Source organism: Nioella sediminis, from assembly GCF_001879695.1.
GTDB classification, from domain to species: domain Bacteria; phylum Pseudomonadota; class Alphaproteobacteria; order Rhodobacterales; family Rhodobacteraceae; genus Nioella; species Nioella sediminis.
Window position 1 is genome coordinate 1 of record NZ_MNBL01000107.1, and the last position, 40,590, is coordinate 40,590.

Annotated in this window: 35 protein-coding genes and 1 tRNA gene; 14 read left to right on the forward strand and 22 right to left on the reverse strand. The window is 65.0% G+C overall.

Annotated elements, in window-relative coordinates:
- Positions 1-120 precede the first annotated feature (120 nt).
- From BKY26_RS13275 to BKY26_RS13285, 3 genes are all read left to right on the forward strand, one after another.
- On the forward strand, positions 121-1,341 hold the full coding sequence (locus BKY26_RS13275; RefSeq protein ID WP_071690871.1) for an MFS transporter: 1,221 nt from the start codon (positions 121-123) through the stop codon (positions 1,339-1,341).
- Between the two features lie 81 nt (positions 1,342-1,422).
- Positions 1,423-3,141: a methionine--tRNA ligase gene (metG, locus tag BKY26_RS13280; protein WP_071690872.1), complete on the forward strand. Its 1,719-nt coding sequence runs from the start codon at positions 1,423-1,425 to the stop codon at positions 3,139-3,141.
- Between the two features lie 13 nt (positions 3,142-3,154).
- Positions 3,155-3,241 (forward strand) — tRNA-Leu (locus tag BKY26_RS13285).
- A 646-nt stretch (positions 3,242-3,887) separates the two neighbouring features.
- Here BKY26_RS13285 and BKY26_RS13290 read toward each other — a convergent pair.
- From BKY26_RS13290 to pseF, 6 genes are all read right to left on the reverse strand, one after another.
- Positions 3,888-4,535: a class I SAM-dependent methyltransferase gene (locus tag BKY26_RS13290; protein ID WP_083431446.1), complete on the reverse strand. Its 648-nt coding sequence runs from the start codon at positions 4,533-4,535 to the stop codon at positions 3,888-3,890.
- A 115-nt stretch (positions 4,536-4,650) separates the two neighbouring features.
- Positions 4,651-5,433 carry a WbqC family protein gene (locus BKY26_RS13295; RefSeq protein ID WP_071690873.1) on the reverse strand — a complete coding sequence of 261 codons (783 nt, stop codon included), beginning with the start codon at positions 5,431-5,433 and terminating at the stop codon, positions 4,651-4,653.
- Positions 5,430-6,476, reverse strand: coding sequence for a pseudaminic acid synthase (pseI, locus tag BKY26_RS13300; protein WP_071690874.1), 1,047 nt, complete (start codon positions 6,474-6,476; stop codon positions 5,430-5,432). The genes BKY26_RS13295 and pseI overlap by 4 nt, the downstream gene beginning before the upstream one ends.
- Entirely contained in the window at positions 6,473-7,507 is a 1,035-nt protein-coding gene (locus BKY26_RS13305; protein ID WP_071690875.1) for a hypothetical protein, read from the reverse strand. The genes pseI and BKY26_RS13305 overlap by 4 nt, the downstream gene beginning before the upstream one ends.
- Positions 7,507-8,601, reverse strand: a complete 1,095-nt coding sequence (locus BKY26_RS13310; RefSeq protein ID WP_071690876.1) for a hypothetical protein — start codon at positions 8,599-8,601, stop codon at positions 7,507-7,509. The genes BKY26_RS13305 and BKY26_RS13310 overlap by 1 nt, the downstream gene beginning before the upstream one ends.
- Positions 8,598-9,293, reverse strand: coding sequence for a pseudaminic acid cytidylyltransferase (gene pseF / locus BKY26_RS13315; protein ID WP_071690877.1), 696 nt, complete (start codon positions 9,291-9,293; stop codon positions 8,598-8,600). Before pseF ends, BKY26_RS13310 begins: the two co-directional genes overlap by 4 nt.
- A 327-nt stretch (positions 9,294-9,620) precedes the next feature.
- On the opposite strand from pseF, the gene BKY26_RS13320 reads away from it, so the two are divergent.
- A complete protein-coding gene (locus tag BKY26_RS13320) occupies positions 9,621-10,736 on the forward strand; it encodes a glycine cleavage T C-terminal barrel domain-containing protein (RefSeq protein ID WP_071690878.1) in 1,116 nt (371 codons plus the stop codon).
- A 4-nt stretch (positions 10,737-10,740) separates the two neighbouring features.
- Here the strand turns inward: BKY26_RS13320 and BKY26_RS13325 are convergent, their stop codons facing one another.
- Entirely contained in the window at positions 10,741-11,622 is an 882-nt protein-coding gene (locus BKY26_RS13325) for a LysR family transcriptional regulator (RefSeq protein ID WP_071690879.1), read from the reverse strand.
- A 137-nt stretch (positions 11,623-11,759) separates the two neighbouring features.
- On the opposite strand from BKY26_RS13325, the gene BKY26_RS13330 reads away from it, so the two are divergent.
- Complete coding sequence (locus BKY26_RS13330; protein WP_071690880.1) at positions 11,760-13,949, forward strand: dehydrogenase E1 component subunit alpha/beta; 2,190 nt, start codon at positions 11,760-11,762, stop codon at positions 13,947-13,949.
- Complete coding sequence (locus BKY26_RS13335; protein WP_071690881.1) at positions 13,946-14,977, forward strand: acyl carrier protein; 1,032 nt, start codon at positions 13,946-13,948, stop codon at positions 14,975-14,977. The genes BKY26_RS13330 and BKY26_RS13335 overlap by 4 nt, the downstream gene beginning before the upstream one ends.
- Positions 14,978-15,009: 32 nt before the next feature.
- Here the strand turns inward: BKY26_RS13335 and BKY26_RS13340 are convergent, their stop codons facing one another.
- Positions 15,010-15,795, reverse strand: coding sequence for a phytanoyl-CoA dioxygenase family protein (locus BKY26_RS13340; protein ID WP_071690905.1), 786 nt, complete (start codon positions 15,793-15,795; stop codon positions 15,010-15,012).
- Between the two features lie 381 nt (positions 15,796-16,176).
- Here BKY26_RS13340 and BKY26_RS20045 point away from each other — a divergent pair, with 381 nt between their 5' ends.
- The gene (locus BKY26_RS20045; RefSeq protein WP_131541868.1) at positions 16,177-16,830 is read left to right on the forward strand and encodes a hypothetical protein; all 654 of its coding nucleotides are present in this window, start codon (positions 16,177-16,179) and stop codon (positions 16,828-16,830) included.
- A 200-nt stretch (positions 16,831-17,030) separates the two neighbouring features.
- Here the strand turns inward: BKY26_RS20045 and hutU are convergent, their stop codons facing one another.
- Genes hutU through hutI form a run of 4 tightly spaced genes read right to left on the reverse strand, consistent with a single transcriptional unit; the run spans position 17,031 to position 22,194 of the window.
- Complete coding sequence (gene hutU, locus BKY26_RS13350; protein ID WP_071690883.1) at positions 17,031-18,695, reverse strand: urocanate hydratase; 1,665 nt, start codon at positions 18,693-18,695, stop codon at positions 17,031-17,033.
- 3 nt (positions 18,696-18,698) lie between these two features.
- Positions 18,699-19,493 (reverse strand): N-formylglutamate deformylase, encoded by a 795-nt coding sequence (gene hutG, locus BKY26_RS13355; RefSeq protein WP_071690884.1) that lies wholly within the window; start codon positions 19,491-19,493, stop codon positions 18,699-18,701.
- On the reverse strand, positions 19,490-21,016 hold the full coding sequence (gene hutH / locus BKY26_RS13360) for a histidine ammonia-lyase (protein ID WP_071690885.1): 1,527 nt from the start codon (positions 21,014-21,016) through the stop codon (positions 19,490-19,492). Before hutH ends, hutG begins: the two co-directional genes overlap by 4 nt.
- Positions 21,013-22,194: an imidazolonepropionase gene (gene hutI, locus BKY26_RS13365; RefSeq protein ID WP_071690886.1), complete on the reverse strand. Its 1,182-nt coding sequence runs from the start codon at positions 22,192-22,194 to the stop codon at positions 21,013-21,015. The genes hutH and hutI overlap by 4 nt, the downstream gene beginning before the upstream one ends.
- Before the next feature lie 79 nt (positions 22,195-22,273).
- Here hutI and BKY26_RS13370 point away from each other — a divergent pair, with 79 nt between their 5' ends.
- The 5 genes from BKY26_RS13370 to BKY26_RS13390 all read left to right on the forward strand — a co-directional run bounded on the left by BKY26_RS13370 (position 22,274) and on the right by BKY26_RS13390 (position 27,741).
- Positions 22,274-23,635, forward strand: coding sequence for a formimidoylglutamate deiminase (locus tag BKY26_RS13370; RefSeq protein ID WP_071690887.1), 1,362 nt, complete (start codon positions 22,274-22,276; stop codon positions 23,633-23,635).
- The gene (locus tag BKY26_RS13375) at positions 23,632-24,333 is read left to right on the forward strand and encodes a histidine utilization transcriptional repressor HutC (RefSeq protein WP_071690888.1); all 702 of its coding nucleotides are present in this window, start codon (positions 23,632-23,634) and stop codon (positions 24,331-24,333) included. Before BKY26_RS13370 ends, BKY26_RS13375 begins: the two co-directional genes overlap by 4 nt.
- A 69-nt stretch (positions 24,334-24,402) precedes the next feature.
- Entirely contained in the window at positions 24,403-26,100 is a 1,698-nt protein-coding gene (locus tag BKY26_RS13380; protein WP_071690889.1) for a hypothetical protein, read from the forward strand.
- Positions 26,097-26,720: a DUF3726 domain-containing protein gene (locus BKY26_RS13385; protein ID WP_071690890.1), complete on the forward strand. Its 624-nt coding sequence runs from the start codon at positions 26,097-26,099 to the stop codon at positions 26,718-26,720. Before BKY26_RS13380 ends, BKY26_RS13385 begins: the two co-directional genes overlap by 4 nt.
- Positions 26,721-26,730: 10 nt before the next feature.
- A complete protein-coding gene (locus BKY26_RS13390; RefSeq protein WP_071690891.1) occupies positions 26,731-27,741 on the forward strand; it encodes an Ldh family oxidoreductase in 1,011 nt (336 codons plus the stop codon).
- 78 nt (positions 27,742-27,819) lie between these two features.
- Here BKY26_RS13390 and hpaD read toward each other — a convergent pair whose 3' ends face one another.
- From hpaD to BKY26_RS13430, 8 genes are all read right to left on the reverse strand, one after another.
- Positions 27,820-28,674 (reverse strand): 3,4-dihydroxyphenylacetate 2,3-dioxygenase, encoded by an 855-nt coding sequence (hpaD, locus tag BKY26_RS13395; protein ID WP_071690892.1) that lies wholly within the window; start codon positions 28,672-28,674, stop codon positions 27,820-27,822.
- Positions 28,675-28,690: 16 nt separating this feature from the next.
- Positions 28,691-30,202, reverse strand: a complete 1,512-nt coding sequence (gene hpaE, locus BKY26_RS13400) for a 5-carboxymethyl-2-hydroxymuconate semialdehyde dehydrogenase (protein WP_071690893.1) — start codon at positions 30,200-30,202, stop codon at positions 28,691-28,693.
- On the reverse strand, positions 30,199-30,591 hold the full coding sequence (locus BKY26_RS13405; protein WP_071690894.1) for a 5-carboxymethyl-2-hydroxymuconate Delta-isomerase: 393 nt from the start codon (positions 30,589-30,591) through the stop codon (positions 30,199-30,201). Before BKY26_RS13405 ends, hpaE begins: the two co-directional genes overlap by 4 nt.
- 162 nt (positions 30,592-30,753) lie before the next feature.
- Positions 30,754-31,980, reverse strand: a complete 1,227-nt coding sequence (locus BKY26_RS13410) for a Tm-1-like ATP-binding domain-containing protein (protein WP_071690895.1) — start codon at positions 31,978-31,980, stop codon at positions 30,754-30,756.
- Between the two features lie 10 nt (positions 31,981-31,990).
- Positions 31,991-33,475 (reverse strand): aldehyde dehydrogenase family protein, encoded by a 1,485-nt coding sequence (locus BKY26_RS13415; RefSeq protein ID WP_071690896.1) that lies wholly within the window; start codon positions 33,473-33,475, stop codon positions 31,991-31,993.
- A 10-nt stretch (positions 33,476-33,485) separates the two neighbouring features.
- Positions 33,486-35,003, reverse strand: coding sequence for a tripartite tricarboxylate transporter permease (locus BKY26_RS13420; protein ID WP_071690897.1), 1,518 nt, complete (start codon positions 35,001-35,003; stop codon positions 33,486-33,488).
- Positions 35,004-35,012: 9 nt separating this feature from the next.
- Positions 35,013-35,525 (reverse strand): tripartite tricarboxylate transporter TctB family protein, encoded by a 513-nt coding sequence (locus BKY26_RS13425; RefSeq protein WP_245764455.1) that lies wholly within the window; start codon positions 35,523-35,525, stop codon positions 35,013-35,015.
- A 94-nt stretch (positions 35,526-35,619) separates the two neighbouring features.
- Positions 35,620-36,561, reverse strand: a complete 942-nt coding sequence (locus tag BKY26_RS13430; protein ID WP_071690899.1) for a tripartite tricarboxylate transporter substrate-binding protein — start codon at positions 36,559-36,561, stop codon at positions 35,620-35,622.
- 122 nt (positions 36,562-36,683) lie between these two features.
- Between BKY26_RS13430 and BKY26_RS13435 the strand changes: the two genes are divergently transcribed.
- Together BKY26_RS13435 and BKY26_RS13440 are read left to right on the forward strand one after the other, a co-directional pair.
- On the forward strand, positions 36,684-37,478 hold the full coding sequence (locus BKY26_RS13435) for an IclR family transcriptional regulator (protein ID WP_071690900.1): 795 nt from the start codon (positions 36,684-36,686) through the stop codon (positions 37,476-37,478).
- Entirely contained in the window at positions 37,475-38,824 is a 1,350-nt protein-coding gene (locus tag BKY26_RS13440) for an aspartate aminotransferase family protein (protein WP_071690901.1), read from the forward strand. Before BKY26_RS13435 ends, BKY26_RS13440 begins: the two co-directional genes overlap by 4 nt.
- Before the next feature lie 187 nt (positions 38,825-39,011).
- Here BKY26_RS13440 and hpaR read toward each other — a convergent pair whose 3' ends face one another.
- Positions 39,012-39,467 (reverse strand): homoprotocatechuate degradation operon regulator HpaR, encoded by a 456-nt coding sequence (gene hpaR / locus BKY26_RS13445; RefSeq protein ID WP_071690902.1) that lies wholly within the window; start codon positions 39,465-39,467, stop codon positions 39,012-39,014.
- Positions 39,468-39,513: 46 nt separating this feature from the next.
- The gene (locus BKY26_RS13450; RefSeq protein ID WP_071690903.1) at positions 39,514-40,452 is read right to left on the reverse strand and encodes an aminotransferase class IV; all 939 of its coding nucleotides are present in this window, start codon (positions 40,450-40,452) and stop codon (positions 39,514-39,516) included.
- Positions 40,453-40,590: the final 138 nt, after the last annotated feature.

Here is a 40,590-nt window from a genome sequence, read left to right on the forward strand (position 1 = left end):
GCGATCCGGTACGCGCAGCATTGAGCGAACCCGCCATAAACGACCCCGCTGAGGTCGCCGGGGGGACAGCAGCGGACCACGCCGCCCCCCAGTCTGACAAAAAAGCCAGCCCCCTGCCCCATGCGCCTTCTCGTTTCCTTTGCCGCCCTCTTCCTGTCGATCTTCCTTCTGCAGATCTCGTCGGGCGGCGTGGGGCCGCTCGATGTGCTTTCGGGCACCGTCCTGGGCTTCACCAACAGCCAGATCGGCCTGCTCGGCTCCGCCCATTTCCTCGGCTTCTTCATCGGCTGCTGGTGGGCCCCGCGGCTGATGGGAACCATCGGCCATTCCCGCGCCTTCGCGGCCTTCACCGCCGCAGGTGCCATCGGGCTTCTCGCCCATATGCTGGTGCTGGATCCCTATGCCTGGGCGCTGATGCGCGTGGCCTCGGGCCTTTGCGTGGCAGGCTGCTACACGGTGGTCGAGGCCTGGCTGCAATCCAAGGTCACCAACGAGACGCGCGGCCGCGCCATGGGCAGCTACCGGATGGTCGACATGGTGGGCTCGCTCTGCGCGCAGATGATCATCGGCTTTCTGGAGCCGGCCCATTACGTCTCCTACAACCTGCTGGCGCTGCTGTGCTGTGCGACCCTGCTGCCGCTGACCCTGTCCCGCGCGACCGAGCCTGTGACCCCCGACGCCCCCCGCCTGCGTCCGGGCATGGCCTGGGCCAAGTCGCCGCTTGCCGTCGCGGGCGTCATGGTGGCTGCCGTCTCCTCTGCCTCGTTCCGCATGGTGGGTCCGCTCTATGGCACCGAGGTCGGTCTGCGCGCCGATCAGATCGCCTATTTCCTCTCCGCCTTCGTGCTTGGCGGCGCGCTGGCACAACTGCCCGCGGGATGGCTGGCGGACCGCTATGACCGCAGATGGGTGCTGATCGGCATGTCCATCGCTGCCCTGCCCGCCTGCGGGTTCACCATCGCCGTCAGCGACATGGGTACCGCCGCCGTCATGGGGGCGGCCTTTTTCTTCGGGCTGATGACCTTTCCGATCTACTCGATCTCCGCCGCCCATGCCCATGACTGGGCCGAAGATCACGAGCGGGTAGAGCTTTCCGCCGCGCTCATGTTCTTCTACGCGCTTGGCGCCATCGTCGCGCCGCTTCTGACCTCGAACCTGATTTCTCTCTACGGTCCCGGGGCGCTCTTCTCCTTCATCGCCGCCGCGCATCTGGGGCTGGTCGTCTTCGGCCTGATCCGCATGCGCCGCCGGGCCAGCGCCAGCACCCGCGCGCCCTATGTCTGGGTGCCGCGCACAAGCTTTCAGGTCGGGCGTATCTTCCGCCGAAATCACCGCCCCTGATCCCGAGCCGCGCAAGGGTTCTGGTCCTTGCCGCACGGCTGCGCTAAACGGGGCTGCGCAAGGACGACAAAAGGCTTTCCGATGGCACGAATCCTCATCACCTCGGCGATTCCCTATATCAACGGGATCAAGCACCTGGGCAATCTCGTGGGCAGCCAGCTGCCCGCCGATCTCTATGCCCGTTATCAGCGCGGCCGGGGCAATGAGGTCATGTTCCTGTGTGCCACCGACGAACATGGCACCCCCGCCGAACTGGCCGCCGCCAAGGCCGGCAAACCGGTTGCGGAGTACTGCGCTGAAATGTGGGCCATTCAGGCGGAAATCGCCAAGGGCTTCCGCCTCAGCTTCGACCATTTCGGACGCTCCTCCAGCAAGCAGAACCACAAGCTGACACAGCATCTGGCCGGCAAGCTCTACGAGGCCGGTCTGATCCGCGAGGTCGATGACCAGCAGATGTATTCCAAGGCCGATGGCCGCTTCCTGCCGGATCGCTATGTCGAGGGCACCTGCCCCAATTGCGGCTTCGAAAGTGCCCGTGGCGACCAGTGCGACAACTGCACCAAGCAGCTGGACCCCGTCGACCTGATCAACCCGCATTCCACCATCTCCGGCTCCACCGATCTGGAGATGCGCCCGACCAAGCACCTTTTCCTGCGCCAGTCCGCGATGAAGGACCAGTTGGAGGCGTGGATCGACTCCAAGACCGACTGGCCAGTGCTGACCACCTCGATTGCCAAGAAGTGGCTGAACGACGGCGACGGGTTGCAGGACCGGGGCATCACCCGCGATCTGGACTGGGGCATCCCGGTCAAGCGCGGGGATGAGGATTGGCCGGGCATGGAGGGCAAGGTCTTCTACGTCTGGTTCGACGCGCCGGTCGAGTATATCGCCTGCGCCGCCGAATGGGCTGAAGCCAATGGCAAGTCCGAGGCCGACTGGGAACGCTGGTGGCGCACCGACAAGGGCGCCGATGACGTGCGTTACGTCCAGTTCATGGGCAAGGACAACGTGCCCTTCCACACGCTCAGTTTCCCGGCCACGATCCTGGGCTCGGGCGAGCCGTGGAAGCTGGTCGATTACATCAAGTCCTTCAACTACCTGAATTATGATGGTGGCCAGTTCTCCACCAGCCGCGGGCGCGGCGTCTTCATGGATCAGGCGTTGGAGATTCTGCCCGCCGATTACTGGCGCTGGTGGCTTCTGTCCCATGCGCCGGAAAGCTCGGACAGCGAGTTCACCTGGGAAAACTTCCAGCAATCCGTGAACAAGGACCTGGCCGACGTGCTTGGCAACTTCGTCAGCCGCGTAACCAAGTTCTGCCGCTCCAAGTTTGGCGAAGTGGTGCCTGAGGGCGGCGATTACGGCGATCAGGAGTTTGCGCTGGTGGCCGAGCTGGAGGAAAAGCTTGAAGCCTACGAGGCCCATATGGAGGCGATGGAGATCCGCAAGGCTGCGGCCGAACTGCGCGCCATCTGGGTCGCTGGCAACGAATACCTGCAGGCCGCTGCCCCCTGGGCCGCCTTCAAGGAAGACCCCGACCGCGCCGCCGCCATCGTGCGGCTGTCGCTCAATCTGATCCGTCTGTATGCGGTCCTGTCGGAACCCTTCATCCCCGATGCATCGGCCACGATGCTGGCGGCGATGAACGCAGACGGCGCGGGTTGGCCCGATTCCGTGGGTGACGCGCTGGCGGTGCTGGAACCCGGCCATGGCTTTAGCGTGCCGGATGTGCTCTTTGCCAAGATCAGCGACGAGGACCGCGAAAGCTGGCAGGAAAGATTTGCAGGCACCCGGACCTGACCGGGGGCCGCATGCGGGCGTGATGGAATGGTAGACATATCAGACTTAAAATCTGAAGGGCCCTGTGCCCGTGTGGGTTCGAGTCCCACCGCCCGCACCACAAAGCTCGTTTTTTACTACCTCAAAGGGTGGTGCGTATTTTCCCGCTACCAATCCCCCTTTCCGCCCTCCCTATTGCGCGTTGTGAGTTGCCAGCTTGCGAGGCTGTCGCCAACCGTTCCGAGGCCTAATTGTTTGAGTGCCAGTCAGGGGTGCGGCGGCTAGCATTCGCGCAACTGCTATGCAACGGGATCACCTCGGCGCTACCGATTGCCTCGGCCTTCTACCGTGAATGGGGGGAGACCGTGGCCGAATTGGAAGCCGCCACCGACGCAGCGGGCGCCCCCCGCGCGCGTCTGCGACCCCAAGTTTTGCAGTAAATGCGCGGCCGCCGAAAGGGTGTTCGAAACATAGTTCTGCATAACCATGCTTCAGTCCAAGTCGTCCTTTGGAATTCGGCACTCTTGAATGGGACAAGTCCGGGCAAATCAGCCGGTTGAATGCATCCCTGACAGATGATCCGGAGTCATAGTGAGCTGACCCGGGGCAGCAGCTGAAAGCCCGCCTCGATCGCCAATGAACGAATGATGACGTCCATTTAAGCCAATCCGCTGCCCGACACGCCGTCCTTTCCTAGCGCGCAACCGAGGCTGTCACGCATGTGCCCATCTCGGGGACAGGTCCAACTCGGACTTCCGCAATGCCGATCAGCGGTCGGGGCTGACGGGCTGCTTGTAAACATACATGGTGAACTCGAAAGGAAAGCCGCCCGGGCGCGTTACATAGTCATGCCTCAGAACCGGATGACCGCCCAATTCGCGCTTGCAGAAGGAGAAGACCTCCATCGGGTCCACATACCACAGATCAGGGTCCTGAAAATCGACCCAGGTCGACATCGCGTTGAAGGCGATCCCCTTGTCCGCCGCGGCATACATCTTGCGCAGGGTGCTGGTCATGAAGCCCCAGTTGTCGGTCATGGTATTGTTGAAGACCCCCGACAACACCGCGTAGTCGTGCCCGCCCGGCAGGTCGTCAGAACCCGCATCCATGAGCGTGACCGTGGCCCGGTCATCATCGGCCAGCGATCTGTTGGCCAGTCGCACGAAATCAGCCACGACATCGACACCGGTGTAGCGGCTGGTCCGTCCACCGGCGCGCAGGTAATGGGCGAAATGCGCCAGCCCACAGCCCACGTCCAGCACCGATGTCATGTCCCGATCGACTTGCAGCAAGATCTCGAAACGCGCCTGTTGGCTGGCTTCGTCCGCATACTGTACCGCCTGAGCGCCTTCCCCCTTTTCCTTCAGGAGAGTCTCATAGTTGGCGATGATCTTATTCACGTCCTGATAGGGCATCGGGCCTGCTTGTTCTGCTTGGGTATGGCGGTTTCGCGCGATCCCGAGGGGCGCCTGCGGACGGTATCACGCACAAACCGGGACGGAAACAGGATTTCTGGACGCGCGGGCAAGCTCAGGGCGCGGGATCGTCGTCACCGGGCAAATCCAACGCCTCAATTCCGAGCGGTGTGCCAATGCCCTCGATGATCATCCGGCGCGTCTCGTCCGGCCCTGTCCAGGCCAGCGCGTCGATGATCGACATATGGGACTGGAACGCGTGCTTTGCCTGAGCGTAATGCGGATGCGCAAAGCTCATGAACCGAAGACGGACACCCTGCTCGGAGAAGGGGTTGCTGTCGCGCAGATAACCGGCGGACCCGACGGGCGAGAGGTAAATCCCTGCCTTCAGCCTTTCGCAGACCTGCAACAGCCGTTCCGACCGTTCGAAGTCCGGCAGATTCATCTGGCTGGTCTGGTGAAACGTCGCCTCAATACCGATTTCCGAGCAGATGTCGCGAATGAACCCGATATTCACCGCCGACAGCCCATGTGTTGACCGGGCCAGCCCGGTTTCCAGCAGGCGTTCCACCAAGGGCCAATGCGGCGCTTTTCCAAGACACCCCTTGATCCGCGCCACCAGCTTCCGTTCGAAATCGGGTTGCCCGAACCGGGCCTCGTTGATCAGCGGAAAAGAGGGCTTGCGCGCCACGGGCAGGGACAGCAGCACCGGCCCGTTCGGCCCGGAAATCCGGTTGCGGTTCTGCCAGCTCTGCTTGGTGAACTGCACATCGTCCAGAAACACGAAATCATCGGCCTGGGCAATCAACGAGAAATAGCCGAGCCACGGCAGGAAGGTGGGCTGCATGATGGCGCAAACCCGCTGATCCCCGGTCATCTGGGCAGGCCCGTCGGTCATGTCTCGACATCGTCATAGGTGATCGGGTGGCCCTTCGGCACATCCCTGACCAGCCGCCGACCCAGCACCGTCCCCTTGTCATTGGGCGGAATACCCGCCCCCGGCCGGACGAACCGGAAATCCGCGTCTGTCACGATCTCTCCCGCGCGCAGATCCCGAAGGCTGAAGGCCGACCGCCGGCCAACCGCCTTGCTGACCTGTTCGGAACTGGACGTGCCTTTCTTCCCGGTCCCCCGCGCGATTGCGGCCTCGGTGACACCGGCGGCGATGTCAGCCAGCACATCCGGCGTGGCAGAGAACCTGTGGTCGGGGCCGGTGCGGGTCGGATCGTTGGTGATGTGCTTCTCGATCGCCACGGCCCCCATGGCCGCCGCCAGAACCGCGGCGCGCGACCCGACCGTGTGGTCCGAGAACCCGACCATCCGCCCGAACCGCGCCCGCAGCGCATCCATCGCGGTCAGGTTGATCTCTTCGAACGGGGTCGGATAGGCCGATACGCAGTGCAGCAGGATCACGTCGCCCGCATTGGCCCGCTCCAGTACGTTCAGTGCATGCTCGACCTCGGCCAGTTCCGCCATGCCGGTCGACATGATCACTGGCTTGCCGGTGCCCGCGATTTCGATCAGCAGGTCATCGAAGGTCATCTCGAAGGACGCGATCTTATAGAGCGCGCAGCCAAGGTCTTCGGTGAACGGCAGGTCCATCGGGTCGTAGACAGAGGTAAAGGGCAGCATTCCCCGGGCGCGCGCCCTTTCGAACAGCGGCGCATGAAATTCCATCGGCATCGCGGCGGACTGGTACAGCTCATAGAGATTTGTGTGGCCCCAGACCTTGTCAACGGCAAGCGAGGGGTGATTGCTGTTCACCGTCAGGCTGTCGGCGCTGTAGGTCTGCAACTTGAACGCATCCCACCCGGCATCGGCGGCAAGATCCACAAGGGCAAGCGCCTGATCCAGATCGCCGTCGTGATTGGCACTGAGTTCCGCGATCAGGAATGACTTCTCGGTCTCTCCGATCTTCTTGCCGTCTACTGTGAGTGTCATCTGGGTCCTTTCTGGCACATTGCCATGATCGCCTCCGCCACGCGGGCCGCTCCGTTCCCGTCTACCGCGTCGGCAGCCTCCGAGACCAGCCCCAGATCCGGTTCGCGCGAGGTGACAAGCGTGGCAATGCGGTCGAAGAAGGCGGCTTTCCCGCCGGGATCGGCAGTGAAATGGATCTCAGCAAGGCCGCTGTCCCGAAACGCTTCGAAATAGGCGCGGTATTCGTCGTGATCCCACAGATAGAGCGCCCGGCGACCGAGGCAGGCCGCCTCGTAGCGGACAAGGCCGGGCCGACCGACGACAAGGCGTGCGCGCAGGTATAGCGGGATGAGCGAGCTCAGGCCGCGATGCAGCGTGATCTGCGGGCAGGTCGTGGTCAGTGCCTCAAGGTCCGCGACCAGATCGGGTGCGAACTGGGGGCCTATGACCACGTCGACCGGATACACGCCTCGCGCACAGGCGCGCGCAAGTCCAAGCGACAGACCGGTCGGATCGGCACCGCCGCAGGTCACGAGGATTGCACCCTCGCCTTTCACCGCCGCAGCCTTGGCCCTTGCATGGCGGTAGGCCTCTGGCAGGATCGCATAGGCGCTTCCGGCAAGCCAGCGCGTGTCCGGCAGCGGCGGGCGCAACTTGTCGGCGGCATGATAGGGCGTGACCAGTAGATCCGGCAGACAGCCCGGATCGGGCGCGGTGAAGTGGTCGGGCGGCATGCTGTCGATCACCACGACGCGGTGACCTGCGGCTTTCAGTGTCGCCACATCCGCCGCCGTGGCCATGGCGTTGCCATGGTGCAGCGTATCCAGCACGACAACCGCCCCCTCGGGCAGCGCAGCGATCCAGCCGGCATCGTCAAGGCGGCCATGCGCGGGAAGGCCAAGCTCCTCCATGACGTCCGGCCGTTCGGGCGACGAGACAAGCACATCGCCCTTCAGCGCCTGCGCGAGGGCGGCACAGCGTTGCAGGTGGCCAATGCCTATGCCCGCGCCACCGGATGCGCGCAGGACTATCGCGGGGGTCATCGCGGCCATCAGGCTGCAGCCTCTGTCAACAGCCGCTCCTCGATCATCGCGCAGACCCGGCTCACGTTCTGATCTACGTCACCGTAGTGGTCCAGCATCCGGCGCATTGGGTCCGTCATGCCCCCTTCGACAAAGGCCTCAAGCGATGCCCGGTCGGAGATCACGGGCAGGGACATCAGTTGGCGACAGTTTTCAGCCGCCATCAACGCCGCCGGTCGCCCCAGATAGAGCCCATCCAGAACCGCCGTCGACGGGGTGGAGACGATACAGTCCACGAGGCTCAGCACGTCGACGATGTTCATGCCCTTAAGCGGACCGGAATGCTGGAACGAGAAGACCACGTTCGGGCAGTCTTGGCCGAGTTGCCTGTCATGCTGGCTGTAGTTTGAGCGGACCTTGCCGCGATGCGGCCGGACAATCACCGCGACATCCGGGTTTCGCTGGCAATATGCGCGGATCATGCCGTAGGCCTGCTCGATCTGGTTGGCATCATGGCCGCCGCCCCGGAACGTGTGACAGATCAGGACGCGCCTGCGGAACCCGGCCAGCCGTTGCGCAAGCGCCTCGGGGGGGCGACGCAGCTCGAAAACCGGTTTCTTGGTAAAGCCGGAAATGCGGATGCGCGGCGCCACGTCCGGCGCCAGAATGCCATCATGGCAGGAAGGATCTTCCCACAGGAAGACCGGATCGGAATGAAACTCCGTTGCGCTGCCATCGTCCGAGTAGGTCAGGTGCTGCTGGATGACACCATGCTGCATGTAGATCGTCGGAATGCCCGCGTCCTTTATGTAGCGCCCGCGCGCGCCGAAAACCGACTCGTCATGGCAGGGGTCGCCGATCACGAGCAGCCGGTCGACCCCGCGCAGCAGGCGACGATAGTAGACACCCGCCTTCATCAGCTTGTTGGGCCGCACCCGATACGCCATGCCCGATCCGCGCAACAGCTTGCGCACGCGCGCTTCGCGCCGCCACAGGCCGGAGGTCACGAACAGATCCAGCTCGACCCGCCCCCCATCCCTGAGGCCCGCGAGGATCGGATAGAGGTTTTCAACGTCCGGCACACCGTTCAGAAAGGCCCCCAGGATGGGGCGGCGGGCTGTCATGCCTCGACCTCTTCCAGCACTTTCGCCAGCAATTCCGCAAAGGCCCAGTCCTCGGGGGTGTCGATGTCCTGCACCCGGTGACGCGGCAGGACAACCGGGATCGTCGGGGACCGCAAGGCCCGGCGGTCCGACAGCCATGCCTCTGCCGTTCCCCAGACGAACTGCGCGGCATCATGATAGGCCTCGCGCAGGTCCTGACTGCGCAGAAACAGATTGTCCTGGTTCATCATGGTCAGCTGGCCATCCGTCTCGACCAGCGCGCGTTCCACGGGGGCCGGGAAACTGGCCACGGAAATCGCGTAATCGGCATCCGAGGCCGTCAGCCTGTCCAGCCCGTCGCGCAGGTCCGCCGCCCTCAGGAACGGGGCGGTGGCGTAGATCAGGCAAACCAAGTCAGGAGGGGTGATCGACAGCGACAATTGCCGGATCGCGTCCTGCACGACCTCGGTCAGACCGGCGTGGTCATTGGCCAGATCGGCCTGCCGCAGAAACGGCACCTCGGCCCCCGACGCGCGGGCGACCTCGGCAATCTCGGCATCATCGGTGGTGACGACCACCCGGTCGAACAGGCCCGAGGACAGCGCCTCGCGGATGGCCCAGGAAATCATCGGCTGGCCGCGGAATGGCCGGATATTCTTGCGCGGAATCCGCTTGGAGCCACCGCGCGCGGGGATGATAGCAACGGTTTTCAAGCCCGGAGTCCTTCCGCTTCAAACTGGACAGCGTCTGTATATCACCTTTGCGGCAAGCTTGAAGGCTTCGCAGGGGACTGCGCCTGTTTTCCGTTTCATGCACGGTTTGTAAATGGCGGATTGCATCTCCGGCAGGCTAAGGCCTGCGCCTGCCCATCACCGCCAGAGATATGCCATGCCGCGCGCGCGGGTCGGCCCGCGCATACGGGATCGGGCTGACGAACCCGCCCTAGCGCCCAAATCGGGCGGCAGGCGCACAGAACGGCTTGCACTCCTCGGGAACCGATTCAACAAGGGGACAAGCGCAGTTTTCCCGGAAGGCCCCCAATGTCCTTTGACATCAATATCGGTCCCAACATTCGCAAGTCGGCCTATTTCGAGGCGACCGTTGCCGACGGTGTGCGGTCCTTCTCGGTTTACAACCACATGTATATTCCCGGCAATTTCGGCGACCCGGAGGCGGAATATGACCGGCTGTTGAATGGCGTCGCGATGTGGGACGTGGCCGCGCAACGGCAGGTGGAGCTTTCTGGCCCCGATGCGGGCGCGCTGGCGCAATACCTGACGCCGCGCAACCTGTCGGCGACAAGGGTCGGCCAGGGCCGTTATGTACCGCTCTGCGATCACGATGGCTGGCTGATCAACGACCCGGTTCTGCTGAAACTGGAGGATACCCGCTATTGGCTGTCGGTCGCGGATAGCGATATTCATCTCTGGGCCGCCGCCGTCGCGCGGGAAAAGCGAATGGATGTGCAGGTGTTCGAGCCCGATGTCTCGCCGCTGGCCATTCAGGGTCCGAAGGCCGAAGACGTGACCGCCGCGCTATTCGGGAATTGGGTGCGCGAACTGCGCTACTTCGCGTTCCGCGAAACCGAGCTGAACGGCATCCCGCTGGTGCTGGCGCGGTCCGGCTGGTCGAAACAGGGCGGGTTTGAGCTTTACCTGACGGATGGCAGCCGGGGTGGCGATCTGTGGCAGGCGGTGAAAGAGGCGGGCCGGCCCTTCGGCATCGGGCCGGGCGCGCCGAATGATACCGAACGGCTGGAAAGCGGGCTGATTTCCTATGGCGCGGATATGCGGTTGCAGACGCATCGGACAAATCCCTACGAAATGGGCTTTGGCCCGCTGATCGATCTTGCCGCAGGGCATGATTTCATCGGTCGCGCGGCGCTGGAACGGATCGCGGCGAACGGCCCTGCACGCCGCCGGGTCGGGCTGGTGCTGGACGGCGACCCAGTGCAGCCGAACGCCCATCCGGTGCAGCTGCTTCAGGACGGCCAGCCGGTCGGTCATGTCAGCGAGGTGGCGGCGTCCCGCCGCCTGGGGATGAATATCGGCGTCGGTCTGATCCGCGCGGATATCGCCGACAGCGCCACCGGTCTCAGCGTCGCCCTGCCCGATGGAACCCGTGCCGCCCGGCTGGCGCCCCTGCCCTTCGCCTGACGCCTCACAGATCCGAGCGGATCCACTCCGCGAACCGTTCCAGCGGCGCGCGCATTGGCCGGTCATTGGGCCATACAAGGTAGTAGCTGCCGGTTGAGGCCACTGGACCGCCATAGGCCACGACCAGCCGTCCCCGCGCGATCTCGGCCTCGGCAAGAAATGTGGGCAGGAGGGCAACGCCCATTTCCAGCGCCGCGGCCTGAGCAATGGTCGTGAACTGATCGAAGAGCATGCCGCGCGGGGCGCTGACATCGACGCCCTGATGGTGGAACCAATCCTCCCATGCGCTCGCTCGGGTATCGAGATGCAGCAGCGGCAGGTCCAGCAGCGCCTCGGGGCGGTCCAGCGCATCCGTCAGCAACCCCGGCGCGCAGACCGGCAGCACCTCCTCGCCCGCGATCTTCAGATAGGACACGCCGGGCCAGTCCTGCGCGCCGAAATGCACCGCCGCATCGAAGGGTTCGCGGGCGAAATCAAACGGCTTCAGCCGGGTGGACAGGTTCAGCGACACTTCCGGGTGCGCAAGGCTGAACCGGCGAAAACGGGGTGCCAGCCAATGGATTCCGAAGGTGGGCAGGATCGACAGATCAAGACTGCCGCCATCGGGATTTGCCTTCAACCGCAGCGAGGCACGAGACAGGGCCGTCAGGCTTTCCCTCAGCGTCTGGCAATAATCCACCGCAGCGGGCGTCAGCCGCAACCCGCCCCGCCCCGGCTGCACCAGCGTGACGCCCAACTGATCCTCCAGCACCTTGATCTGGCGGCTGACCGCGCTGTGCGTGAGCGATAACTCTTCCGCTGCAGCGGTGGCGCTGCCAAGGCGGTCCACCGCCTCCAGCGCCAGCATGGAGGGAAGCGAGGGCAGGAAGCGGCGCGAGGCAATCATGTGAGTTTTTCTCCAACTCGTCGGAGAATTCATCATTGGCGCTGCCGTGTAAATACGCATATTTCAGAAGGGAAAGTGACAGCCCCGCTGCGATCTCCTTCAATAAAATCGCACGGAACAAGCCAGTAGAGGCCCCCATGGACCGCGCCCAGATCGTCCACGACAATTTCCTGACCCGCGTGGCCAAGCGCGATTTCCCCCCCGGCAGGCCCCCCGCGCCGGGCCTGCCCGCCCCGCTGGCGGTGTCGCTCTTCCGGTCGCAGTGCCTGTCCCGCGCGCTCGACCGGGAAAGCCGCGCGATGCAGAAGGCGGGGCAAGGGTATTACACGATCGGTTCCTCGGGGCATGAAGGCATGGCCGCCGTCGCCGCCGCCCTGCGCCCCACGGATCCGGCCTTCCTTCATTACCGCGATGCCGCCTTCCAGATCGCCCGCAGCGCGCAGGTGCCGGGGCAGAATATCACCTGGGACATGCTGCTGTCCTTCGCCTGCTCCTCGGAAGACCCGATTTCAGGCGGGCGGCACAAGGTTCTGGGTTCGCGTGACCTGATGATCCCACCCCAGACCTCGACGATTGCCAGTCACCTGCCAAAAGCGGTCGGCGCGGCATTTTCCGTCGGCCTCGCCCGTCGGCATCCGCCCGAACATAAGCTCTATGCCGATGACGCCATCGTCATGTGCAGCTTCGGCGATGCCTCCACCAACCATTCCACCGCGCAAGGGGCCATCAACACGGCGGGCTGGACCTCGGTTCAATCCACACCCCTGCCGCTGCTTTTTGTCTGCGAGGACAATGGCATCGGCATCTCGGTCAAGACGCCGAAAGGCTGGATCGAGGCCAGCATGCGCCACCGCCCCGGCATCCGGTATTTCAGCGCCGACGGGCTCGATATCTACGACACCTACAAAGTCGCGCAGGAGGCCGCCGATTACGTCCGCACCCGCCGCAAGCCCGCCTTCCTGCACCTGCGCACCGTCCGGCTCTATGGCCATGCGGGCGCGGATGTGGCGCTGAGCTACCTGTCGAAAGACGAGGTCGAGGCCGGCGAAGCCAACGATCCGCTTCTTCATTCCGCCCGTCTGCTGGACAAATCCGGCGCCCTGCCCGCCGAGGATGCACTGGCGATCTACGAGGACACCAACGCCCGCGTGACCCGCGTGGCGGCAGAGGCCGTGACCCGCCCCCGCCTGCAGGACGCGGCGGGCGTGATGGCCAGCCTCACCCCCCCGAAACGCGACTGCGCACCGACGAATGGCCCCTCGGCGGAGGCGCGGGCGGCCGCGTTCGGCGCGGACATGAAGGCGATGGACAGCCCTCAGCCCCTGTCGAAAATCCTCAACCTCGCGCTCACCGACCTGATGCTGGACCATCGCGAAATCGTCCTGATGGGCGAGGATGTCGGCCGCAAGGGCGGTGTCTATGGCGTCACGCAGAAGCTGCAACAGCGCTACGGCCCCGACCGGGTGATCGACACGCTGCTTGATGAACAATCCATCCTTGGCAATGCAATCGGCATGGCAGGCAATGGCTTCGTGCCCATCCCCGAGATTCAGTTCCTCGCCTATCTGCACAACGCCGAGGATCAACTGCGAGGAGAGGCCGCCACCCTGCCCTTCTTCTCGAACGGCCAGTTCACCAACCCGATGGTGGTGCGGATCGCCGGGCTTGGCTATCAGAAGGGGTTCGGTGGCCATTTCCACAATGACAACTCGCTGGCCGTGCTGCGCGACATTCCCGGCCTCATCCTCGCCTGCCCCTCCACCGGCGAAGACGCGGCCATGATGCTGCGTGAAAGCGTGCGGCTGGCGCGGGAGGAACAGCGGGTCGTCGTCTTTGTGGAACCCATTGCGCTCTACCCGATGCGCGACCTGCATGAAGCGGGCGATGGCGGCTGGATGACGCGCTATCCCGCCCCCGACCGGCGCATTCCGCTTGGCGAGATCGGCCAGCAGGGCGACGGGCAGGATCTGGCGATCATCACCTATGGCAACGGGCATTACCTGTCGCAGCAGGCACAGGCGCGGCTGGAGGCGGACGGGATCAGAACCCGCGTCATTGACCTGCGCTGGCTGGCGCCCCTGCCGGTCGATGCCATGATCGAGGCCGTCCGAGGCTGCGCCCATGTTCTGGTGGTCGACGAATGCCGCTTCACCGGCGGCCAGGCCGAGGCGCTGATGGCGCATCTGCACGAGGCCGGGATCGCCAGTTTCGCGCGGGTGACGGCAGAGGACAGCTTCATCGCCACCGGCCCTGCCTATGGCGCGACGCTACCCTCGGCGGAGGGCATCTACACGGCGGCGAAGACCCTGACGGGAGGCATGGCATGACACGCAAGGCGGTTCTGATCTGCCCCGGACGGGGCACCTACAACGCCCCCGAACTGGGCTATCTTGGGCGCCACCACGGGGCGCGCTCAGATCTTGTTGCGCGCTTCGATGCAATCCGAGCTGAGGCGGGCCGTGAAACCGTTTCCGCGCTGGACAGCGCCGGGAAATTCAGCGTCTCGAAATACTCGCGCGGCGACGTGGCCTCGCCCCTCATCTGCGCCTGTTCGCTGGCCGATGCGGCGGCACTGGCCGAGGATATCGAGGTCGTCGCCGTCACCGGCAATTCCATGGGCTGGTATCTGGCGCTGGCCGCGGGTGGCGCCCTGTCGCCCGAGGACGGGTTCCGCGTGGTCGACACCATGGGCAGCCTGATGCAGGAGCACCTGATCGGCGGGCAACTGGTCTACCCGTGGATGGGCGAGGACTGGCAACCGGATTTGGGGCGCAAGGCGGAGTTGTTGGAGATCGTGGCAGGGATCAACGCCCGCGACGGGCAGGATCTGCACCTCTCCATCGACCTTGGTGGCATGTTGGTGCTGGCAGGGAACGATGCCGGGCTGAAAGCCTTTGAAACCGCTGTTCCCCCTGTCGGTGGACGCTTCCCCATGCGGCTGGCCAACCATGCGGCGTTCCACACCGCGATGCAGGCCCCCGTGGCCGAAAAGGGCCGCGCCGCACTGCCGGCGACGCTCTTCGGTCAGCCGCAAAAGCCCCTCATCGACGGGCGCGGGTCCGTCTGGTGGCCAGGGGCCACGGACACACAAGCGCTCTGGCGCTACACCTTCGATACGCAGGTCTGCGAGACCTACGACTTCACCGCAGCAATCCGCACGGCGGCCCGCGAATTCGCCCCCGACCTCTTCATCGTGACCGGCCCGGGCGCGACGCTTGGCGGGGCCGTGGCGCAGTCGCTGGTGCTGGCCCAGTGGAAAGGCATGGCGGACAAGGCGGGGTTCGAGGCCGTGCAGGCAAGCGAAAAACTCCTCGTCTCCATGAGCCGCGAGGATCAGCGCGCGCAGGTCACCTGACGCAAGGGGCCGGGCACCCGGCCCCCCACTGGTCACGCCGCGTAGATCACCGGAAAGCGCCCGCCCCGGAAGGGATCGCCCTTCGCAAGGCTCGCATCATGCAGCCATTCCGTGACCTCATCACGCGGATCATACGTGGCGCCCTCCACCGCAAAACGGATCGCGTAGCCCCGCCGCCGGTGGGTCGAGGTACGGTTGCCCATGGCCGAATGCACGCTCATCCCGTCAAAGGCCAGCGCATCGCCGGGGGCCATCTGCGGGAAGTGGAAGATGTCGTAGCTCGCCCGCTCCGCCTCGAAATCCGGCATGTCGATATAGTCGGGGTTCCCCACCTCCAGGTAATGCGAAAACGCGCCGAGCTGGTCGGTCTTGAATGGCCGGTATTTCGCGCCCCAGGCGTGCGACCCGCGCACGAATTCCAGCGCGCCATTATCCGCGTCCACATCATCAAGCGCGATCCACATGGTCATGATCGGGCCCTGAACAGGCCAGTAAGGCTGATCCGTGTGCCAGCCTGTCTGGGTCTTCGTCCCCGGCTCCTTCACGAAGATCTGGTCGTAGATGAGCGAGGTCCACGGGCTGCCCGCCACCTCGGCCACACGCTGGCCGATATCCGATTGAAGGCAATAGTCCTGAAAGGTGCCGGGCCGCTCGCGCATGTTCTTGTAGGCGAAATAGCGCTCGCCCTTCTGCACTTCGAGGTCGATCGCCGCGCGCAGCTTCTCGATCCACTCGGGCGAAACCGCATTGCGCAGCAGCACGACACCGTCGCGCTTGTAGTCCTCCTGCACCCGTGGCAGGTCTGGGGTAAGGGTCATCTGGAAAGCTCCGATCATCCGGGCTGCCATCGCGGCAGCCATGTCATCTGGGGCGAGGCCCCGGTTTTTGGCGGATCATCAGAGAGCGGGGGAGGAGCGGATATTGATGATGAAACAGGGCCAGCAGGACCGCGCCGACCATTTCCCGGTCAGCCTGTCGCGGAACTGTCGGACCCTCTCCAGCATCGCATCTGCCTTTCACTGCCCCTCACGCTGACAGGCTTTGCGCGACCTGCCAAGGGGAAATGGGTGTTGGGAGTGGCTTGAGGGGCAAAGTCTTTGAGGGCTTGAGGTCGGCTTTGAGGTGCGAAGTGACCCTTTTCACTGACGCGCTAAGCGACCGCTTTTCATAACAGATCTGATGCCTTATATGCTCTAATTATGGCAAACCGTGATGATTTTAGAGCACCCGTAATAAGAACAATTGCGCAACGCGCAGGTTACCGATGTTCAAATCAAACCTGTTTACGTCCGACCATTGGTCCGGACGGTGCTAGTGATAGCACAAGTATTGGCGTTGCCGCACACATTACGGCCGCTGCCGAAAGGGGGCCACGGTACGATCCCACTTTAACACCAGATGAACGAACTGCTGCCGAAAATGGAATTTGGCTATGTCAAACCTGTAGCAGATTGGTGGACGCGGATATTGCCAGTCACTCCGCTGAACTGCTGAGAGAGTGGAAAACCATGGCGGAGATGCGCGCGTATCTTGGCATTCGCGGCTTCTCAATTGTCGTGTCCCGCAGCTACAAAAAGCTTGAAGAAAAAATGCCACATCTTGTGGCGGAGATGCGGAACGATATTGTAAAGGATCCGTTTATCCGAGAATTCATAGTCATGTCTAAGAAGTGGTCCTACAATGGCGACCCTGAGAACCCCATTTTCACATATTATTTTGAAACTCACGAGAGCTTGAGGCCAAAGTTAAAGGTGATGCAAAACTACGACGCGATCATAGAGACCACCTACAACAATGTTGATCGCTTTGAGTTTACCGAAGAATTTGCTGAATACCTTCTCATGCCTGTATAGATGCTTTACTCAAGTTTGAAACTCTATCCGACCTGAATGCGCGATATATCCCACTTCCTAATTACTGATTGCATTATTGCGCCACAAGAAGCTAGCGAGGTGGACTCAATGCAGCCATCACTTTCCAACCCGCAGCACCCTTCCCCTGCACCCCGACCTGCCAAGCGGCTGGCCCCTCTCTATCGAGGGGCCGCACCCGATCACAAAATCCCCGGCAGGTCCAACCCATGCTCCCGCGCGCAGTCGAGGGCGATGTCGTAGCCCGCATCGGCGTGGCGCATCACGCCTGTCGCCGGGTCGTTCCACAACACGCGCTCAAGCCGCCGGTCGGCGTCTTCCGTCCCGTCGCAGCAGATCACCATGCCCGAATGCTGGCTGAACCCCATGCCGACGCCGCCGCCGTGGTGCAGGCTGACCCAGGTGGCCCCTGACGCCGTGTTCAGAAGCGCGTTCAGGAGCGGCCAGTCGGATACCGCATCCGAGCCGTCCTTCATCGCCTCGGTTTCCCGGTTGGGCGAGGCGACGGAACCGCTGTCCAGATGGTCCCGCCCGATCACCACGGGGGCCTTCAGCTCTCCGTTCCGCACCATCTCGTTGAAGGCGAGCCCCAGCTTGTGGCGCACGCCAAGCCCGACCCAGCAGATCCGCGCGGGCAGGCCCTGAAACGCGATCCGCTCCTTCGCCATGTCGAGCCAGTTGTGCAGGTGCAGGTCGTCGACCAGTTCCTTCACCTTGGCGTCGGTCTTGTAGATATCCTCCGGGTCGCCCGACAGTGCACACCAGCGGAACGGCCCGATCCCCCGGCAAAAGAGGGGCCGGATATAGGCGGGCACGAATCCCGGGAAGGCGAAGGCGTTTTCCAGCCCCTCCTCCAACGCGACCTGCCGGATGTTGTTGCCGTAATCGAGCGTCGGGACGCCCGCGTTCCAGAAATCGACCATGGCGGCCACATGCACCTTCATGCTGGCCCGCGCGGCGCGTTCCACGGCCTTCGGGTCGCTCTCCTGCTTGTCGCGCCATTCGGCCACGGTCCAGCCCTGCGGCAGGTAGCCGTGGATGGGATCGTGGGCAGAGGTCTGGTCGGTCACGATATCGGGATGGACCCCGCGCTTGACCAGTTCCGGGAAGACATCGGCGGCATTGCCGATGAGCCCCACGGATTTCGCCTCGCCCGCCTTGGTCCAGCGGTCGATCATGGCCAAGGCGTCATCCAGCGAATGGGTGATCTCATCCACATAGCGGGTGCGCTTGCGAAACTCGGCGCGGGTCTCGTCGCATTCCACCGCCAAACAGCAGGCCCCAGCCATGACGGCGGCCAGGGGCTGCGCGCCGCCCATGCCGCCAAGCCCGCCGGTCAGGATCCAGCGGCCTTTCAGGTCGCCGCCGTAGTGCTGGCGGCCCGCTTCCATGAAGGTCTCATAGGTGCCCTGAACGATCCCCTGTGAGCCGATATAGATCCACGACCCGGCGGTCATCTGGCCGTACATGGCCAGCCCGCGCTTATCGAGCTCGTTGAAATGGTCCCATGTCGCCCAATGGGGTACCAGGTTCGAGTTGGCGATCAGAACCCGCGGCGCGTCTTTGTGGGTGCGGAAGACGCCCACGGGTTTGCCCGACTGCACCAGCAGGGTCTGGTCGTCCTCCAGATCCTTCAGGCTGGCGACGATCGTGTCGAAATCGGTCCACGTCCGAGCCGCACGCCCGATGCCGCCATAAACCACCAGCTCATGCGGGTTCTCGGCCACATCCGGGTGCAGGTTGTTCATCAGCATCCGCATCGGCGCCTCAGTGAGCCAGCTTTTCGCTGTGATCTTGGTGCCCGTGGCGGGGAAGACGTCGCGGATATTGTGACGGGGATCGGTCATGGGTCAGCCCTTCAGCTTGGGGGCCAGATCGGCCAGGGTTGTGAGGATTTGGCCCAGGTGCGGGCGCAGGCGGTCGGCCTTGTCGGGCGCGTAGGCCCAACCGGCGGTCTCGTCGACAAGATGCGTCGACTGCGCCAGTTCCATCTGGATGGCGTGAAAGCCTTCATTGGGGCAGCCAAAGTGGCGGGTCGTCCAGCCGCCCTTGAAACGGCCGTTCAGAACGTGGGTGTAGCCACTTGCCCCGGCACAGATGCCCAGAACGGCGGCCTCGATCCCAGGCGCGCAGGTGGTGCCGCCATTCGTGCCGATATTGAAATCCGGCAGGAGCCCCTTGAAGAGATGCGGGATGACGGACCGGATCGAGTGGCAGTCATAGAGGATCGCGACGCCGTGGATGGCCCGCACCCTCTCCATCTCGGCCTGCAAGGCCGCGTGATAGGGGGAGTGGAAGGCGGCCCTGCGGGCCGCGACCTCGGCGTCGCGCGGCGGATCGGCCCAGATCGGCGCACCGTCGAAATCCGTGAGCGGCACCAGCCCGGTGGTGTTCTGGCCGGGATAGAGGCTCGCGCCGGAGGGATCGCGGTTCGCATCCACAACGTAGCGGTGGAAGGTCGCCCGAACGGTAGTGACACCGGGCAAAAGCCCGTCGTAGAGCCGTTCGATATGCCAATCCGTATCCGACAGCTCCCGCCCCCGCGCATTCAGCCTTGCTTGGATGTCGTCAGGCACGAAGGTGCCGGTATGGGGCAGGCCCAGAATGACCGGCCCGTCCCCCTGCACAACTTCAACCGGGGTCATTCCGCGCCCTCCAGTTCCGGCAGGTCCAGCCCGTCGCAAAGCGCGCCAGAGGCGACCAGATCGCCCGCTGCTTCCAGATCGGGGGCGAGGTAGCGGTCTTCCTTGATCGTCGCCACCCGCGCCCGCAGACGGGCCAGCACCCCTTGCAGCGCCTCACTGGTCATCAGCGGCGCGCGGAATTCCACGCCTTGCGCTGCGCACATCGCTTCGACCCCAAGGATGCGCGAGAGGTTCGCATTCATCCGCTGAAGCCTGCGCGCGCCATGGGCGGCCATGCTGACATGGTCCTCCTGATTGGCGCTTGTCGGGGTGGAGTCCGTCGAACAGGGGTTCGCCAGATGCTTGTTTTCGCTCATCAACGCCGCCGTCGTGACCTCGGCGATCATGAGGCCGGAGTTCAGCCCCGGCGCGGGCGTCAGGAAGGGTGGCAGGTCGAAAGACAGCGTCGGATCGACCATCAGCGCCACGCGGCGTTGCGCGATGGCCCCGATTTCAGAGAGCGCAATGGCGATCATGTCGGCGGCAAACCCCACCGGTTCCGCATGGAAATTCCCGCCCGAGACGATCCGTCCCTCGCCAAGCAGCACCAGCGGGTTGTCGGTCACCGCATTGGCCTCGATCCTGAGCGTCCCGGCGGCCATGCGCAGCATGTCGAGCGCGGCGCCCGTCACCTGCGGCTGGCAGCGGATGCAGTAAGGGTCCTGCACGCGGCTGTCGCCCTCGCGGTGGCTTTCGCGGATTTCGGAGCCTTCCATCAGCGCCCGCATTGCGGCGGCCACCTCTATCTGGCCGGGCTGACCGCGCAGGGCGTGGATCTCGGCCAAAAGCGGCGCGGTGGAGCCCATGATCGCGTCGGTCGAAAGGGACGAAACCGTAATCGCCGCCCGCAAATTGGCCCATGCGGTGAAGAGGCCCACCAAGGCGCAAGCGGTGGAAAACTGCGTGCCGTTGATCAGCGCCAGACCCTCCTTGGGGCCGAAACTCACCGGCTCCAGCCCCGCGCGCGCCAGCGCCTCGCCGCCGGGCAGGGTCTGACCGTCAAACACCGCCTCGCCCTCGCCCATCATCGCCAGCGCCATATGGGCCAGCGGTGCAAGGTCGCCCGAGGCCCCGACCGAGCCCTGTTCGGGGATCACCGGGGTGACGCCCTTGGCAAGCATCCCTTCGATCAGCCGCACCGTGGCAGGCGCCACGCCCGAGGCCCCTCGGCCCAAGGATAGCAGCTTCAGCGCCATCATCAGCCGCGCGGTGTCCTCCTCCAGCGGTTTTCCGACCCCGCAGGCATGGCTGCGGATGAGGTTCCGTTGCAGCGCCGCCGTATCCCCGGCCGCGATCTTGATCGAGGCCAGTTTGCCGAAGCCGGTATTGATCCCGTAAACCGGGTCTTCCCCGGCAGCAGCCTTCTGCACCTCGGCATGGGCGGCCTCGATACCCGGATAGGCGGCAGGATCCAGCGCCGGGGTCGCCCCGCGCCACACGGCCTCCAACTGCCTCAGCGTTGCCGCGCCCGGGGTCAGGATCATGCTACGACCTCCCCGCCGACCCAACGTTCCGCCAGCGGGTTGAAACCGAAGCGATAGGCCAGTTCCGCCGGTTGTTTCACATCCCAGACCACCAGATCCGCGCGATTGCCTGCTGCGATCTGCCCGCAATCGTCAAGCCCAAGCGCCTTGGCCGCGTTCACCGTCACCCCCCTCAGCGCCTCCTCCGGCGTCAGGCGGAACAGGGTACAGCCCATGTTGACAGCCAGCAGGAGCGAGAACATCGGCGACGATCCGGGGTTCGCATCGGTGGCCAGCGCCATCGGCACGCCATGGGCGCGGAAGGCGTCCACCGGGGGCATCTGCGTTTCATGCAGCGTATAGAACGCGCCGGGCAGCAGGACCGCAACGGTCCCCGCATCGGCCATCGCCCGCGCGTCAGCCTCGGTCGCGTATTCCACGTGATCCGACGACAGCCCGCCATAACGCGCCACCAGCTCCGTTCCGCCCAGATGCGAGAGCTGTTCGGCATGCAGCTTCACCGGCAGGCCCAGCGCCTTGGCGACCTCGAACACCCGTTCGATCTGCGCGGGCGTGAAGGCGATCCCCTCGCAGAAGCCATCGACCGCATCGACCAGCCCTTCCGCATGGGCCTGATGGAGGGCGGGGATGCAGACCTCGTCGATATAGGCATCTGCATCAGCCCCCGGCGGCACCGCGTGGGCGGCGAGGAAGCTGGTGATGATCCTGAGCGGACGATGTTGTTCCAAAGCCCGCGCCGCGCGAAGCATGTTGAGCTCAGCCTCGATGGTCAGCCCGTAGCCCGATTTCACTTCGACCACGGCCACGCCCTCGGACAGCAGAGCATCCAGACGCGGCAGCGCCAGCGCGACTAGGTCGTCTACGCTCGCCGCACGGGTGGCGGTGACCGTGGACAGGATGCCCCCGCCTTCCCGCGCGATCTGCTCGTAGCTTGCGCCTTCCAGCCGCAATTCGAACTCCCGCGCGCGGTCGCCTGCGTGAACCAGATGCGTGTGGCAGTCGATCAGCGCGGGCGTGATCAGCCGCCCGCCCATGTCGCGCGCCTCGGCCTCCGGCGCCTCTGACCGAGGCCCGACCCAGGCCACCCGGTCGCCCTCCAGCAACACCGCCCCGTCGGGGATCAGCCCATAGGGCACGCCCTCGCCCATCGTGGCCACCGTCGCGTTCACCAGAAGCATGATCGACTCATTTCGCTTGATTAATCCCTGCCAGACAGCATTATGTATGCACATATTCGAGTCAAGCAGGGATTTGACCATGGAACATGTCTGGGCCGAAACCGCGCTGACCCCCGATGGCTGGCAGCAAAGCGTGCTGGTCACGCTGGACGCGGGCCGCATCGCCAGCGTCACGGCCGACGCCCCGCCGCAGGGCACGCGGGTGGGGTGCCTGCTGCCCGCGCCCGCCAACGCCCATTCCCACGCCTTCCAGCGCGCCATGGCCGGGCTGACCGAGCGTCGCGGCCCCGACCCGAGCGATACGTTCTGGACCTGGCGACAGCTGATGTTCCGCTTCCTGGACCGGATCACACCCGAGCAGGTTCAGGCCATCGCAGCCTTCGTGCAAATGGAGATGCTGGAGGCGGGCTATGCCACCAATGTGGAATTCCACTACCTCCATCACCAGCCCGGCGGCGTGCCCTATGCGCGGCTCTCAGAACTCAGCGACCGGATCGCGGCGGCGGCGGATCTCTCGGGGATCGGGCTGACCCTGCTGCCGGCCTTCTACCAGACCGGCGGGCTGGACGGGCGGGGGCTGACCTCCGGCCAGCAACGCTTCGGCAACGACGCGGAGCGCTATGCCCGGTTGGCCGAGGAGGCCAGAGCGCGCATCGCGACTGGCCCCGCCGACTGGGGCTTCGGGATCGCGCCTCATTCGCTGCGCGCAGCGCCAGCCGGGGCGCTCGCCGAGGTTGTCGGGTTGGCACCGGAAGGGCCGATCCATATGCATCTGGCAGAACAAAAGGCCGAGGTGGAGGAGGTGCTGGCCGCGACCGGCAAGCGGCCTGTGGAGTGGGTGCTTGATACGCTCGCCCCGGACCACCGCTGGCATTTCATCCACTGCACCCAGATGGAACCGCATGAAACCGAGGGCCTCGCCCGGTCCGGCGCAACCGCCGTTCTTTGCCCCCTGACCGAAGCGAGCCTTGGGGACGGCATTTTCGACGGCATCCGCTGGATGGGTGCGGGCGGGCGCATTGCCGTTGGCTCCGACAGCAATATCCGCATCAGCCTGGCCGAGGAACTGCGCCAACTCGATACCAGCCAGCGCCTGCGCGACCATTCCCGCGCCGCGCTGGCAACACCCGCGTCTTCCACCGGGCGCAGGTTGTTCGACGCGGTCAATCAGGGTGGCGCGGGTTCGGCAGGGCGGCAAACGGGCGCGCTTGCTGCTGGCAACTGGGCCGATATGCTGGCGCTCGACACGACCCACCCGGACCTTGAGGAAATGACCGGCGACACCATCCTCGACAGCTACATCTTCGCAGGTGATGACCGCATGGTGCGCGACGTCTGGTCCGCGGGTCGCCACATGGTGCACGAGGGCCGCCATATCCACCGCGATACCATCGAAGCCGCCTACCGGGTGGCGGTCAAAGAGCTTCGGGCCGCCCCATGAGCGACACCAACACATGGCAGGGCGTGCAGGACGAGGTCCGCCGCCGCATCCGCGCCCGCCAATGGAAGCCGGGCGACCTGATCCCGAACGAGGCCGACCTCGCCACCGAATTCGGCTGTGCACGGACCACGGTGAACCGGGCGCTTCGGGAACTGGCCGGGGCGGGACTTGTGGAACGCCGCCGCAAATCGGGGACGCGCGTGGCGCTGCACCCGGTCGGCAAGGCGGTCATCGAGATCCCGGTCATCCGGCAGGAGATCGAAGCGGGCGGCCAGCGCTACGGCTATGGCCTTCTGACCCACGGCACCGCCCGCCCCCCCGCGCGCGTGGCCTATGCGCTCGGTCTTGGCGACGCCGCCCGCACCCTGCATCTCTCCGCCATTCACCTGGCCGACGGCGCGCCCTATGTTCTGGAAGATCGCTGGATCAACCTTGCCGCCGTGCCTCAGGCGGAACACCATGATTTCAGCCGCAAAAGCGCCAATGAATGGCTGCTGGAAACGGTCCCGGTCGCACGCGGCGAACTGGCGATCTCGGCACAGCCCTGCGGCCCGGACGAGGCCCGCGCGCTGGATGTCACCGAGGGCACGCCCCTTCTGACACTGGAACGCAGCACATGGGGCCTTGACGCGCCGGTGACATTTGTCAGGCTCTGGCACATGCCCGGACACCGGATCGTGTCGCCTATTGCCGGTTGAGCGTCGGATTGCGGGTTTGACCTCGGCCCGCGTGCCGGACATGCTGCGCCGGGGTGGGAGGAACGCGCGATGAGCGGTCACGCAACAGACACGGACATCAAAGAGGCTGCCCTGCGCCCGCCGGAACAGGTGATGCGGCTGGCGCGTCTTGGGTCGTTGCACCAATGCAGGCTCAGCTTCATGCGTCAACTGACCCGCAGGCTGGCCCGCGAAGACTGGCAGTTCACGCGAAGGGCATTCGAGGTGGATGACAATGGCGTGGGCCATGCCGTCTACACCGCCACCGGGCCGGAGCGGAGCTATTCCCTGATCGCCTTTGCCCATGACCTGCCGGACCACCTGCGGTCCGACCGGGTGATTGCCGAAGCCTGGGACGCGACATTCGCTCTGTTTGACGGGGTGCCGGACCGCGCCGATATCGCCCGGCTGTCCCGAAATGTGCCGATGCAGGAAGCAGGTCGCATAAGTGAAAGCGAGTTGTCGCTTTCCCGAGCCAATCGGTCTGTCCGCCTGTGGACACATGTGGTGGATCGGCTCTCTCAGGGCCAGCAACCCGACCCGCAGACGATCGCGGAAGTGGGCTATCTGATGCGCACGACGGCCGTATACGGCTCCGGCAAATTCGGCGCGGCCGACCGCGACGTGATTGCCGAGCGTCCCGAGATGGCTGCCCCGTTTCAGGCGGAAATGCTGTCGGTCTACCTGACCCGCTGGTTCGTGCGGGACATGGTGGAGCATATGGCCCGGGTGCAGGGCGGCGAGAATGCCGTGGCGCTGGACCCCGCCCTTGCGCGCCGCCTTGGCATCGGCAATTCCACCGGGCTCGGCATGGCGCCGTTTCTCGTCAATCACCCGATGCTGGTGAACAACTGGATCCTGGTGCGCGAAACGGCGCTGGCAAGGGTACGCGCCCTGCCCTCCGCCACGCCCGATGCCGTAGCACTGTTCCGTGACCTTCTAAGCCGCAGCGTCGCCGCGATTGAAACCTGGCGAACCGAACATCCGATTCAACTGGCGAGACTTGCGGACCTTCGGGCCGATCTGTCACGCCTGCTGCCGCATGTCTCGGACGGGCTCGACACCGATCATCCTTGGGACAAGCTCCATGCATGGGCCGAAGGCAATCTGTCCTTTGAGGGGCAGGAATTTCTGGTCTCGCTGATGCTGGAACCCTATGGCGACATCATCGACGGGCTAGGCCCCTGCATGGCTGCCGTGGAACAGGCCGGGTTCCGCATTGATGGCTCCATGCCCCTGCATCAGGTCAAGGCCCTGATCGAACAGCAGTTTCCCTGGGCCCTGGAAACGGACTGGACCGCCCCGGAGGCCACCGCGCGGGCCTGGTACGTGTCGGAAGAAAAGCTCGAACCCCGGCTCGGGCAGCGACACGAGGAGCCGATTGCGCCCTATGAACAACCCCTTGCACCGGGGCGCGATGCGGCCTTCTTGCACGCTGATCTCGGCGACTGGCCCGGTGACACCCTGCTGGCCGCCTTCCTTCTGAAGCATCCCGAACATCGCCACAGCGCCCGTCGTGTCCAGATCGCCGCCAAAGCCCCCTATGGAGAGATCCGCGACAACACCATCGGGGCAGATATGCTGCCCATCGACATGCTGCGCGCCAAGCTGTCCTTTTTCGGCGCAACCAGCTTCGATCCCCGGCCCGACCGCTGGATCCGCATCACCATGTTCGCGGGCGCGCCATACCCGCCCGAGCTGACCGGGGACAACGCGGATTTCTGGGTGTATCCAGAGTCAGACATATGAGCCTGTCCCTAAACGAAACCGAGAGCCTCGCCAAGACGGCGGCAAGGGGCGCGGGGCTGAGCTGGGGCATGGCCGAGGAGGCCGCGAAGGCCACCCGGTGGCTCTGTGCGCGCGGCATTGACGCCTGTGATCCGCTGGTCGCGCTGCTTTTCCGCCATGATGAGGAAGGCCATGCGCAAGCCGGGCCGGAGCGGCTGGACGGCACATGGCGGGGGGCCGAGGGATGGCTTTGCCCGATCGCCTGCGGGGCTGTGCTTGCCGATCTCGGACCGGCTGCCCCGATGCCGCTGACCCTGACGCGCGTGGCCCTGCCGGTCTTCCTGTTGCCCTTCGCAGCGACGCTTGCGAAAGACCTGGGCCAATCGGTAACCCTGTCCTGGGACGGCGGCCACGCGGCTACCGATGGCGATGCCGTATCGCTGGACACCCCGCCGCCCCTGTCGGACGTGACCCTGACGCTCGGCGGTCCGATCCCGGCCCGGTCCCCCCACAAGACACGCGCCGAGACCGACCAGATGATCCTGGTCTCGCTCGGCATCTACGCCGCCCGCACCCGCGCGCCCGCGACCGAGGCCTCGCGCCTTGCCGGGGCCGGGGCGGGCCTGACAGACAATGATTGAGGAGAGAGAGATGTCAGACACCCGCACCATGACCCTGGACGAGATCGAGGATCTCTCATTCCGCGCCCTGGTGGCCGCCGGCACCAGCCCCGAGAATGCCCGCCCGCTGGCCATCGCCACCGCCGCGACCGAGGCCGACGGGGTGGCGAGCCACGGCCTCGCCTATATCCCGATCTACGCGGAACATGTGCAATGCGGAAAGGTGGATGGGCAGGCCAAACCCGTCATGGACATCCCCCGCCCCGGCGTCATCACCGTGGATGCCGCCACCGGCTTTGCCCATTCCGCCATCGACATGGGCTTTGGCGAGTTGATCCCGCTGGCCCGCGAACAGGGCATCGCGGCGCTCGCCATCCGCAACAGCTACAATTGCGGTGTTCTGGGCTATCATACGACCCGGCTAGCCGAGGCCGGGCTGGTCGGTTTGGGCTTTACCAATGCGCCCGCGTCGATTGCGCCTTCGGGCGGGTCGAAACCGGTTGTCGGCACCAACCCGTTCTCTCTCGCCGTGCCGGGGCCGGATGGTCAGCCCGCCATCATGATCGACCAGTCGGCCAGCACCATCGCGAAAAGCGAGGTCATGAAACACGCGCGCGAGGGCAAACCGATCCCGGAAGGATGGGCATTGGATGCAGAGGGCAACCCGACCACTGACCCCGAGGTCGGGCTGAAAGGGTCCATGGCACCGTCAGGCGGCTACAAGGGGGTTGGCGTGGCGCTGCTGGTGGAAACCATGGCGGCGGCGCTGGCGGGCGCGACGCTTGGCAAGGATGCCTCGCCCTTTTCCGGCACCGCGGGCGGACCGCCCAAGACCGGCCAGTTCTTCATTGCCATCGACCCCGGAGCAACCTCGGGTGGGGCATTCGCTGACCGGATCAGCGCCCTCACCGATGCCATCCACGCGCAGGACGGCGCTCGCCTGCCCGGGGATGGACGCAAATCCAAACGGATCAAGGCGGCGGCAGAGGGTGTTGCGGTCAGCACGGCGACATTGGCGCGGATTGAAGCTCTGTTGGGATGACACCTAAGCTGGAAAACTCTTCCAGAAAATTCTGTTTCACGGCCTGCGAAGGATTTTCTGGAAAATCCTTCTTGGCGGTCAGCCTACGGGAAAGATCACATTGGTCTGACCGGTGCCGGAGCTTGGGAAGTACTCCGTCACCACCTCGCAGGGCTTGTCATAGCTGTCCCAGCCAAGCGCCCCGTAGAGCATGGCCGTGTCATGCATGGACCCCTCGCCGCAGCAGAATTGCGCATAGTCCGGCAGCATCTTCAGGAAAGTCGCGTGATCGCCCTGCTGCCACATGTCCAGCACATGCAGATCCATCTGCCGGTTGAACTCGGAGCTAATGGTAAAGGTGCCGTTATTGGCGGCATAGTCTTTGTTCGCCCAGATCTTGTGGCTGAGCGACCCTGACGCGACCAGCAACACCCGGCTGTCGGACGCTTCCACCGCTGCGCGAATTGCCTCGCCCACAACGCGGCTTTCCTGATGGTCGTGCACCGTGCACCAGGCCGCGACCGAGACCACTTTCATCTCGTGCTCCCGGCTCATGAAACGCATGGGCACAAGCGTACCGTATTCCAGTTCCAGGCTGTCGAGGTGATGGGCCAGTGTATGGACGCCACGCGCCGTGGCCTCCGCCGCAATCGCATCGCCAAGCGCCGGGTTGCCGTCATAGCCATAGGGCAGGTTTTGGATGAACTGCGGAAACTCGTTCGAGGTGAAGAGCCCCTCGAACCGGCTGTTGGCATTGATGTGGAACCCGGCGTTTATCACCCAATGGGTGTCGCAGATCACCACCGTGTCTGCCCCCAGCGCCTTTGCACGGCGGGCAATTTCTCGGTGCCCGTCGATGGCCGCCTTCCGCTTGCCCTTCACCGGTCCCTCCTGCTCGGACATGAGCATGGTGGGCACATGGGTCATCTTGGCGGCAAGAACGATCTCTCCCATCTCTTTCCTCCCCCTCTCACGCGCCGAGGCGCGGAATGTGATGCTGGCCGGTGGCGAGGCCGATATGTTTCTGTTCCATGTAGAATTCGAAGCTCCAGTCCCCGCCATCGCGCCCGATGCCGCTGGCCTTGACGCCGCCGAAGGGTGTCGGCAGGTGGCGGACGTTTTCAGAGTTTACCCAGATCATCCCAGCCTCCAGCCTGTCGGTAATACGCAATGCGCGGGTCAGGTCGTTGGTCCAGACATAGCCCGTCAGTCCATAGGGAATGTCATTGGCGATCTGCATTGCCTCATCTTCATCCTTGAACCGGATCGCGGTCAGCACGGGGCCGAAGATTTCCTCCTGCGCGATGGCCATGTCATTGCTGGCCCCGGTGAAGAGAGTCGGTTGAACGAACCAGCCCAGATCGCCCGCCCGCCTGCCGCCAACGGCGATCTCGGCCCCCTCGGCGCGGGCCTTGTCGAAATAGGAACAGACTTTGTCGAAATGGGTCTTGTGGATAAGCGGCCCCACTTCGGTGGCGGGATCGAGCGGGTTGCCAACTCGGATGTTTCTCACCCGCGCGGCCAGCTTTTCAAGGAAGCCATCGGCCACGCTGTCCTGAATAAGCAGCCGCGAGGACGATGTGCAGCGCTCGCCATTCAACGAATAGATCATGAAAATCGCCGCATCGAGCGCGCGGTCCAGATCGGCATCCTCGAAGACCATCACCGGGTTCTTGCCCCCCAGTTCGAAATGCACGCGCTTGAGGGTCTCGGCCCCCTGTTTCATGATCATCGAGCCGGTTCTGGATTCCCCCACGAAGGCGATGGCCTTGATATCGGGGTGTTCGGTCAGGGCCTTGCCCGCATCCTCGCCAAAGCCGTTCACCAGGTTCCACACGCCCGGCGGCAGCCCCGACTCTTCGGCGATCTCCATCAGGATGCGCGCGGTTACCGGGCTGAATTCCGCGGGCTTGTGCACCACGGTGCAGCCCGCCGCCAGCGCCGGCGCGATCTTCCAGGTGGAGAGCATAAAGGGCGTGTTCCACGGCGTGATCACCCCCACGGGGCCGATGGGCACGCGGGTCGTTATGTTCATCAGCGTGGGCGAGGGCAGCGCCTGCCCGTCGCGGGCCGAGAGCGCGCGGTCGGCGAAGAAGCGGAAGTTCTCGGCGCCGCGAAGGGCCGCCTTCGACATGAAGCGATAGGCTTGGCCCGTGTCCCAGCATTCACAGAGCGCGATTTCCTCGGCCCGTGCGACGATGCCGTCGGCGATCCGGTGCAGGATGGCCTTGCGTTCGGTTGCGGGCAGGTCGCGCCAGGCGGGATAGGCCGCCTTGGCGGCGCGTGCCGCAACGTCCACATCCTCCGCCCCCGACCGCGCCACACGGCAGATGAAGCTTTCATCCACCGGCGAATGGTTGTCGAATGTCGCGCCCGAGACGGCAGGCCGCGCTTCGCCCCCGATCTGGTTCAGAACGCCCGTGTCGCGGAACCGGGCAAGGTAGCCGTCCAGCTTGGCCTGGTGGGTGGCAAGGTCGGTCATGGCAGCTCCTTCGGCAGATGGTCGCGGATCGTGCCCGTCTTGGGGCTGAGATCGGGGTCGATGTCGCGCATCTCGAAGGAAAGCGCGATGGAATGCCGTGCCATGGCCGGGGCAAGGAAGGCCTCGGCGGCGGCGAAGATATGGGCGGTGGCGGCGCGCTTGGCCTCGTCGGAACGGCCGCCGCGCAGGCGCAGGCTGATGTCGACATAGCCGTGCTGCGGATCGCCATCGGCGATGCTGACATGGGTGGCGCGGATGGCGCGCACGCGGATACCGGGCATCGGCAGGATACCGGTGTCGATGGCGGCCCGCCGCAGCACATCGCACAGCGCGACCATGTCAGCGCGCTCCTCCATGTTGGGCGAATACTCGACGATGATATGGGGCACCGGGGCTCCTCCTAATTTACTTGCTTTGTTAAGCAAATGCATGAAGGGAGTCAAGCCCGATCTTTTGCGCTCCCTCTGATCCGGGCGGGAAGCGGTTTCGAAACCGCTTAAACAAGGGCCTTCGAAGGCCCTTCCCCCGCCAGGATCAAACCGCGCATCACGTCAGGCCAGGCCGCGCGCCCGCCAATCATCGAAGATCTCAAGCGCCCTTGCCGCAAAGGCCGCATCATTGATATGGGCGTCGATCTCTTCCAGCCGCACATTGGCGGGGCAGCTTGCGCGCATCTCGTCGCAGAACGCGGTCAGTCCCTCTGGGTTGTGCAGGTCCGCACCCGGTCGGTCCCATTCGCCGCAGCCACCTAGGGGCAACAGCAGCACGGTTTCGCCCCTGGCCTCCGCCAGCGCCCGGCCATGCGCGCGGGCGACCGCGCGCACCCCGTCGGCGTCCAGCACCACCGAGGTGATGAGCCGGTTATGCGCATGGCTCGGCAGATCGGCCCATGTCTCGGGGATGCCGCGCCATCCGGCCAGATCCACCAGGTCATAGCAGCCGGTCGAGACCAGCTGCGGAATGCCCGCCTTGCCAGCATTTGTCAGCCGGTCGGCCCCCGCCGTCACGTCCGAGCCATGGGTGTCGTTGCCCAGCTCCTGCGTGCAGAAATCGAAGACGGCAGCAAAAGCGCCTTGCGCGGCGAGCGATTCAAACGCCCGCCCGCCCATGCCGGTCGCATGAAACACGGCGACCTCGTATCCGCGCGCCTCTAGCTCGGGCTTCAGGTAGACCATGTATCGCAGCGCCGACTTGCCAAGGCTCGTCATGCCGATGAGCGGCTTCGACCGGTCCGGTGCCTCCACCGCCCGCGCCGCCCCCAGAACCGCGCCCGCCGCCTGGCTGAGCGACGACTTGCAGACCGAATTCAGCCCGTAAAGCCCCCCGGCCCAGAGGATCATCTGGATATCGGCGGGCAGGCGGTCGGCCGGGATGAGGGTGGAGAAAGCCACGGTCGAGACGATGTATTTCGGCACCCCAAGCGGCAACGCGCTGCACAGGTCAAGGGCCAGGTCCGTGCCCATGGAGCCGCCCAGAACCACAACCCCGTCGAACCGCCCCTCGGCCCAGGCCCGCGCCGCCAGTGCCGCCGACCCGCGCGCCATGATCTGCATGGCGGTATTTTCATCACCCGAGGCAATGGCCGCGTCGATGCTGGACCCGCCCGCCTTGGCCACGTCATGCTTGGAGATATCGGTGGGTTGCGAGGGATCGCCCAGAACCGAGACGTCCATGGTCAGCACCCCGCCCCCCTGCGCGCGAATGCGCTCGGCCATGTAGAGCAGCTCGTCGTCCTTGGTGTCGTAGGTGCCCACCACCAGAATGGTCTTGTCCGCCATATCTCCCCGCTCACAGCTGGATCCACGCCGTTTTCAGGTTTTCATATTTCGCCAGCGCATGCAGCGACTTGTCGCTTCCATTGCCGGACTGGCCCACGCCGCCAAGGGGCACGGTCAGGTCCGACCCGCCATAGGTGTTCACATGCACCACGCCCGCGCGGACGGCCCGGATCATCCGGTGCGCGCGGGACAGATCGCGCGTCCAGACGCCAGAGGACAGGCCATAGTCGGTTCCGTTTGCCAGCCGCACGGCCTCGCCTTCCGTCCTGAAGGGTGTCACCGCCAGAACCGGGCCGAAGACCTCGTTCTGCGCCAGCCGCGTGTCGGGCGCGACCCCGGCCATGACCGTTGGGGCCATGTAGGTGCCGCCGGTGTCCGTCAGGATACGCCCACCGCCGGTCAGCCTTTGCGCGCCCTCCGCCTCGGCCTCGTCCACGAAGTGCAGGTTCTGCGCCAGTTGCCGTTCCGAATGCACCGCGCCGATCTGGGTTTCCAGCGACAGCGGATCGCCCACCCGGAACGCCTCCGCCGCCGCGACCAGCGCCGCGACAAAGTCGTCATGGATGCTCTCCTCCACCAGCAGGCGCGAGGCCGCCACGCAGACCTGCCCCGCATTGCGGAAGATGCCCGCCGCCGAGACCTTGGCCGCAAGCGCCAGATCCGGCGCATCGGCAAAGACCACATTGGGCGACTTGCCCCCTAACTCCAGATAGCAGCGCTTGAGGTTGGACCGCGCGGCATACTCCAACAGCCGCCGCCCCGTCGCGCCCGATCCGGTGAAGGCCAGCACGTCGATGCCCATGGAAAGCCCCATGGCCTCGCCCACCACCGGGCCCTCGCCCGTCACCACGTTCAGCACGCCCGGCGGCAGCCCCGCCTCCAGCGCCAGCGCCGCGATGCGCAAGAGCGTGAGCGAGGCGGTTTCCGCTGGTTTCAACACCACGGAATTGCCCGCCGCCAGGGCAGGCGCCAGTTTCCACGCCCCGATCATCAGCGGGAAGTTCCACGGCACGATGGCACCGACCACGCCCACCGGCTCGCGGTGAACGAGGCCCAGAACGCTGTCCGCCGTCGGCGCTATCTCGCCATATTGCTTGTCGATGGCCTCGGCGTAATAGCGGATCGTGGCCGCCGCCGACCCGGCCTCGGCCTTGTAGGCCATGGAAATCTCGGTCCCGTTCTCGCGCACACCCATCACCGCCAGTGCCAGCGCCTCGGCCTCGATCAGTTCGGCCCATTTCAGCAGGACCTTCTTGCGCGCGGCAGGGGGTTGGCGCGACCAGCATCCGTCCTCGAACGCCTCGCGCGCACCCGCCACGGCCCGCGCCACATCCGCGCCCGTGCCCTTGGCCAGCGTCGTCAGCACACGCCCGTCGATGGGGGAGGTCGTCTCCATCAAACCCCCGTCCGAGGCGGGCACCACCTGCCCCCCGATCAGATGCCCCTGCGGCCCAATAACCTCTGCGCGCAGCGCGTCGATACTGGCTTGATCCATCTCTTGCCCCTTACCGCATCTGCGAGTCGTGAATGTCGTGGTCGGGATCTTCCACCCGCGCCCGGTGTTCCTTCACCAGCGTGCGGACATGCAGCCCGATGACCAGCAGGATCGCGCAAAAGAGGATGAAGGCAATTGGCCGGTCGATCATGTCCCAAGGCGTGCGCACGCGGGCCATGGCGCTGCGCAGCTTCACCTCCATGATGCCGCCCAAGACCATGCCCAGGATGATCGGCACCACCGGCAGGTTGAGCCGCTTCAGGATCAGCCCTAGCACCCCAAAAGCACTGGCAATCGCGCAATCGGTGAAGGAGTTTCGCAAGCTGTAGACCCCTACGAAGCTCAGTGTCAGGATGACCACGCCAAGAAACCGCGTCGGCACCTGGATGATCTTGGTCAGCAGGTTGGTGGAAAACATCAGGAAGCCAAGCACGATGACGTTCAGCAGCAGCATGACGATGTAAAGCGCCACCACGAAATCCATGTCGTTCTGGAAGAGCCCCGGCCCCGGCACCACGTTGTGCACGTAAAAGACCGACAGCATCATCGCGGTGAGCGCCTCGCCGGGAATGCCTAGCGCCAACAGTGGGATCATGGCCGCACCCGGCACCGCGTTGTTAGCGGCTTCCGAGGCAATCAGCCCCTCGGGGCTGCCCTTGCCGAACTCTTCGGGCGTCTTCGACGTGCGCCGCGCGTAGGTGTAGCTCAGGAACTGCGCGGTGAACTCGCCCACGCCGGGGATCATCCCCATAAGGACGCCGAAGCCGGAGGACACCGTCGCCACCCGCTTGAAGCGGAAAAGCTCCTTCAGGCCGGAAAAGAGGCTCCCCTCCACCCGCTGCGCTTTCGGCGCGTCGTCCTTGTCGACCAGCAGCATGAAGGCCTGCGAAATGGCGAAAAGCCCCAGCACCACGACGATCAGATCAAAGCCCGAGGCCAGCCAGCTCTGATCGAAGGCATACCGGCGGGAATAGCGGACCGGCTCCAGCCCCACGGAATTGAGGAAGATACCGAAACTGGCCAGCATTCCGGCGGCAAAGACCTGTCCCCGATGCGCCAGCACGACAAGGATGATGCCCAGAAGCGCGGCCAGGAAAATCTCGCGGCTGCCGAACATGGGCGCGATCCAGGCCAGCACGGGCGACAAAAGGATCAGGCACAGGATCGACAGGATGCCCCCGAAGAAGGACGCCGAATAGGCCAGGCTCAGCGCCCGCCGCGCCTGCCCCTTTTGCGTCATCGGGTAGCCGTCATAGGTGGTCAGCGCGTTCACCGCCGTGCCCGGCGTGTTGATCAGAATGGCCGGGATCGCGCCGCCATACATGGACGAGCCATAGATGCCCAGAAGCACCGTCAGCCCCACGATGGGATCGAAGCTGAAGGTCGCGGGCAGCAGGATGGCAATGGCCACCGCCGCGCCGACGCCGGGAATGGCGCCGATGATGACGCCCCCGATGGAGCCCACCAGAAGGGCCAGAAGCACGTCGAGCCGGGCGAGCGTGTCGAGGCTGGAAAGGAAAAGGTCCATCACCGGGCCTCAGAAATAGGTCAGCATGAAGGTGGAGAGGCCATCTGGCAGCAGATGATAGAGCTGCCCGCCCGGCAGGCGCACCTGAAGGAAGGTTCGGAACAGCAGCACGATGGCCAACCCGGTCGCCATGGCGGCACCGATCATGCGTAGCTCGCGATAGCCCATGCGGATGGTCAGCACGCCCATGAAAAGAAGCGTCGCAAGAAGGTAGCCCACCCACGGCACCAGCCAGACATAGGCCAGGAACCAGCCCACGAATTCCAGTGATCTAATCCAGGTCACGACCTCGGGCCAGCGGCCCGGAATGCGGTCAGAGGCAACGGAACTGAGGAAGTGAAGCGCGCCAAAGCCGGCCATGCCGAAGACACCCACGGCAGGCCAGAACCGGGGCTGCGCGAACAGCTGCTGGCCGTTGGCCCAGATCGTCTGGTTCTGCAACTGGCTGGCCAGCCACAAGGCAAAGAGCAGAAAGATGGTGGCGAAGACGAGATCCCCCGGTCGACGATACCGCCTGAACATCTGCTGCAGGGTTTCAAACCGCCCCATCCGCGCGCCCCAATTTTGTTCCAACAAAATTGCGGATCGGCCCGGAGAGGCCGATCCATTACATCGCTCAGTCGAGCATGCCCGAAATCGTGCCGAGCGTCTCGATATCAGCCTGAATCTGGGCGGTCGCGCTTTCGGCATCCTGCCAGTAGACCAGCGCGCCGGTTTCCTCCGCCAGCGCCTGCGCCCGCTCGCTCATAACCGTGGCCTGCGCCACTTCCGCGATCCGGTCGCGCACCTCCTGCGGGGTGTCCCGATGCACGAACAGCCCGTTCCACAGCGCAACGTTCAGCGAGGGGTCAAGCTCCGCCACCGTGGGCGCGTCGGGCGTCAGGCTGATCCGCTCTGCCCCGATCGAGGCCAGCACATTGACGCTGTCCAGACAGGGCAGGATCAGTTGCAGCGTGGTGTTGATCACATCCGCATCGCCCGAGGCCAGCGTGTTGCAATCCAGCGCGTCGAAGGCCGCGTCCGAGGCGAAGCCGAAGCCCTGCGAGGCGGCCAGCGCCATGGTCACCCGCGTCGGCACCAGTGGCGCGCCGAAATGGCCAAGCGTCACGTCATTGTCCTGCGCATGGGCGGCCAGCTCTTCCATGGTGGAATAGGGCGCATCGGCGCCTGCTGCGATCACGAAAGGATAGGTCAGGAAAATGCCGATGGGTTCGAACGGATCGGGGCTAAGCTCCGGGATGCCCAGGTTCGGCCCCACGGTCGGGATCGCGATAATGAAGGACCCGATGGTGTAGCCATCCGCCGGCGCTGTCGCCACGGAAATCGCGCCGGGGAAGGGGCCGCCCCCGCCGCCCGGCCGGTTCACCACCGCCGCAGGCACGCCGTAAGCCTCCTGGAAATCCTCCGCGATCATCCGTGTCAGCACGTCCTCCAGGTCACCCGGCGGCCAAGGGACCACGAATTCCACCGGGCGTTCGGGGTAATCCGCCGCCGCCAGCCCGCCAAGGGCCACCGTCGCCAGCGCCGCCGCGCAGACGGTCTTGAGCATTGTCTTCATGTTGCACTCCCTGATGTATTGGTTCATTATTCAAACCATTGGTTTAAAAACAGCTTGCATTGTGAACCAATCCCCGTCAATCCTTTTCGCAAACCGAAGCCCCGACGCCGCAGGGAGACCCCATGTCCACGATCGCAAAGGCGATGGAATTGCTGGAATTTTTCTCGCTCGACCGCCCCGAGATCGGTCTGAGCGACTTCCACCGACTCGCCCGGCGCGACAAGGCGACGACCTTCCGCCACCTCTCGGCGCTCGAATCGGCGGGGCTTCTGGAACAGAACCCGGCCACCCGCGCCTACCGCATCGGCCCTGCCGTCCTGCGCCTTGCCCATATGCGCGAGGTGACGCTGCCGCGCCGCGCGGGCCTGCGCGTGGCCCTGCCCCGGCTGGCCGAGGCCACGGGCGAAACCGCGCACGCCTCGCTGCTCGATGCGAGCGGGCTGACCACGCTCGCCCATCACGAGGCCCCGCAACATTCAGCCCGCGTGGTGCTCCATGAGTCACGCCTGCCTTTGCATGCCACTGCCTCGGGCATCGCCGCGCTGGCCTTCGGGGACGAAGACCTCATGAAGCGCGCGCTTGCTGCCATGCCCGCCTATACCGACACAACCGCCCGCAGCCCCGAAGACCTGCAAGCCGCCGTGGCCCGCGCCCGCGCCAGCGGGATCGCCATCTCGAACCAGACCTTCGAGACCGGCGTCACCGGCTTCGCCGCACCGCTTTTCGACAGTACCGGCATCGCCGGGGCCGTGGCCGTGGCGGCCGTGTCCTCGCGCGTCACGCCGGAGTTGCAGACCCTCATCCTCACAGAACTCATGAACGCAGCCCGGACCATCAGCGCCAACTGGGGCGGCACCATCCCGCCTGCGCTGGCTGCCGCATGGGCCGCCCAAGCCGGACCGGAGACCGCGCCATGAAAGACTCGAACTTCCTCAAGGAAATGAACGCCCGCCGCATGTGGCACCCCATGGCGCACCCCGCAGACAGCCTGGCCCACCCGCCGCGCATCATCACCGGGGCCGAGGGCGTGCGCATCCGCGATATCGACGGGCATGAAACCATCGACGCCGTGGGCGGCTTGTGGAACGTGAACCTCGGCTTCTCCTGCCAGCCGGTGAAGGACGCCATCGCCCGGCAGTTGGATGTGCTGCCCTATTATTCCACCTTCCGGGGCACCTCGAACGACGCGGCGATTGAGCTGTCCGTGATGCTGGCCGATTTCTTCGCCCCCGACGGGCTGTCCCGCGCCTTCTTCACCTCGGGCGGATCGGACAGCGTGGAAACCGCCCTGCGCCTCGCGCGGCAATATCACAAAGTCAGGGGCGAGCCCGGCCGCACCAAATTCCTCAGCCTCAAGAAGGGCTATCACGGCACCCATTTCGGCGGTGCCTCCGTGAATGGCAACGCCAATTTCCGCACCCAGTACGAACCGCTCCTGCCCGGCTGCGTCCACATCCCGGCCCCCTACCCCTACCGCAACCCGTTCGGGGAAACCGACCCCGCGCGCCTCGCCGCCCTCTGCGCGTCCGCGCTGGAGGACGAGATCGCCTTCCAGGGCGCGGGCACCATCGCCGCCTTCATCATGGAACCGATCCTCGGCGCGGGCGGCGTCATCGTTCCACACGAAAGCTTCATGCCGATGGTGCGCGAGATCTGCACACGCAACGGCATCCTGCTCATCGCAGATGAGGTCATCACGGCCTTCGGGCGCACCGGCGACTGGTCCGGCAGCCGCCACTGGGGCGTGCAGCCCGACATGATGTGCACCGCCAAGGCGATCACCAACGGCTATTTCCCCTTCGGCGCGGTGATGCTGTCCGACAAGGTCGCCGAGGTCTTCGAAAGCGATGAAACCGGCGCCGCCGCCATCGGCCATGGCTACACCTATTCCGGCCACCCCGTCGGCGCGGCGGCAGCCATCGCCTGCCTGAACGAGACGATCCGCCTCGATGTCCCCGAAAACGCCGCCGCCCGCGGCGCGCAGCTCTTCGCGGGGGTTCAGCGGCTCATGGACCGCCACGAGATGATCGGCGACGTGCGCGGCGGCCACGGGCTCATGACCGCGATCGAAGTTGTCTCGGACCGCGCCACCAAGGCCCCCGACAAGACCATGCCCGCGAAGGTGCAGGAGGTCGCCTATGCCCACGGCGCCATGGTCCGCGTCTCGGGGCCCAACATCATCATGTCCCCGCCGCTCATCCTCTCCGAAGCAGACGTCGACACGATCCTTGCCGCCCTCGACGCGGGCTTCCGGTCGCTCTGAGTGTCTTCTTCTTTGCCCAAATACCCCCGCCGGAGGCATCCTGCAGGAGAGACTGGCACCGCCCCTCCCCCAAGGCACAGCCCTCCCGGATATCCCGTGGCAACGCGGGCCGACGATCCCTCCCGCAAGGGAGGGTGAGGAGGCCCGCTCCCGGGTCGGTGCCGCAGGCGGCGAAACCGCTTTCGGGTCAGCCCTCCAGCCCGTGCAGCTCTTCCAGAAGGTCCAGCAACTCCTCCATCCGCTCCGCCCCGTAGCGCGCGGTCAGCGCGGCAAAGAGCGCCTCGGCCTCCGGCAAGTGGGTCCGGATCAGCCCGCGGCCCTTGTCGGTCACGCTGACAATGGATTTACGCCGGTCCGCCCTGTCCGCCTCGCGCGACAGCAGGCCCTCGCTCTCCATCGTCTTCAGGATCCGCGTCAGGCTCGACAGAAGAAGGCAGGCCCGCGCCGCCAGCGCGGTCTGTTCCATCGGGCCTTCCTCGTCCAGCACCCGCAGCACGCGCCATTTCTGCTCATTGATGCCGCTTTGCGCCAGCATCTCGCGGATCGGGCCCATCACGGTTTCGCGCGCGCGCAGCAAGGCAATTGGCAGCGATCGGCTTGTCCGGCGGATTTCGGGGCGATTTGAACGGTCAGAGCTTGTCATGGGTCCAGTTACCCCGGTTTACCCCAAAGGCTCAAGCCGCATGACGTCACAGGGCAACGCCCTTGCGCTCGGCCACATGCGCCGCGATGGCCGCCTTGTAGAGCCCCCTGATGCGCGCCGTCACCGGCCTTTCGCCAGACCCTATAGGCTTTCCATCAATCGAGGCCACAGGCGTCTGCGCCCCGAATGTGCCGGTCAGAAAGGCCTCCTCCGCGCCATAGGCCTCGTAAAGCGAGTAGTTCTTCTCGCGCACCGGGATGCCATTGGCCCGGCACAGTTCGATGACTTTCTGACGCGTCACCCCGTTCATGCAATAATCACCCGTCGAGGTCCAAACCTCGCCTTTCCTGACGATGAAGAAATTGCACGCATTGGTGGTGTTCACGAAACCATGCGGGTCGAGCATCAGCGCCTCGTCCGCCCCGGCCGCTTCGGCCTGAAGGCAAGCAATGACGCAATTCAGCTTGGAATGACTGTTGAACTTGGCGTCCTGGCTGTGCGGCAACCCCCTGACCTGCGGCACGGTCGCCAGGCGAATGCCCGCCGACTGCAGCCGGTTCACTGGTTTCGAATGCTCCATGATGATGACCAGCGTCGGCCCCGACCGGCTGAGCGAGGGATGCTGGAACGGCTTCACCTTCACCCCACGGGTCAGCATCAGCCGACAATGCACATCGGAGGTCATCCCGTTCGCTTCCGCCGTCAGACGCAGAGCCTCCGCAATCCCGGCCCGATCCATGCCGGGATCAAGGCTGACCGCCTTGCAGCTGTCAAAAAAGCGATCCATGTGCTCGTCGAAGAAGGCCCAGACCCCATCGTAGAGCCGCATCCCCTCCCACATGCCATCCCCCAGCATGAAGCCGGAATCATAGACCGAGACCTTGGCCTCATCCCGATGCACGATCTCTCCATTCACATAGATCCGGATATCGCGATTGCGGATATCCTCTTCCGCGTCATGGGTGGTTGCATGGTTGTCGCTCATTCTGGTCTCGCCCCTGGTCTTCTGGCATGGTGTCGCCATAGGGGGGTGGCTCGCCCGGATTGGCAAGCCTGATTCAGGTTCGGCGTGCAGTTCCGGTTTGAACCGGATCGCCAAACACCGCCCTTGGGCGTCGTGTAA

Excerpts from the sequence above, each read along its gene's own strand:
- BKY26_RS13420 (WP_071690897.1), bottom strand. The coding sequence starts at position 35,003 with ATGGACCTTTTCCTTTCCAGCCTCGACACGCTCGCCCGGCTCGACGTG.
- hpaR (WP_071690902.1), bottom strand. The coding sequence starts at position 39,467 with ATGACAAGCTCTGACCGTTCAAATCGCCCCGAAATCCGCCGGACAAGC.
- metG (WP_071690872.1), top strand. The coding sequence starts at position 1,423 with ATGGCACGAATCCTCATCACCTCGGCGATTCCCTATATCAACGGGATC.
- BKY26_RS13375 (WP_071690888.1), top strand. The coding sequence starts at position 23,632 with ATGAGCGACACCAACACATGGCAGGGCGTGCAGGACGAGGTCCGCCGC.
- hutU (WP_071690883.1), bottom strand. The coding sequence starts at position 18,695 with ATGACCGATCCCCGTCACAATATCCGCGACGTCTTCCCCGCCACGGGC.
- BKY26_RS13390 (WP_071690891.1), top strand. The coding sequence starts at position 26,731 with ATGTCAGACACCCGCACCATGACCCTGGACGAGATCGAGGATCTCTCA.
- pseI (WP_071690874.1), bottom strand. The coding sequence starts at position 6,476 with ATGACACTCACAGTAGACGGCAAGAAGATCGGAGAGACCGAGAAGTCA.
- hutG (WP_071690884.1), bottom strand. The coding sequence starts at position 19,493 with ATGACCCCGGTTGAAGTTGTGCAGGGGGACGGGCCGGTCATTCTGGGC.
- BKY26_RS13295 (WP_071690873.1), bottom strand. The coding sequence starts at position 5,433 with ATGACCGACGGGCCTGCCCAGATGACCGGGGATCAGCGGGTTTGCGCC.
- BKY26_RS13325 (WP_071690879.1), bottom strand. The coding sequence starts at position 11,622 with ATGATTGCCTCGCGCCGCTTCCTGCCCTCGCTTCCCTCCATGCTGGCG.
- BKY26_RS13440 (WP_071690901.1), top strand. The coding sequence starts at position 37,475 with ATGAAAGACTCGAACTTCCTCAAGGAAATGAACGCCCGCCGCATGTGG.
- BKY26_RS13340 (WP_071690905.1), bottom strand. The coding sequence starts at position 15,795 with ATGACCCTTACCCCAGACCTGCCACGGGTGCAGGAGGACTACAAGCGC.
- BKY26_RS13385 (WP_071690890.1), top strand. The coding sequence starts at position 26,097 with ATGAGCCTGTCCCTAAACGAAACCGAGAGCCTCGCCAAGACGGCGGCA.
- BKY26_RS13305 (WP_071690875.1), bottom strand. The coding sequence starts at position 7,507 with ATGGCCGCGATGACCCCCGCGATAGTCCTGCGCGCATCCGGTGGCGCG.
- BKY26_RS13370 (WP_071690887.1), top strand. The coding sequence starts at position 22,274 with ATGGAACATGTCTGGGCCGAAACCGCGCTGACCCCCGATGGCTGGCAG.
- hutH (WP_071690885.1), bottom strand. The coding sequence starts at position 21,016 with ATGATCCTGACCCCGGGCGCGGCAACGCTGAGGCAGTTGGAGGCCGTG.
- BKY26_RS13430 (WP_071690899.1), bottom strand. The coding sequence starts at position 36,561 with ATGAAGACAATGCTCAAGACCGTCTGCGCGGCGGCGCTGGCGACGGTG.
- hutI (WP_071690886.1), bottom strand. The coding sequence starts at position 22,194 with ATGCTTCTGGTGAACGCGACGGTGGCCACGATGGGCGAGGGCGTGCCC.
- hpaD (WP_071690892.1), bottom strand. The coding sequence starts at position 28,674 with ATGGGAGAGATCGTTCTTGCCGCCAAGATGACCCATGTGCCCACCATG.
- BKY26_RS13275 (WP_071690871.1), top strand. The coding sequence starts at position 121 with ATGCGCCTTCTCGTTTCCTTTGCCGCCCTCTTCCTGTCGATCTTCCTT.
- BKY26_RS13335 (WP_071690881.1), top strand. The coding sequence starts at position 13,946 with ATGACACGCAAGGCGGTTCTGATCTGCCCCGGACGGGGCACCTACAAC.
- BKY26_RS13290 (WP_083431446.1), bottom strand. The coding sequence starts at position 4,535 with ATGCCCTATCAGGACGTGAATAAGATCATCGCCAACTATGAGACTCTC.
- BKY26_RS20045 (WP_131541868.1), top strand. The coding sequence starts at position 16,177 with ATGGCAAACCGTGATGATTTTAGAGCACCCGTAATAAGAACAATTGCG.
- BKY26_RS13310 (WP_071690876.1), bottom strand. The coding sequence starts at position 8,601 with ATGACAGCCCGCCGCCCCATCCTGGGGGCCTTTCTGAACGGTGTGCCG.
- BKY26_RS13435 (WP_071690900.1), top strand. The coding sequence starts at position 36,684 with ATGTCCACGATCGCAAAGGCGATGGAATTGCTGGAATTTTTCTCGCTC.
- hpaE (WP_071690893.1), bottom strand. The coding sequence starts at position 30,202 with ATGACCGACCTTGCCACCCACCAGGCCAAGCTGGACGGCTACCTTGCC.
- BKY26_RS13380 (WP_071690889.1), top strand. The coding sequence starts at position 24,403 with ATGAGCGGTCACGCAACAGACACGGACATCAAAGAGGCTGCCCTGCGC.
- BKY26_RS13410 (WP_071690895.1), bottom strand. The coding sequence starts at position 31,980 with ATGGCGGACAAGACCATTCTGGTGGTGGGCACCTACGACACCAAGGAC.
- BKY26_RS13450 (WP_071690903.1), bottom strand. The coding sequence starts at position 40,452 with ATGAGCGACAACCATGCAACCACCCATGACGCGGAAGAGGATATCCGC.
- BKY26_RS13415 (WP_071690896.1), bottom strand. The coding sequence starts at position 33,475 with ATGGATCAAGCCAGTATCGACGCGCTGCGCGCAGAGGTTATTGGGCCG.
- BKY26_RS13425 (WP_245764455.1), bottom strand. The coding sequence starts at position 35,525 with ATGTTCAGGCGGTATCGTCGACCGGGGGATCTCGTCTTCGCCACCATC.
- BKY26_RS13320 (WP_071690878.1), top strand. The coding sequence starts at position 9,621 with ATGTCCTTTGACATCAATATCGGTCCCAACATTCGCAAGTCGGCCTAT.
- BKY26_RS13330 (WP_071690880.1), top strand. The coding sequence starts at position 11,760 with ATGGACCGCGCCCAGATCGTCCACGACAATTTCCTGACCCGCGTGGCC.